General features: G+C 61.6%; 56 protein-coding genes (2 of these 56 running past the window's edge). 38 read left to right on the top strand and 18 right to left on the bottom strand.

Annotation, left to right across the window (positions count from 1 at the left end; all coding sequences use genetic code 11):
• A protein-coding gene (locus ACEN93_RS23305) for a putative bifunctional diguanylate cyclase/phosphodiesterase (RefSeq protein ID WP_285411891.1) crosses the window boundary here: on the top strand, nt 1-781 show its end. Its footprint begins 1,502 nt before the window's first position; the window shows 781 of its 2,283 coding nt (coding positions 1,503-2,283); the start codon falls outside the window, past its left edge; it ends in the stop codon at nt 779-781.
• On the opposite strand, the gene ACEN93_RS23300 is transcribed toward ACEN93_RS23305, so the two are convergent.
• Entirely contained in the window at nt 672-1,568 is an 897-nt protein-coding gene (locus tag ACEN93_RS23300) for an NAD(P)-dependent oxidoreductase (protein WP_495610548.1), read from the bottom strand. The two genes, ACEN93_RS23305 and ACEN93_RS23300, sit on opposite strands and share 110 nt — an antisense overlap.
• Before the next feature lie 197 nt (nt 1,569-1,765).
• On the opposite strand from ACEN93_RS23300, the gene ACEN93_RS23295 reads away from it, so the two are divergent.
• A complete protein-coding gene (locus tag ACEN93_RS23295) occupies nt 1,766-3,967 on the top strand; it encodes a hypothetical protein (protein WP_210711112.1) in 2,202 nt (733 codons plus the stop codon).
• 292 nt (nt 3,968-4,259) lie between these two features.
• Here ACEN93_RS23295 and ACEN93_RS23290 read toward each other — a convergent pair whose 3' ends face one another.
• A complete protein-coding gene (locus ACEN93_RS23290) occupies nt 4,260-4,565 on the bottom strand; it encodes a DUF2288 domain-containing protein (RefSeq protein WP_039771396.1) in 306 nt (101 codons plus the stop codon).
• Between the two features lie 352 nt (nt 4,566-4,917).
• Here ACEN93_RS23290 and ACEN93_RS23285 point away from each other — a divergent pair, with 352 nt between their 5' ends.
• From ACEN93_RS23285 to ACEN93_RS23245, 9 genes are all read left to right on the top strand, one after another.
• Nucleotides 4,918-6,045: a branched-chain amino acid ABC transporter substrate-binding protein gene (locus tag ACEN93_RS23285; protein WP_085612372.1), complete on the top strand. Its 1,128-nt coding sequence runs from the start codon at nt 4,918-4,920 to the stop codon at nt 6,043-6,045.
• A gap of 231 nt (nt 6,046-6,276) precedes the next feature.
• A complete protein-coding gene (livH, locus tag ACEN93_RS23280) occupies nt 6,277-7,200 on the top strand; it encodes a high-affinity branched-chain amino acid ABC transporter permease LivH (protein WP_007959165.1) in 924 nt (307 codons plus the stop codon).
• Complete coding sequence (locus ACEN93_RS23275; protein WP_134334017.1) at nt 7,197-8,453, top strand: high-affinity branched-chain amino acid ABC transporter permease LivM; 1,257 nt, start codon at nt 7,197-7,199, stop codon at nt 8,451-8,453. Before livH ends, ACEN93_RS23275 begins: the two co-directional genes overlap by 4 nt.
• Complete coding sequence (gene livG / locus ACEN93_RS23270) at nt 8,450-9,217, top strand: high-affinity branched-chain amino acid ABC transporter ATP-binding protein LivG (protein WP_007959160.1); 768 nt, start codon at nt 8,450-8,452, stop codon at nt 9,215-9,217. The genes ACEN93_RS23275 and livG overlap by 4 nt, the downstream gene beginning before the upstream one ends.
• Nucleotides 9,218-9,919 (top strand): ABC transporter ATP-binding protein, encoded by a 702-nt coding sequence (locus ACEN93_RS23265; RefSeq protein ID WP_003222380.1) that lies wholly within the window; start codon nt 9,218-9,220, stop codon nt 9,917-9,919.
• A gap of 157 nt (nt 9,920-10,076) precedes the next feature.
• Nucleotides 10,077-10,382 (top strand): BufA1 family periplasmic bufferin-type metallophore, encoded by a 306-nt coding sequence (locus tag ACEN93_RS23260; RefSeq protein WP_011332799.1) that lies wholly within the window; start codon nt 10,077-10,079, stop codon nt 10,380-10,382.
• A 25-nt stretch (nt 10,383-10,407) separates the two neighbouring features.
• On the top strand, nt 10,408-11,295 hold the full coding sequence (gene bufB / locus ACEN93_RS23255) for an MNIO family bufferin maturase (protein WP_495610547.1): 888 nt from the start codon (nt 10,408-10,410) through the stop codon (nt 11,293-11,295).
• Complete coding sequence (locus tag ACEN93_RS23250) at nt 11,292-12,050, top strand: HvfC/BufC N-terminal domain-containing protein (protein WP_495610546.1); 759 nt, start codon at nt 11,292-11,294, stop codon at nt 12,048-12,050. The genes bufB and ACEN93_RS23250 overlap by 4 nt, the downstream gene beginning before the upstream one ends.
• On the top strand, nt 12,047-12,562 hold the full coding sequence (locus ACEN93_RS23245; RefSeq protein WP_495610545.1) for a DoxX family protein: 516 nt from the start codon (nt 12,047-12,049) through the stop codon (nt 12,560-12,562). The genes ACEN93_RS23250 and ACEN93_RS23245 overlap by 4 nt, the downstream gene beginning before the upstream one ends.
• Here ACEN93_RS23245 and ACEN93_RS23240 read toward each other — a convergent pair.
• Nucleotides 12,511-13,419 (bottom strand): LysR family transcriptional regulator, encoded by a 909-nt coding sequence (locus ACEN93_RS23240; protein WP_085666818.1) that lies wholly within the window; start codon nt 13,417-13,419, stop codon nt 12,511-12,513. The genes ACEN93_RS23245 and ACEN93_RS23240 overlap by 52 nt on opposite strands.
• A 103-nt stretch (nt 13,420-13,522) precedes the next feature.
• Here ACEN93_RS23240 and ACEN93_RS23235 point away from each other — a divergent pair, with 103 nt between their 5' ends.
• The 3 genes from ACEN93_RS23235 to ACEN93_RS23225 all read left to right on the top strand — a co-directional run bounded on the left by ACEN93_RS23235 (nt 13,523) and on the right by ACEN93_RS23225 (nt 16,544).
• Nucleotides 13,523-14,122 (top strand): short chain dehydrogenase, encoded by a 600-nt coding sequence (locus ACEN93_RS23235; protein ID WP_085666819.1) that lies wholly within the window; start codon nt 13,523-13,525, stop codon nt 14,120-14,122.
• 59 nt (nt 14,123-14,181) lie between these two features.
• Nucleotides 14,182-14,835, top strand: coding sequence for a COG3650 family protein (locus tag ACEN93_RS23230; protein ID WP_064593947.1), 654 nt, complete (start codon nt 14,182-14,184; stop codon nt 14,833-14,835).
• A gap of 95 nt (nt 14,836-14,930) precedes the next feature.
• Nucleotides 14,931-16,544, top strand: coding sequence for an NAD(P)/FAD-dependent oxidoreductase (locus ACEN93_RS23225; RefSeq protein ID WP_085666820.1), 1,614 nt, complete (start codon nt 14,931-14,933; stop codon nt 16,542-16,544).
• Between the two features lie 51 nt (nt 16,545-16,595).
• Here ACEN93_RS23225 and ACEN93_RS23220 read toward each other — a convergent pair whose 3' ends face one another.
• Complete coding sequence (locus tag ACEN93_RS23220; RefSeq protein ID WP_039771378.1) at nt 16,596-17,690, bottom strand: PLP-dependent cysteine synthase family protein; 1,095 nt, start codon at nt 17,688-17,690, stop codon at nt 16,596-16,598.
• 246 nt (nt 17,691-17,936) lie between these two features.
• Here ACEN93_RS23220 and nhaA point away from each other — a divergent pair, with 246 nt between their 5' ends.
• From nhaA to ACEN93_RS23205, 3 genes are all read left to right on the top strand, one after another.
• Nucleotides 17,937-19,121, top strand: a complete 1,185-nt coding sequence (gene nhaA / locus ACEN93_RS23215; protein WP_495610544.1) for a Na+/H+ antiporter NhaA — start codon at nt 17,937-17,939, stop codon at nt 19,119-19,121.
• A gap of 119 nt (nt 19,122-19,240) precedes the next feature.
• Nucleotides 19,241-20,428: an S-type pyocin domain-containing protein gene (locus ACEN93_RS23210; RefSeq protein ID WP_495610543.1), complete on the top strand. Its 1,188-nt coding sequence runs from the start codon at nt 19,241-19,243 to the stop codon at nt 20,426-20,428.
• An 18-nt stretch (nt 20,429-20,446) separates the two neighbouring features.
• Entirely contained in the window at nt 20,447-20,698 is a 252-nt protein-coding gene (locus ACEN93_RS23205) for a pyocin S6 family toxin immunity protein (RefSeq protein WP_039771372.1), read from the top strand.
• Between the two features lie 63 nt (nt 20,699-20,761).
• Here the strand turns inward: ACEN93_RS23205 and ACEN93_RS23200 are convergent, their stop codons facing one another.
• A complete protein-coding gene (locus ACEN93_RS23200; RefSeq protein WP_007969461.1) occupies nt 20,762-21,226 on the bottom strand; it encodes an outer membrane lipoprotein in 465 nt (154 codons plus the stop codon).
• A 166-nt stretch (nt 21,227-21,392) separates the two neighbouring features.
• Between ACEN93_RS23200 and ACEN93_RS23195 the strand changes: the two genes are divergently transcribed.
• Nucleotides 21,393-21,629 carry a hypothetical protein gene (locus tag ACEN93_RS23195; RefSeq protein WP_007959143.1) on the top strand — a complete coding sequence of 79 codons (237 nt, stop codon included), beginning with the start codon at nt 21,393-21,395 and terminating at the stop codon, nt 21,627-21,629.
• Between the two features lie 5 nt (nt 21,630-21,634).
• Here the strand turns inward: ACEN93_RS23195 and pdxH are convergent, their stop codons facing one another.
• The 5 genes from pdxH to dinG all read right to left on the bottom strand — a co-directional run bounded on the left by pdxH (nt 21,635) and on the right by dinG (nt 29,499).
• Nucleotides 21,635-22,282 (bottom strand): pyridoxamine 5'-phosphate oxidase, encoded by a 648-nt coding sequence (gene pdxH, locus ACEN93_RS23190; RefSeq protein ID WP_074691408.1) that lies wholly within the window; start codon nt 22,280-22,282, stop codon nt 21,635-21,637.
• 24 nt (nt 22,283-22,306) lie between these two features.
• Nucleotides 22,307-23,413 (bottom strand): OmpA family protein, encoded by a 1,107-nt coding sequence (locus ACEN93_RS23185; RefSeq protein ID WP_414882279.1) that lies wholly within the window; start codon nt 23,411-23,413, stop codon nt 22,307-22,309.
• A 113-nt stretch (nt 23,414-23,526) separates the two neighbouring features.
• Nucleotides 23,527-24,672: a serine hydrolase domain-containing protein gene (locus tag ACEN93_RS23180; RefSeq protein ID WP_201816778.1), complete on the bottom strand. Its 1,146-nt coding sequence runs from the start codon at nt 24,670-24,672 to the stop codon at nt 23,527-23,529.
• A gap of 106 nt (nt 24,673-24,778) precedes the next feature.
• A complete protein-coding gene (locus ACEN93_RS23175) occupies nt 24,779-27,259 on the bottom strand; it encodes a beta-agarase (RefSeq protein WP_495610542.1) in 2,481 nt (826 codons plus the stop codon).
• A 95-nt stretch (nt 27,260-27,354) separates the two neighbouring features.
• Nucleotides 27,355-29,499 (bottom strand): ATP-dependent DNA helicase DinG, encoded by a 2,145-nt coding sequence (dinG, locus tag ACEN93_RS23170; protein WP_007952008.1) that lies wholly within the window; start codon nt 29,497-29,499, stop codon nt 27,355-27,357.
• 99 nt (nt 29,500-29,598) lie between these two features.
• On the opposite strand from dinG, the gene ACEN93_RS23165 reads away from it, so the two are divergent.
• Nucleotides 29,599-30,063, top strand: a complete 465-nt coding sequence (locus ACEN93_RS23165) for a CopD family protein (protein ID WP_074691390.1) — start codon at nt 29,599-29,601, stop codon at nt 30,061-30,063.
• A gap of 72 nt (nt 30,064-30,135) precedes the next feature.
• Here the strand turns inward: ACEN93_RS23165 and ACEN93_RS23160 are convergent, their stop codons facing one another.
• From ACEN93_RS23160 to ACEN93_RS23145, 4 genes are all read right to left on the bottom strand, one after another.
• Nucleotides 30,136-30,894 (bottom strand): collagen-like triple helix repeat-containing protein, encoded by a 759-nt coding sequence (locus ACEN93_RS23160; RefSeq protein ID WP_039771355.1) that lies wholly within the window; start codon nt 30,892-30,894, stop codon nt 30,136-30,138.
• Nucleotides 30,887-31,165: a DUF1145 domain-containing protein gene (locus tag ACEN93_RS23155; protein WP_085612355.1), complete on the bottom strand. Its 279-nt coding sequence runs from the start codon at nt 31,163-31,165 to the stop codon at nt 30,887-30,889. Before ACEN93_RS23155 ends, ACEN93_RS23160 begins: the two co-directional genes overlap by 8 nt.
• 162 nt (nt 31,166-31,327) lie before the next feature.
• A complete protein-coding gene (locus ACEN93_RS23150; RefSeq protein ID WP_039771352.1) occupies nt 31,328-32,050 on the bottom strand; it encodes a PA1041 family peptidoglycan-binding anchor lipoprotein in 723 nt (240 codons plus the stop codon).
• 89 nt (nt 32,051-32,139) lie between these two features.
• Nucleotides 32,140-32,835, bottom strand: a complete 696-nt coding sequence (locus ACEN93_RS23145) for a PA1041 family peptidoglycan-binding anchor lipoprotein (protein WP_064593923.1) — start codon at nt 32,833-32,835, stop codon at nt 32,140-32,142.
• Between the two features lie 199 nt (nt 32,836-33,034).
• Here ACEN93_RS23145 and ACEN93_RS23140 point away from each other — a divergent pair, with 199 nt between their 5' ends.
• The 4 genes from ACEN93_RS23140 to ACEN93_RS23125 are packed head-to-tail and all read left to right on the top strand — an operon-like array spanning nt 33,035 to nt 34,742.
• The gene (locus ACEN93_RS23140; protein ID WP_011332778.1) at nt 33,035-33,532 is read left to right on the top strand and encodes a DUF6231 family protein; all 498 of its coding nucleotides are present in this window, start codon (nt 33,035-33,037) and stop codon (nt 33,530-33,532) included.
• Between the two features lie 4 nt (nt 33,533-33,536).
• Nucleotides 33,537-34,013: a YchJ family protein gene (locus ACEN93_RS23135; protein ID WP_039771349.1), complete on the top strand. Its 477-nt coding sequence runs from the start codon at nt 33,537-33,539 to the stop codon at nt 34,011-34,013.
• Nucleotides 34,014-34,044: 31 nt separating this feature from the next.
• Nucleotides 34,045-34,530, top strand: a complete 486-nt coding sequence (locus ACEN93_RS23130) for an LEA/WHy family protein (protein ID WP_011332776.1) — start codon at nt 34,045-34,047, stop codon at nt 34,528-34,530.
• A 5-nt stretch (nt 34,531-34,535) separates the two neighbouring features.
• Nucleotides 34,536-34,742, top strand: coding sequence for an SEC-C metal-binding domain-containing protein (locus ACEN93_RS23125; protein ID WP_007955014.1), 207 nt, complete (start codon nt 34,536-34,538; stop codon nt 34,740-34,742).
• A 146-nt stretch (nt 34,743-34,888) separates the two neighbouring features.
• On the opposite strand, the gene ACEN93_RS23120 is transcribed toward ACEN93_RS23125, so the two are convergent.
• On the bottom strand, nt 34,889-35,446 hold the full coding sequence (locus tag ACEN93_RS23120) for a cysteine hydrolase family protein (protein WP_495611565.1): 558 nt from the start codon (nt 35,444-35,446) through the stop codon (nt 34,889-34,891).
• Nucleotides 35,447-35,593: 147 nt separating this feature from the next.
• Between ACEN93_RS23120 and ACEN93_RS23115 the strand changes: the two genes are divergently transcribed.
• From ACEN93_RS23115 to pdeM, 11 genes are all read left to right on the top strand, one after another.
• On the top strand, nt 35,594-36,238 hold the full coding sequence (locus tag ACEN93_RS23115; protein ID WP_085666828.1) for a glutathione binding-like protein: 645 nt from the start codon (nt 35,594-35,596) through the stop codon (nt 36,236-36,238).
• Between the two features lie 213 nt (nt 36,239-36,451).
• Nucleotides 36,452-38,902 (top strand): penicillin acylase family protein, encoded by a 2,451-nt coding sequence (locus ACEN93_RS23110; protein WP_103387425.1) that lies wholly within the window; start codon nt 36,452-36,454, stop codon nt 38,900-38,902.
• A gap of 207 nt (nt 38,903-39,109) precedes the next feature.
• The gene (locus ACEN93_RS23105) at nt 39,110-40,144 is read left to right on the top strand and encodes a ligase-associated DNA damage response exonuclease (RefSeq protein ID WP_039771341.1); all 1,035 of its coding nucleotides are present in this window, start codon (nt 39,110-39,112) and stop codon (nt 40,142-40,144) included.
• Nucleotides 40,141-41,829: an ATP-dependent DNA ligase gene (locus ACEN93_RS23100; protein ID WP_495610541.1), complete on the top strand. Its 1,689-nt coding sequence runs from the start codon at nt 40,141-40,143 to the stop codon at nt 41,827-41,829. The genes ACEN93_RS23105 and ACEN93_RS23100 overlap by 4 nt, the downstream gene beginning before the upstream one ends.
• Before the next feature lie 326 nt (nt 41,830-42,155).
• The gene (locus ACEN93_RS23095; protein ID WP_011332769.1) at nt 42,156-42,938 is read left to right on the top strand and encodes a transporter substrate-binding domain-containing protein; all 783 of its coding nucleotides are present in this window, start codon (nt 42,156-42,158) and stop codon (nt 42,936-42,938) included.
• Between the two features lie 56 nt (nt 42,939-42,994).
• The gene (locus tag ACEN93_RS23090) at nt 42,995-43,723 is read left to right on the top strand and encodes an ABC transporter permease (protein WP_495610540.1); all 729 of its coding nucleotides are present in this window, start codon (nt 42,995-42,997) and stop codon (nt 43,721-43,723) included.
• Nucleotides 43,720-44,430 carry an ABC transporter permease gene (locus ACEN93_RS23085; protein ID WP_039771337.1) on the top strand — a complete coding sequence of 237 codons (711 nt, stop codon included), beginning with the start codon at nt 43,720-43,722 and terminating at the stop codon, nt 44,428-44,430. The genes ACEN93_RS23090 and ACEN93_RS23085 overlap by 4 nt, the downstream gene beginning before the upstream one ends.
• Nucleotides 44,431-44,442: 12 nt before the next feature.
• Nucleotides 44,443-45,561 (top strand): succinylglutamate desuccinylase/aspartoacylase family protein, encoded by a 1,119-nt coding sequence (locus tag ACEN93_RS23080; protein WP_495610539.1) that lies wholly within the window; start codon nt 44,443-44,445, stop codon nt 45,559-45,561.
• A gap of 13 nt (nt 45,562-45,574) precedes the next feature.
• Nucleotides 45,575-46,339, top strand: coding sequence for an ABC transporter ATP-binding protein (locus ACEN93_RS23075; protein WP_039771333.1), 765 nt, complete (start codon nt 45,575-45,577; stop codon nt 46,337-46,339).
• 59 nt (nt 46,340-46,398) lie between these two features.
• Entirely contained in the window at nt 46,399-48,885 is a 2,487-nt protein-coding gene (locus ACEN93_RS23070; protein ID WP_495610538.1) for a ligase-associated DNA damage response DEXH box helicase, read from the top strand.
• Nucleotides 48,885-49,541, top strand: a complete 657-nt coding sequence (gene pdeM / locus ACEN93_RS23065) for a ligase-associated DNA damage response endonuclease PdeM (RefSeq protein ID WP_495610537.1) — start codon at nt 48,885-48,887, stop codon at nt 49,539-49,541. Before ACEN93_RS23070 ends, pdeM begins: the two co-directional genes overlap by 1 nt.
• Nucleotides 49,542-49,580: 39 nt before the next feature.
• Here the strand turns inward: pdeM and ACEN93_RS23060 are convergent, their stop codons facing one another.
• Both ACEN93_RS23060 and dcd read right to left on the bottom strand, forming a co-directional pair.
• On the bottom strand, nt 49,581-49,790 hold the full coding sequence (locus ACEN93_RS23060) for a hypothetical protein (protein WP_011332763.1): 210 nt from the start codon (nt 49,788-49,790) through the stop codon (nt 49,581-49,583).
• 106 nt (nt 49,791-49,896) lie between these two features.
• Nucleotides 49,897-50,463 carry a dCTP deaminase gene (dcd, locus tag ACEN93_RS23055; protein ID WP_007954988.1) on the bottom strand — a complete coding sequence of 189 codons (567 nt, stop codon included), beginning with the start codon at nt 50,461-50,463 and terminating at the stop codon, nt 49,897-49,899.
• Nucleotides 50,464-50,816: 353 nt separating this feature from the next.
• Between dcd and ACEN93_RS23050 the strand changes: the two genes are divergently transcribed.
• Complete coding sequence (locus ACEN93_RS23050; protein WP_002554837.1) at nt 50,817-51,026, top strand: cold-shock protein; 210 nt, start codon at nt 50,817-50,819, stop codon at nt 51,024-51,026.
• Between the two features lie 118 nt (nt 51,027-51,144).
• Here the strand turns inward: ACEN93_RS23050 and ACEN93_RS23045 are convergent, their stop codons facing one another.
• Complete coding sequence (locus ACEN93_RS23045; RefSeq protein WP_074691375.1) at nt 51,145-52,152, bottom strand: DUF481 domain-containing protein; 1,008 nt, start codon at nt 52,150-52,152, stop codon at nt 51,145-51,147.
• Between the two features lie 177 nt (nt 52,153-52,329).
• Here ACEN93_RS23045 and ACEN93_RS23040 point away from each other — a divergent pair, with 177 nt between their 5' ends.
• The 3 genes from ACEN93_RS23040 to ACEN93_RS23030 form a co-directional block, all read left to right on the top strand.
• Nucleotides 52,330-52,671, top strand: coding sequence for an MGMT family protein (locus ACEN93_RS23040; RefSeq protein WP_011332761.1), 342 nt, complete (start codon nt 52,330-52,332; stop codon nt 52,669-52,671).
• 43 nt (nt 52,672-52,714) lie between these two features.
• A complete protein-coding gene (locus ACEN93_RS23035) occupies nt 52,715-54,274 on the top strand; it encodes an AmpG family muropeptide MFS transporter (protein WP_011332760.1) in 1,560 nt (519 codons plus the stop codon).
• Between the two features lie 115 nt (nt 54,275-54,389).
• On the top strand, nt 54,390-55,900 hold the 5' portion of the coding sequence (locus ACEN93_RS23030; protein WP_064593895.1) for a proline--tRNA ligase. The gene runs 205 nt beyond the window's last position; only the first 1,511 of its 1,716 coding nucleotides appear in the window; its start codon is at nt 54,390-54,392; its stop codon lies beyond the right edge, outside the window.

Below are 55,900 nucleotides of genomic sequence, written 5' to 3'. Positions count from 1 at the left end.
CCGCTGGCAGCATCCGGTACACGGCCTGCTCACCCCGGATCGCTTCATTGCCATCGCCGAAAACAACGGCCTGATTGCCGAGCTCGACAACTGGGTCCTGCGCAAGGCCTGTGAAGATCTCGGCGAGCTGTCGCGCCATGGCTGTGAAGAGCTGAAGATCGCCTGGAACTGCTCACCGCTGAATCTGGCCCGGGAAGAGCTGGCCAATGAAATCGAGCACGCCTTGCGCAGCGCCGGGGTCGCCCCGGAACGGCTGGAACTGGAGGTCACCGAAAACGCCTTGATGGGCAACATCGCCAACACCCTGGTGCTGCTGCGGCAGATCCGCGCCCTCGGCGTGTCATTGTCGATCGACGACTTCGGCACCGGCTATTCGTCGCTGGCCTATCTCAAGCGCCTGCCGCTCAACACCCTGAAGGTCGACCGCTCGTTCATCCTCGATATTCCCAAGGCCACCGCCGACATGGAGATCGTCCAGGCGATCATCGTCATGGCGCACACCCTGCATTTGCAGGTGGTCACCGAAGGCGTCGAAAGCCTGGAGCAATACGAATTCCTCGAGCGCTCGGGCTGCGACTTCATTCAGGGCTACCTGCTCAGCCGCCCGGTGCCACTGGCCGAACTGCGCCCGGTACTGGAGGAAATCAACCAGCGCAAACACGCGCACGTGCTCAATCCGCTGAGTCTGGCGCGCGGTACATTTGCACCAGTGTCGCTGGATCCTTCTGCAAAAAACCTTGTGCCCCATGCAGGCGCATCAGTTGTGCGGCCAATCCGCTGATCGGTGTGGCCGAGCCGGTTTCCCGGGAAAATTTCACCGCGGTATCCAGATCCTTGAGCAGCGTGCGCACGTGCCACTTCACCGGTTCGAAACGGCTTTCGGCCATTTGCGGGGCGAGGATCTGCAACGGTTTCGAATCGGCAAAACCACCGGCCAGCGCTTCGGCAATCAGGTTGGCATCGACCCCGGCCTGCTCGGCCAGCGCCACCACTTCGGCGATCACCAAAGCGTTGCAGGCGACGATCATCTGATTGCAGGCCTTGGTCACCTGACCGGCGCCGACGCCACCCATGTGCGTGACGCGCTGCCCGAGTTCGAGCAATACCGGTCGTACGCGATCAAGATCCGCTGCATCACCGCCCACCATGATCGCCAGGCTGCCGGCCTCGGCCCCGACCACCCCGCCGGACACCGGCGAATCGAGCCAGGCCATGCCTGCCTTGTCGGCCAGTTCGGCGGCCATTTCACGGGTGGCCGTCGGTTCAAGGCTGGAAAAATCCACCAGCAACTGACCGGGTTTCGCCCCCTCAGCCACGCCGGCCGGACCGAACACCACTTCGCGCACCACCGCCGTGTCGGCCAGGCACAGCATCACCACGTCAGCCTGCTCACAGAGCTCAGCGGGCGTCGCCACCTGCCGGGCGCCGGCCTCGACCAGCGGCGCGCACTTGGCCGGGTTGCGGTTCCACACCGTCAGCGGGTAACCGGCGGCCAGCAGACGGCGGCACATCGGCAGGCCCATCAGGCCGATTCCGGCAAAACCCAACGAAGGTCGCGTTGACATCATTTAGCCTCCTTTTGATTAAAGATCGCCGAATAATGGCCGATCCATCATCAATCAGGAAAGGATTCCCCCGCGCGACACTCAGGCCAGACCCCTGACGCACGGGCCAAACACGCGCAGAAAAAAGACGCGAGATTCCCATTCCGTGAGGTTCGACGACAGCGGTCGTTGAACCAACCAGTCCAGGTAGATGGCGCTCAATGACTTCTAAAAACAATCCGGCCACTGCGGTATCCGATCTGACTCTGAGCCCTGCGGCGAACAGCCCTGCCCCGATGAAGCCATTGCCCCCCTCGCGCCCGCTGGGCACCCAGCAATACCTGTACTTCACCGAAACCAACACCGACCGCATCCTCGACAACCTCGATGGCCTGCGTGACCTGGTGTTCCCGCGCCCGCCGCACCTGGAAGGCGACAACGAACAGCACAACGATCAGGAATTCCCCTCGGTGTGCCTGATCGGCCTCGGTCGCTGCGGCTCCAACATCGCCCTCGACGTGGCGGAGCTGGTGTACAACGCGCGCAAGTTCTACCTCAACGAATTCAACAACGAGGATCGCCCCTCAAGCGATCGTCGCTTGGCCGACAAGGGCTACAGCCCGGCCCAGTGGATCAAGCAGAACCTGCGGATCGGCCCGAACAAGTCGACCAAACCGGTGTTCCTGGTGGAGCCGCTGGTGATGCTCGGCGACCTCGACAAGGACATTGCCGGGCGTATCCGTTTCTCGCGCAAGGGCGAAAAAAGCGGCTTCCTGCGCGACTACAGCAAGATGAAGATCATGGACTTGTCCGAAGTCCACGCCGGTGGCGCCGGTAACGCGCCGATCCTCGGCCAGTACCTGGCGAAGATCATCCTCAACAAGGACACCCAGCGTTTCTCCAGCCCCGACTGGAAAATGATCCACTCGTACCTGATCGACAGCTGCGGCATCAAGGCCAACCAGTCGCGCCTGTATTTCTCGATCTTCAGTGCCGGCGGTGGTACCGGTTCGGGCATGGCCTCGGAATTCGGCCTGGCCCAGCAGCACTCGTACATGAACAAGACGTTCGACACCAAGCCGATGGACGAGCATGACGGCAAGAGCGGTCATTCCTTCGTGTTCGAACCGATCTTCACCAGCGGCATCTGCGTGCTGCCGAACATTTCCGATCACCGCAGCGAAATGTCCGAGGCGCTGCACATCAACGCCGGTCGTCTGCTGTGCAAATACCTCTCGGAAGAATGGGATTTCTCGTACAACTTCGCCAACGAAGACAGCAGCGAAGCCAGCGTCATGGGCCGTATCCGCCCATGGAACGCGATGATGCTGATTTCCAACGACATCATGCGTTACGCCGAAGAGAGCGATGACGGCAACATCCAGAACATTGATGTCAATGCGATGGAGAAGCACGCCAACCAATACATCTCGCAGCAGATCTTCAACATTCTGACGGCCCAGGCGGTCACGACCGACTACGACCAGAACTATTTCCGTCGCGCCGGCATCGACATCGGCGAGACCATTCGCCTGGACGCCAACGACCTGTTCATGAGTCTGGCCGGCCCGGTGGCGATTGCCTACGCCGAATCCGTGGTGCCGGAAACCCCGCCGCCGAGCAGCGACAAGTTCAAGGTGTTCGACAAAGAGCCGCAGCGCCTGAACATCGACGACCTGTTCTTCCGCTCGATCGACCTGCCGCACTTCAATAAAGTGACCCAGGCCATCGAAGGCATCAGCCTGTTGCCGATCGAGTCCAAGCGTTATCGCGCCTCGCTTGAGCAGTACAAGAATTCCGGTTACGACGCGGCCGCGCTGCACGACCTGCACTTCTTCAAGAACTGCTCGTCGGTGGTCTCGATCGTTTCGCTGCCGAAAGACTACAAGCTGTCGTACATGGACCTGAACCGGTTGAAGACTCACCTCAACAGCCTGTTCCCCAACACCACGCTCAAGCGTTATGCGCTGGTGATCGGTGCGTCCGCCAACTTGTCGCTGACCACCCTTATCGCCAAGAGTCCGTGCCTGTCGGACGACTTCCTGACGCTGATCGTGGCGTTCATCAAGCGTTGCTTCGCCAAGACCCCGTACCGATTCGACGAGACCTTGGACAATTCGATCCTCGATTTCATCATTCAGGAAGAGTTCGATGAGGACCGCATCGACGACCTGCTCAACGAATTCGAGAACCCGGCGAAGATCCTCGATACCAACTGGTACGCGATCAAGCCGATGTATGAGAAGAAGTACCGCGAACTGATCAACGACAAAGAGAAGTTTGTCTCGATCAATGACATTCGCCTGTCGCGCGATTGCGTGAAGAAGTCGATCAAGTACCTGCGTGAGATCTACCGTCACCGGATCGGCAAGACCAAGGTTATTTCCCTTAATAACCATACTGGCAAGTCTTACTCGGTCTGACACCAGATCGAGGCGCCCCCATCGCGAGCAGGCTCGCTCCCACAATGGAATGCATTTCCTGTGGGAGCGAGCCTGCTCGCGATAAGGCGCTCAAATTCCCGGTTTATTCAGTTTTTCCAACATCCCGAAACAATTAAGCAGCCGTCAGGCTGCTCACTGAACTGTGCCCGTTACGTTTACGTCACCGTTATGCCACCCCCGCCTGTGGCATTTCTCTACGGCAATCGGCCATCACGCTACTCCGCTACACACTTTTTGCCGTTCAGCGCTCGCACCAACAAGGTGCAACCCGTCAGGTCGCTGCCCTTTCCTGGATCAGGATCCACGGCCGGACTACCACCGCCCACATCTCGGGATCACGCTCGAAGATATCCAGCGCCCGCGTTTCAGACAGCTTGGCGACCTTGTCTTCGGCCAGCCAGGCAGCGACTTTCTCGCCCTGATCCGACGCCACGGCCTCGGCGACCGCGATCAAATCCAGGCCGGCGTCGACCCACAATAGGGCACCCTGGGCATAGAAGCGCTCCAACTCTTTCCAGGTAATAGATGCGGTTTCACCAAGCAGCTTGGCATAGAGGGTGCTAGGTTCTTGATTCATGGGACTGTCCGGAAAAGAAATCGGCGCGAATGATAACGTCGGTGGTCCGGCAGAAAAACCCGGTTGCAAAAGGCCGTACCGAACGAAAAGAGCAGGAACGCCAAGGAATGCTGATGATTGGGGCATAAGCCCTCTGAACGTCCCGCCGCAATTCTGTCTTTTTCTTTCACTAAAGCGACACCCTCAGGTTTTGCCCCCTGGCGCCAGCTTCCCAGGCCAACAACCGGCGCTCTACACTGTACCGGTACAGTTGCCGGGGGCTTTTCCGGAGGGTATCGCCCAGATATCTGTCCCGGTTCTGCTGCTACGGCGTCAGGACTCTAAAAAAATACAACAGTAAGAGTGGAGCACTATGACTAAGGCTACTAAGCAGATTTCCAAACTGTTTGCCGCTATGGTTCTGGCCGGGGTTGCCAGCCATTCGTTCGCAGCTGACACCATCAAGATCGGTATCGCCGGCCCTAAAACCGGTCCAGTAGCCCAGTACGGCGACATGCAGTTCAGTGGCGCGAAAATGGCCATCGAACAGATCAACGCCAAGGGCGGCGTCGACGGCAAGAAGCTCGAAGCAGTTGAATACGATGACGCCTGCGATCCAAAACAAGCGGTAGCGGTCGCGAACAAGGTCGTCAACGACGGCGTCAAGTTCGTGGTCGGTCACCTGTGCTCCAGCTCCACCCAGCCTGCTTCGGACATCTACGAAGACGAAGGCGTGATCATGATCACCCCGGCTGCCACCAGCCCGGACATCACCAACCGTGGTTACAAAATGGTCTTCCGCACCATCGGTCTGGACAGCGCCCAGGGCCCTGCCGCCGGTAACTACATTGCCGATCACGTGAAGCCGAAAATCGTCGGCGTGCTGCACGACAAGCAGCAGTACGGTGAAGGCATCGCCACCGCCGTCAAATCCACCCTCGAGAAGAAAGGCACCAAGGTTGCCGTGTTCGAAGGCGTCAACGCCGGCGACAAGGACTTCTCCGCGATCATCGCCAAGCTCAAGCAAGCCAACGTCGACTTCGTCTACTACGGCGGCTACCACCCGGAGCTGGGCCTGATCCTGCGTCAAGCCCAGGAAAAAGGCCTGAAAGCCAGGTTCATGGGTCCGGAAGGCGTGGGTAACGACTCGATCACCCAGATCGCCAAGGACGCGTCCGAAGGCCTGCTGGTGACCCTGCCGAAGTCCTTCGACCAGGATCCGGCCAACGTGGCCCTGGCCGATGCATTCAAGGCCAAGAAAGAAGACCCGAGCGGTCCGTTCGTGTTCCCGTCCTACTCGGCCGTTGAAGTGATTGCCGAAGGTATCAAGGCTGCCAAGTCCGAAGATGCTGCCAAAGTGGCTGAAGCCATCCACAAAGGCACGTTCAAGACACCTACCGGCGACCTGAGCTTCGACGACAAGGGCGACCTGAAGGACTTCAAATTCGTGGTTTACGAGTGGCACAACGGCAAACCTAAAACCGAAGTGTCGCCTCAGTAAGGCGCTGCCTGACTGACTGCCAATAAAGCCCACGGCGTGCCGTGGGCTTTGTTTTACGAATGTATTGGGCCGCGCTGGCGTGATCCGCCAGTCTCCCCACCTGAAAATCTCAAAACCGTCATCAGCGGTTCGCTGGCAAAACCCGGATTCGAAGTGGATAAAGATCCACGGGACCGGGCGGGAAAATGACTCCACCAGTGAAATGCGTATCAGGTTTTTAGGAGCGCTGTAATGCCTGACATCTATCACTTCTTCCAACAGCTGGTTAACGGCTTGAACGTTGGCAGCATGTATGCCCTGATCGCCATCGGCTACACGATGGTCTACGGCATCATTGGAATGATCAACTTCGCCCACGGCGAGGTGTACATGATCGGTTCCTACGTGGCGTTCATCGCCATCGCCGGGCTGACCATGATGGGACTCGAAAGCGTCCCGCTGTTGATGACCGTGGCGTTCATCGCCAGCATCGTCGTCACCAGTTCCTACGGTTACAGCATCGAACGCATTGCCTACCGCCCGTTGCGCGGCAGCAACCGTCTGATCCCGCTGATTTCCGCGATCGGTATGTCGATCTTCCTGCAGAACACGGTTCTGCTGGCGCAAGACTCCAAGGACAAAGCAATCCCCAACCTGATTCCGGGCAACTTCGCCTTCGGCCCGGGTGGCGCACATGAAGTGCTGATTTCCTACATGCAAATCGTGGTGTTCGTGGTGACCCTGATCGCCATGCTCGGCCTCACGCTGTTCATCTCCCGCTCTCGCCTGGGCCGCGCCTGCCGCGCCTGCGCCGAAGACATCAAGATGGCCAACCTGCTGGGCATCAACACCAACAACATCATCGCCCTGACCTTCGTCATCGGTGCTGCGCTGGCGGCCGTCGCGGCCGTGCTGCTGAGCATGCAATACGGCGTGATCAACCCGAACGCCGGTTTCCTGGTCGGCCTCAAGGCCTTCACCGCCGCGGTACTGGGCGGAATCGGCAGCATCCCCGGCGCCATGCTCGGCGGGCTGGTGCTCGGGGTGGCGGAGGCCTTTGGCGCCGATATCTTCGGCGACCAGTACAAGGACGTCGTGGCTTTCGGCTTGTTGGTTCTGGTGCTGTTGTTCCGTCCGACCGGCATTCTGGGCCGTCCGGAGGTTGAGAAAGTATGACTAGGAATCTTAAACAGGCGCTGTTCAGCGCCTTGCTGGTCTGGGCCGTGGCCTATCCGGTACTGGGTCTGAAACTGACCATCGTCGGCATCAACCTGGAAGTGCACAACACCAGCCCGGCCATTCTGGCGACCATCGCCATCTGCTCGGTGCTGATGTTCCTGCGAGTGCTGTTCAACCAGCAGATCAGCAAGGCGTGGCGTTCTTCGCCGGGCATGCCGCTGATCCCGGCCAAGGCCAGCAACTTCCTGACCCTGCCTTCCACCCAGCGCTACTTCATCATCGCGCTGATCATCGGTGCGCTGGTGTGGCCGTTCTTCGGCTCCCGTGGCGCGGTGGACATCGCGACGCTGATCCTGATCTACGTGATGCTCGGCCTGGGCCTGAACATCGTGGTCGGTCTGGCCGGTCTGCTCGACCTGGGTTACGTCGGTTTCTACGCCGTCGGCGCCTACAGCTACGCGCTGCTGTCGCACTACTACGGCCTGAGCTTCTGGATCTGCCTGCCGATTGCCGGTCTGATGGCGGCGACGTTCGGCTTCCTGCTCGGCTTCCCGGTGTTGCGTCTGCGCGGCGACTACCTGGCGATCGTGACCCTCGGTTTCGGGGAAATCATCCGCCTGTTCCTGCGTAACCTGACCGACATCACCGGCGGCCCGAACGGCATCAGCAACATCGAGAAACCGACGTTCTTCGGCCTGACCTTCGAGCGCAAGGCTGCGGAAGGCCTGCAAACCTTCCACGAGTATTTCGGCCTGGAATACAACTCGATCAACAAGGTGATCTTCCTCTACCTGGTTGCTCTGCTGCTGGCGCTGGCTGCGCTGTTCATCATCAACCGCCTGCTGCGCATGCCGATCGGCCGTGCGTGGGAAGCGCTGCGTGAAGATGAGATCGCCTGCCGCGCGCTGGGTCTCAACCCGACCGTGATCAAGCTCTCGGCGTTCACCCTGGGCGCGAGCTTCGCCGGTTTCGCCGGCAGCTTCTTCGCCGCCCGTCAGGGTCTGGTGACGCCGGAATCGTTCACCTTCATCGAGTCCGCGATCATCCTCGCCATCGTGGTGCTGGGTGGCATGGGCTCGCAGCTGGGCGTGATTCTCGCGGCCGTGGTGATGATCCTGCTGCCGGAAATGATGCGTGAGTTCAGTGAGTACCGCATGTTGATGTTCGGCGCCCTGATGGTGCTGATGATGATCTGGCGACCTCAAGGTCTGCTGCCCATGCAACGTCCTCACATGGAGCTGCGCAAATGAGCCGCGAGATCCTGAAAGTCGAAAATCTGAGCATGCGCTTCGGCGGCCTGCTGGCGGTCAACGGCGTGGCCCTGACCGTGAAGGAAAAACAGGTGGTGGCACTGATCGGGCCGAACGGCGCCGGCAAGACCACCGTGTTCAACTGCCTGACCGGTTTCTACCAGCCATCGGGCGGCAGCATCCTGCTGGACGGCGAGCCGATCCACGGCCTGCCGGGCCACAAGATCGCCCTCAAAGGCGTGGTGCGCACCTTCCAGAACGTGCGCCTGTTCAAGGACATGACGGCGGTCGAGAATCTGTTGATCGCCCAGCACCGTCACCTGAACACCAACTTCCTGTCCGGCCTGTTCAAGACCCCGGCGTTTCGCAAGAGCGAGCGCGAGGCCATGGAGTTCGCCGAGTACTGGCTGGAAAAGGTCAACCTGAAAGAGTTCGCCAACCGCCCCGCCGGCACCCTGGCCTACGGTCAGCAGCGTCGTCTGGAAATCGCCCGCTGCATGATGACCCGTCCGCGGATCCTCATGCTCGACGAACCGGCCGCCGGCCTGAACCCGAAGGAAACCGAAGACCTCAAGGCGCTGATCAGCGTGCTGCGTGAAGAGCACAACGTGACCGTGCTGCTGATCGAACACGACATGAAACTGGTCATGAGCATTTCCGACCACATCGTCGTAATCAACCAGGGCACGCCCCTGGCCGACGGCACGCCGGAGCAGATCCGTGACAATCCTGAAGTGATCAAAGCCTACCTGGGGGAAGCGTAAATGCTGCAGTTCGAAAACGTTTCCACCTTCTACGGCAAGATCCAGGCCCTGCACAGCGTCAACGTCGAAGTCCGCCAGGGCGAGATCGTGACCCTGATCGGCGCCAACGGTGCCGGCAAGTCCACGCTGCTGATGACGCTGTGCGGTTCGCCGCAGGCCCACAGCGGCAGCATCCGCTACATGGGTGAGGAACTGGTCGGCCAGGACTCGTCGCAAATCATGCGCAAGAGCATCGCCGTGGTGCCGGAAGGTCGTCGGGTGTTTGCCCGTCTGACCGTCGAAGAAAACCTGTCCATGGGCGGATTCTTCACCGACAAGGGCGACTATCAGGAACAGATGGACAAGGTTCTCGGACTTTTCCCACGCCTGAAAGAACGCTTCAACCAGCGCGGCGGCACCATGTCCGGCGGCGAACAGCAAATGCTCGCCATCGGCCGTGCGCTGATGAGCAAGCCGAAACTGCTGCTGCTCGACGAACCGTCGCTGGGCCTGGCACCGATCATCATCCAGCAGATCTTCGACATCATCGAACAGCTGCGCAAGGACGGTGTGACGGTGTTCCTGGTCGAACAGAACGCCAACCAGGCGCTGAAAATCGCTGACCGTGCGTACGTTCTGGAGAACGGCCGGGTGGTGATGCAAGGCACCGGTGAAGCGCTGCTGACCGACCCGAAAGTACGCGAGGCGTACCTCGGCGGTTGATCGATCGCTTCAAACAAAAAACGGCCTTCGGGCCGTTTTTTTTGTGCCCGGCAAAAAACTTTTACCGATCGCTGTAACGCATCGCCGAGTCGTTTCTCTAGTGGGGCAAGCAAGCGCAATCGCTTGTTCAAACCCAAGTTCAAACCGGAGAAACATCATGACTGCTACCACCCGCACCCTGTCCGCCACCGCCCTGGTTCTTGCCCTCGGTTCCGCCCTGAGCATCGCTGCCGTCTCCACCGCCCACGCCGCTGACGACAACATGGAAAAATGCTTCGGCGTGGCCATGAAAGGCAAGAACGATTGCGCCGCAGGCGCGGGCACCACCTGTGCCGGCACCGCGAAAATGGATCATCAGGCCAACGCCTGGAAACTGGTCCCGAAAGGCACCTGCACCACCACTGAAAGCAAAACCTCGCCGACCGGTTTCGGTCAGCTCGAAGCGTTCAAAGCCAAGTCCTGATCCGGGAGCCGCCCGAGTGTCGATCATGATCACATCCTGCGACCATGCCTTGCGCCGCACTCGGGCAGCCCTCACCGGGCTCCCGTCCCGTGCCGGGCTGGGGCTCAAGAGCGAGCACTTCAGCGAAGTGCTCGACTCACGTCCGGACATCGGTTTCTTCGAAGTCCACGCCGAAAACTACATGGTGGCCGGCGGACCGTTTCACCACTTTCTGGGTTTGATCCGCGAGGCGTATCCGCTGTCGCTGCATGGGGTCGGGCTGTCCATCGGTGCCGAAGGCCCGCTGGATGTCCAGCACCTCAAACGCCTGGCCGCGCTGATCGAGCGCTATCAACCCCACTCCTTTTCCGAACACCTGGCCTGGTCGAGCCATGGACCGGTGTTTCTCAATGACTTGTTGCCCCTGGCCTACGACACGCCGACGCTGAACCGCGTCTGCGACCACATCGACCAGGTACAAAGCACCCTCAAACGTCCGATGCTGCTGGAAAACCCGGCGACCTATCTGGCGTTCCAGCGCTCGACCATCGACGAAGCCGATTTCATCCGTGAAGTCATCCGACGCACTGGCTGCGGGCTGTTGCTGGACGTGAACAATGTCTACGTCTCGTGCATCAACCATCAGCGCGATCCCCTGACTTACCTCGATGCACTGCCGCTGCACGCGGTAGGCGAGGTTCATCTGGCGGGGTTTGCCGAAGATTCCGACAGCCTCGGTGATCGCTTGCTGATTGACGATCACGGCGCGCCTATCGATCAAGCCGTCTGGTCGTTGTATCGAAAAGCGCTGGAACGTGCCGGCCCGGTGGCGACGCTGATCGAACGGGACAATCAGGTGCCGGCCTTCAAGGTGCTGTTGGCCGAAGCGCATCAGGCCGATGAGCTGTTGCTGTGCGCGGGAGGTCGGCCATGAACACTCAAGCCGCATTCAGCGCAGCGTTGCTCGATATCGACCTGCCCTGCCCCGACGGTTTGTGCAGCGCCAACGGCGCCGATCCGGCCAGCCGTTTCGCGGTGTACCGCAACAACGTGCAGGGTTCGCAGATCAACGCATTGACCGACAGTTATCCCGTGGTGATGCAGTTGGTGGGGGACGAATTCTTCCGGGCCATGGCCGGAATTTTCGTGCAAAGCCATCCGCCACGCAGTCCATTGATGAGTGACTACGGCAGTGAGCTGGCGGATTTCATCAGCAGCTTCGAACCTGCCTTGAGCGTCCCCTATCTGGCCGATGTCGCGCGACTGGAACGCCTGCGTACGCTGGCCTATCACGCGGCCGATGCGTTGCCCCTGAGTCAGGAGCGGATCGCCACTGTATTTGCAGACGCCGATGCGCTGAATGAACTGCGCATTGGCCTGCACCCTTCGCTGTATCTGCTCGATTCAAACTTCGCCGTGGTGGACATCTGGGCGGCGCATCAGCACGACGCGACCCTGGCCGGGATCAATCTGCATCACGCCCAACACGCGTTGATCCTGCGCAATGGACTGGAAGTCGAGGTGTTCGCCGTGGATCGCGGCGCCAGTCAATTTATTCGCCAGCTCAAGACCGGCCTGTCACTGACCCGGGCACTGGAGTCCACCGAGGCCTTCGACCTCAGCCAGACCCTCGCCCTGCTGATCAGTCGCCAAGTCATCACTCATTTCCATCCAAAGGTGTCGTCATGAACAGCCTCATTGTCCGCGCCATCGCGCTGCTGGAAAAAATCCCCCACAGTCCGATCGCTTTCATCGCGCGTTTTTCCATCGCGGCGGTGTTCTGGAAATCCGGGCAGACCAAGGTCGAAGGGCTGGCCGTCGACCTGATCGACGGCACCTTCGAGTTCGGCTGGCCGCGCCTGGCCGACTCGACGATTCCACTGTTCAAGAGCGAATACCCCGTGCCGCTGCTGTCGCCGGAAATCGCCGCGCATCTGGCAGCGTTCGCCGAACACTTTTTCCCGATCCTGATCCTCATCGGCTTCGCCACGCGCTTTTCGGCGTTGGCATTGCTGGGCATGACCCTGACCATTCAGCTGTTCGTGTATCCGGATGCCTACCCGACCCACGGCGCCTGGATGGCGGTGTTGCTGTACCTGATGGCCACCGGACCGGGCAAACTGTCGATCGACCACCTGATCGCCCGGCACTACAACCGGTCCAGCGCCTCGCCGCTGAGCTTGAACCAGCCGATCAGATAATCCGCCAGCACTTGGGTGCGTTTCGGTAACCCGCCCTGGTACGGATGCACCAGGTACATCGGCATGCGGCGGGTCTGAAAATCGCGAAGGAGCCAGCGCAATCGGCCGTCAGCCAATTCCGCCTGCAGCAGATAGGAAGGCAGGCGGGCAATGCCGGCGCCAGCCAGAGCGGCTTTCTTCAACAGGTTGTAGTGATTGCTGGCGAACGGCCCCGACACCCGCACCCGCAGCAGTTCATGCTGCTGGTGATAAAGCCATTCCTCGCGACCGCTGTAGTGACTGTTGAGCAGGCAACGGTGTTCGGCCAGCGCCTGCGGCGTCAGCGGCTCACCAAAGCGCTCCAGATATTCAGGGCTGGCGCAGGTCATTTCCTGCCAGGCCAGCAACGGCTTGGCCACCAGTCGCTCGTCATTGGCCACTTCAGTGCGGATCGCCAGATCGAAACCTTCGCGGGACAGGTCTCGGTAGCTGTTGCTCAGCTCCAGTTCGATCTGCACTTCAGGGTATTTCCGGGAAAACTCCAGCAGCAGACCGTCGAAGAAGGTTTCCCCCAGCGACACCGGAACCGTCATACGCACCGGGCCGGCCATGTCGTCCTTCAATCGCGCCAAAGCCTGACGGGCTCGCTCCACCTGGACTACAAGTGCCTGAGCCTGTGGCAATAACGCCGCGCCGGCCGCTGTCAGGCTCAGCCGACGCGTGGTGCGTTGCAGCAACACCACGGAAAACCGCGCCTCCAGCTGACTGATGCGCTTGGACAACTGTCCCTTGCTGCACCCTAGTTGCTGCGCCGCCAGGGTAAAGCTGCCCGCCTCGATCAACACCGCGAACGCCGCCAGATCATCCATCTCGCTCATGGATTGTTTCCATTTGAAAACCAAAGGTTGCCCATTAGTGCGCTTATCCGCAGAAAAAACCACTCTAGACTGAAACCTCGTTCAATCACTTGAGGCAATCACGATGAAAATTCTGTTGATCGGCGCGGGCGGCACCATCGGTTCGGCCGTGGACAAAGAGCTGTCGCAGCGTCATGAAGTCATTCGTATCGGTCGCAGCAGCGGCGATTTGCAGGTGGATATCAGCGACAGCGCATCGATCCGCAAGCTGTTCGAACAGACCGGCAAGTTCGACGCGCTGGTCTGCGCCGCCGGCAACGTAACCTTCGCCCCGTTGGGTGACATGACCGAAGACAGCTTCGCCCTCGGCCTGAAAGACAAGTTGATGGGCCAGGTCAATCTGCTGCTGATCGGCCGCGAATTCGCCAACGACGGCGCCTCGTTCACCTTCACCACCGGCGTGCTCAGCCACGATCCGATCCGCAGCGGCGCCTCGGCTGCACTGGTCAACGGCGCGCTGGACAGCTTCGTGCGCGCCGCCGCCATCGAGCTGCCACGCGGTCTGCGCGTGAACTCGATCAGCCCGACCGTGCTGGTCGAAGCCATGGGCAGCTACGCCCCGTACTTCCGTGGCTACAAGCCGGTTCCTGCGGCGGATGTGGCATTGGCCTACGCCAAGAGTGTCGAAGGCTTGCAGACAGGTCAGACATTTCACGTGGGCTAAACCCTTGTGATGAACGGTCAGCCTGCGTAACGTGGCGGCACTTGTCTGGAGAGCCGAAGATGCGTGTTGCCCGTTCCCTGATCGTTGTTGCCCTGCTCCCGTTGTTTGCCGCGTGCCAGTTGTTCGATGGGGCGCGGGAAAGCGCCTCCCACGTCGGCCAGACGCGGATGCAGGGGCAACTGACCGCTGCCGACGGCAAACTGGTGTTCCAGGCCTGCGGCGAGCAGCGCCAATACGTAGTCAATGACATCGGCGGCACCAGCGTCCTGCAAGAGGCCGCCACGCTGGCCGATGAGCAGGGCAAACTGTTCGCCGACGTACGCGGGAAGATCGCCGGCGATCGCCTCGACCTGACCCAGCTCTATCGCGTCGAACGCTCCGGCACCGCCTGCGACGATCCCAACTTCAAACAGCTGATCCTGCGCGCCGCCGGCCATGGCCCGGAATGGAACGTAAAAGTCAGCGGCAAGGGCCTGGTCATCGACCGCGAAGGCCAGCCGCCGCTCGCCGTGCCTTACGTCGAAGAACAACTGGGCGATGGCCGCTTCAACCTCAGCAGCGAAGCCAACAACCAGCGCATCGAACTGTGGGTGGCGCCGCAGCGCTGCGTCGACAGCAGCACCGGCAGCGTGCAGCACATGAGCGCCGAGTTGCGTATCGACGGCCAGGTACAGCGCGGTTGCGGGTATTTCGGCGGCTCGCGCAACGACTGATCGTTTTACCCTCACGGGATCCGGCCGATGCGGCTTATAATCGCCGCCTTCAAACGCCCTGGCGCAGTTGTGCGCCCCGCGAACCGGATCCTGTCATGTTACGAATCACCGAACTCAAGCTGCCGATCGACCATCCCGACGAAGACCTGCGCGCTGCCATCGTGCAACGCCTGGGCATTGCCAGCGATGACCTGCTCGACTTCACCTTGTTCAAGCGCAGCTACGATGCGCGCAAAAAGTCCTCCGAACTGTGCTTCATCTACACCATCGACCTCGAAGTGCGCGACGAGGCCAAAGTGTTGGGCAAGTTCGCCGACGACCGTAACGTCAACGTGGCGCCGGATGTCAGCTACAAATTCGTCGGCCAGGCGCCGAGCGACCTGAGCCAGCGCCCGATCGTGGTCGGTTTCGGTCCGTGCGGGATCTTCGCCGGCCTGCTGCTGGCGCAGATGGGCTTCAAGCCGATCATCCTCGAACGCGGCACCGAAGTGCGCCAGCGCACCAAGGACACCTGGGGCCTGTGGCGCAAAAGCGTGCTCAACCCCGAGTCCAACGTGCAGTTCGGCGAAGGCGGCGCGGGCACGTTCTCCGACGGCAAGCTGTACAGCCAGATCAAGGATCCGAAATTCCTCGGCCGTAAAGTCCTGCACGAGTTCGTCAAGGCCGGTGCGCCGGAAGAAATCCTCTACGTCAGCAAACCGCACATCGGTACGTTCCGTCTGACCGGCATGGTCGAGACCATGCGCGAAGAAATCCGCGCCCTCGGCGGTGAAGTGCGCTTCCAGGAACGCGTCACCGACGTGCTGATCGAAGACGGCCAACTGGTCGGCGTCGAGCTGGCCAGCGGCGAAATCCTGCATTCGAAACACGTGGTCCTGGCCCTCGGCCACAGTGCCCGCGACACCTTCCGCATGCTCCACAGCCGTGGCGTGTTCATGGAAGCCAAGCCGTTCTCGGTGGGTTTCCGGATCGAGCACCCGCAATCGCTGATCGACCGCGCGCGTCTGGGCAAGTACGCCGGTCACCCCAAGTTGGGCGCCGCCGACTACAAACTGGTGCACCACGCCAGGAACGGCCGTTCGGTCTACAGCTTCTGCATGTGCCCGGGCGGCACCGTGGTGGCGGCGACCTCCGAGCCGAACCGCGTGGTCACCAACGGCATGAGCCAGTACTCGCGTAATGAGCGCAACGCAAACTCCGGCATCGTCGTCGGCATCACTCCTGAAGTCGATTATCCGGGCGGCCCGCTGGCCGGGATCGAGTTGCAGGAACGTCTGGAGTCCCACGCCTTCATCCTCGGCGGCAGTGACTACAAGGCACCGGCGCAACTGGTCGGCGACTTCATCAACGACATTCCTTCGACCGAACTGGGCGAAGTCGAACCGTCGTACAAACCGGGCGTGGCCCTGGGCGATCTGGCCCTTGCCCTGCCGGACTTCGCCATCGAAGCGATCCGCGAAGCACTGCCAGCGTTCGAGAAGCAGATACGCGGTTATTCGCTGCACGATGCAGTGCTGACCGGAATCGAGACCCGCACCTCGTCACCGCTGCGCATCACGCGTAACGAGGCGCTGCAGAGCATGAACGTCAAAGGGCTGTTCCCGGCCGGTGAAGGCGCGGGTTATGCGGGCGGGATTCTGTCGGCGGGTGTTGACGGGATTCGGATTGCGGAAGCAGTGGCGCGTGACATCCTCGGTCTCGAGGCCTGACACCGGAAAATTGTGGGAGCGGGCTTGCTCCCACATCAGGTTCCGGGTGTATCAAATATTGGCGCGCAGAACCGAGGTCGGCAGCGCCTCACCCCTCTCGGCACTCGCCGCTACAGCCGCCATCAATCCCTCCAGCTCATAGCCCTGCGCCTTGAGCCACGCCTGATCGTAATAGGTGTCCGCATAGCGCTCGCCGCCATCGCACAGGATCGCCACGATCGAGCCTGACTCCCCCGCCGCTTTCATCTGCTGCGCCGCCATCAGCGCGCCGATCAGGTTGGTGCCGCTCGACCCGCCCACATGCCGGCCCAGACGCTGCGCCAGGTAATGCATGGCCGCCAGCGACAACGCATCCGGCACCTTGACCATCGCGTCGATCACCTTGGGCAGGAACGACGCCTCCACCCGAGGCCGGCCGATGCCTTCGATCCGCGAACCGTGGTCCAGACGCAAACTCGCGTCGCCAGTCTGGTAAAAATCGAAGAACACCGAACGCTCGGCATCAGCGCACAGCACGCGGGTGCAGTGCTGGCGATAACGCACGTAACGCCCGAGGGTCGCGGTGGTGCCGCCGGTGCCGGGGCTGGAGATCAGCCAGGCCGGGCATGGATGCTGTTCGTAGCGCATTTGCTGGAAGATCGATTCGGCGATGTTGTTGTTTGCCCGCCAGTCGGTGGCGCGCTCGGCGTAGGTGAACTGGTCGATGAAGTGACCGTCGTGTTCGCGGGCCAGGCGTTCGGATTCGGCGTAGATCTGGGTCGGATCATCCACCAGATGACTCTGGCCACCGTAGAAGGCGATCTGCGCAATCTTTTCCTTGGAAGTGGTCGCCGGCATCACCGCAATGAACGGCAGGCCGAGCATCCGCGCGAAGTACGCTTCGGAAATCGCCGTCGAACCACTGGACGCCTCGATCACCGGCGCGCCGGGCTTGAGCCAGCCGTTACACAAGGCGTAGAGAAACAGCGAACGGGCCAGTCGATGCTTGAGGCTGCCGGTCGGGTGGCTGGACTCGTCCTTGAAATACAACTCGATGCCCGGAAAACCCGGCAGCGGCAAGGGGATCAGGTGGGTGTCGGCGCTGCGCTGGAAGTCCGCTTCGATGATCCGGATGGCTTCGCGGGCCCACTGTCGGTTGTCGCTCATGGCTGTCGTTCTCGTTGAATCGGGCAGAAGTGCCTTCACAGGCTCAGCCCCCAAGCTTAGGAAAAAACCTACGGCACCGACAGATACAGCTGAACTTCAATCCCTTGGGCAACTGCTAGGCTCTCCTGCACGTGGGGCCGATGCCCTGCAATCATATATAACAAAAAAGAATATAACTTTTGTTTTAACAACTAACGGTACGGGTTAGGGTGTGCCACCTTTTGACTTTATCGATGGAGAGCGACCTTGCCTCTGCGTAGCACTTTCACGCGTTTCTTTCAGTTGGAAGCTGCCAGCGGTCTGTTACTGATCGCCGCAGCCATCCTGGCTCTGATCATCAACAACTCGCCGCTGTCGTGGTTGTACAACGGCCTGCTCGACACCCCGGTGGTGGCGCAGATCGGCGCGTTGAAGATCGCCAAACCCTTGCTGCTGTGGATCAACGACGGTCTGATGGCGCTGTTCTTCCTGCTGATCGGCCTGGAAGTGAAGCGCGAAGTCCTCGACGGCCAGCTGTCGAAACCGTCGCAGATCGTCCTGCCCGGCGCGGCGGCTATCGGCGGCATGCTGGTGCCGGCGCTGATCTACTGGTTTCTCAACCGTGACAATCCCGCAGCCCTGGATGGCTGGGCGATTCCGACCGCCACCGACATCGCCTTCGCCCTTGGCGTACTGGCCTTGCTCGGCAAGCGCGTGCCGGTGTCGCTGAAGCTGTTCCTGATGACCCTGGCAATCATCGATGACCTCGGTGCCATCGTGATCATTGCGATCTTCTACTCCGGTGAGCTCTCGACCCTGTCGCTGGGCCTGGCGGCCGCCTGCATCGCGGCGCTGGTGGCGATGAACCGGCTCGGCGTGGTCAAACTCGGGCCGTACATGATCATCGGTCTGATCCTCTGGGTCTGCGTGCTCAAGAGCGGTGTCCATGCGACGCTGGCCGGCGTGACCCTGGCGTTCTGCATCCCGCTGCGCACCAAGAATGCCGAGCCTTCGCCGCTATTGGCCCTCGAACACGCCCTGCACCCGTGGGTCGCCTACGGCATTCTGCCGCTGTTCGCCTTCGCCAACGCCGGCCTGTCGCTGACCGGCGTGACCGCCGAAAGCTTCACCCACCATGTCCCGATGGGCATCGCCGTCGGCCTGCTGCTGGGCAAGACCCTCGGCGTGTTCGGCCTGACCTGGCTCGCCGTAAAAATCGGCATCGCCGCCCTGCCCCAAGGCGCCAACTGGGGCCAGGTGCTGGGCGTGGCGATCCTCTGCGGGATCGGCTTCACCATGAGCCTGTTTGTCGGCTCCCTCGCCTTCGTGCCGGGCGCCAGTGAATACGCCGGGATGGACCGGATGGGCATTCTCACCGGGTCGGTGTTCGCGGCATTGATCGGTTATGCGGTGACATTGGCGGCGAGCAGAAAGAACAGCGCGCTGCGATAGCCGTAGCGAACAATCCCCACGTCTTTAGAGATACGTCCTACAGCCACGATTTTCCTGCTTCGTTAACGTCGTGCAGCCCCTTGCGAGGGGTTGCCGATGCATGAACGAAAGGACAATTAGTGGCTGGTCAAAAGGACATTCCTCGGGTTCCCAACCCACCGGCGGGCGACGGGCATCACGTTACCTACCGCTACATGACGGCCACCGAACTGGCCGATCAGCAAGAACGACAAGACAAGTACGACGCCATGCTGACGAGGCAGGACGCCTTCGAGCGCAGCCGTGAGGTGGCGGCGAACAAGCCTGAGCCGGTGCGCGCGGGCTGCGTGTTTGCCAAGTCGTGCAAGCTGCCGGACGCGATCATCGATTACTCGAATCCGTCGGGGATGGTGCCGACAGACAGCCTGAAGGATTACGGCGAGCTGATTTTGCTCGGTGGGCGTGAGGCCAATGACAGCGGTGGGATTGAACTCAAGAAAATCAGCGGCACTGCCATTCCTGCGGGGCTGGGCACTTTTGCCCTTGCCGGTGAGGCGTTCAAGGCATTGCCCGCGCTGGCCTCTGCTGCCGTCATCAGCCCGCTGCTCGGGCTGGTGGCGATGTTCGTGCCCTCGAACCTGGGCGACAGCGCGCTCTATACCGAAGACCAGTTGCTCGCCCTCAAACAGGTCCGAACCCGTGTGCGCTTGCGCGTTGAACAGCAGGCCGATGGCAGCCTTAAGGGCTACGGCTTCTACACCGGCAAGAATCGCGATTGGGAGATGGTTGATGTTGTGCAGTTCGCTGCACGCGATAGCCGGTTTGTCGCAGACCTTGGTGAAGGTGTTGAGCTGGTCTGGACGCCTGCCGTGGATGGTTCCGACATTCTTGGTATTCCGGAACTGGAGGCTGCTCCGCAGGCGCCGCATATCTGGGTGTACCCGCCGACGAAAGCGGCGGACGGGATTCTGGTGAATCCGGTTTATCCGCCGGAGTATCGGGATTTCATATTGGTGTTTCCGGCGGAGTCCGGGGTTAAGCCGCTGTACATTGTTGTCAGCAAACCTGGAGACCATAAGTACTACGATGATCCCGAAACACTTCCTGCGTTCCCCGACACTCAAAGGGTGAAGTCAAAGGCCTCAGTACGAGGTGGTGGGAAAAAGAGAGCCCGCTGGCTTGATGGAAAAGGCCGGATATATGAATGGGACTCCAAAACCGGCGCTATTGAGCTGTACGACAAGCTGGGAATTCATTTGGGAGAATTCAATCATTTGACCGGAGAGCGAACAAAAAAAGCAAAGCCAGGCAGAACGACTCCCAAATAACTCACTAAAGAGAAAGAGATGCGCTATTTATCGATCACCGGATTTTTCCCCGATGAGAAACAGGATGACTCGTTGCAATTCGAGCTTAAGGTCAAAGACTACGGATTGAGCCAAGCGTTAGCGCAAATCACTGAATCCAAACCACTTGAGGAAATAGAACCAGGAGAGCTGGAGATGACAGAGAGTCAGGTCAGACAGGCAGCTGAGCTACTTAAAGTCGACTTTCCGCAAGGCTTGGAATACTTCATTGGTACTCGTGCGAGCTCGTGAACATATAAAGAAAAACCCCGACCAGTCACCTGATCGGGGTTTTCTTTTACCACTCGTTTGCGTTTAGTGCGAAACGCGGCTGGTGCCGCCAACAGTCGAAATCCGTACCCGCTCACCGACGCGGAACACTTCATTCTCCTGCACTTGCTGCACATAGGCGCGCATGCTGCCGTCGTCTTCACGCACGGTGATTTCAACACCTTGAGTGCGGGTCAGGCCTTCTTCAGTGGCCGAACCGATCAGGCCGCCGGCCACGGCACCGATAACGGCTGCAACGATGCTGCCTTTGCCGCCGCCGATCGCGCTGCCACCGACGCCGCCAACCACTGCACCGGCAGCGCCGCCGATCGGGGTCTTGGTGCCTTCGATTTTCACCGGACGCAGGGATTCGATGGTGCCCATGCGAATCGTCTGCACGCGACGCGCTTCGTCACGGGAGTAGGAGTCACCGGTCAGGCTCGACTGGCAGCCGGTCAGCAACATCGCCATCGTGGAAAAGGAAGCAACCAGCAGAACAGACTTACGCATAGCATCAACTCCAAAGGACAGGTATTCATTAAACTCCGCAGCTTGACGCCTGTCACGGCGTCGCCCGGATTAAGTTGCTTTCATTCAGGCCCGGTACAGGCGCCCGCGAACTCACCCAACAGTAGCGCCAAATTCCATTTCCTGCGCCGCCGACCCAAGGATTTCCATGGATTACTTCATCATTGTCGTCACCACAGCCGCCGGCCTGTACTTTCATTGGTGGCTGTATGTGCGGATCAAACGCTGGATGGATCGCGATCTGGCATTGTCACTGGCCGGCAAGGATGAAGGCAAACGCGCCTTCATGCTCGAACGGCTGAAGCAGGCTCAGGCGCAGAAGATCAAGCGCCGGGACCTGCCGAAGTGGCTTGAGGCCGCTGCGGCAGGCTATCCCGCTCGGTAGACTGCTCAGGGTGCCAGACGTTCAAGAATCCAGTCGGCGCCCTGCACACGGTAGTTGAGGCGATCGTGCAGACGGCTCGCGCGGCCCTGCCAGAACTCGATGCGCTCGGGGAGCAGGCGGTAACCGCCCCAGTGTTCCGGGCAGTGAGGCTGAGTGTCGGTGAAGCGTTGCTCGGTCGCCTTGAGCAAGTCTTCCAGTTCACCCCGGCCGTTGATCACCCGGCTCTGCGGTGACGCCCAGGCGCCGAGTCGGCTCCCCAGCGGTCGCACCTGATAGTACGCATCCGACTCTTCGGGCGTGACCTTCACCACCCGCCCTTCGATCCGCACCTGGCGCTCCAGGGTCGGCCAGAAGAATGTCATGGCAGCAAACGGGTTCGCCGCCAGATGCTGGCCCTTGGCGCTTTCGTAGTTGGTGAAGAAGGTGAAGCCCTGCTCGTCCAGCCCCTTGAGCAGCAGAATGCGGCAATGCGGACGGCCGTCCGCATCCACCGTGGCCAGGGTCATCGCGTTGGCTTCCACTGGCGCCTGTTCGGTTTTCACCGCTTCGGCAAACCACTGGTGAAACAACGCAAAGGGCTCGGCCGGGGCTTGCGCCTCGGTCAGGCCGTCCCGGGTGTAATCACGACGCATATCTGCCAGAGACTGGGTCACGGCGCATTCCTTTTCGTTAGCGGATCACTTTTTGGTGGTATCGGTCGCAGCGACTTTCTTGTCGGTTGCAGCGGCTTTGGCGGGTGCGGTCTTTTTCGCCGGAGCCTTGGCCGGGGCCTTCTTCGCTGGAGCCTTGGCAGCAGCTTTTTTGGCCGGAGCCTTTTTGGTGGCCGGTACAGCGGCTTTCTTCGCCGCCGGCGCCGGGGTCACCGGTTTGGCGGCAGGCTTGACGTCCTGGGCAGCAACCATGGTCACTGGCTTCGGTGCTGGCATGTTGTACTTGCTCAGCAGCGCGACCATGGTGTTCTGCGGGGTCACCAGCAGTTCGACACGGCGGTTCAGGGCACGGCCTTCAACGCTGTCGTTGGCGGCACGCGGTGCTTCGGAACCCATGCCGCGCAACATCAGGCGATCACGCTGCAGGCCGCTGAGGCGGAAGATCGCCGCCACAGCCTGGGCGCGTTCCTGGCTCAACTTGACGTTGGCCGGAGCGGCACCGGTGGTGTCACTGTGACCGAGCACCAGTACGGCGGTTTTCGGGTCGGCTTCGAGGATTTTCGCCACGCGGGTGAACGGGCCGAGAGTCACTGGCAGCAGCATGGCCGGGCGATCCGGGTTGAACGAGCCTTCCACCGGCGCCGTCACGACCAGCACGTTCTCACGGCGTTCGAGTTGCAGGTTGCTGTCCTTGATTGCGGTGCGCAGGCGCGGTTCGTAGTCATCCAGCCAGGCTTGAGTGACTTTCGGATCGGGCATCGGCACGACTTTGGCCGTGTCCTGCTCCTTGCCGCCGAACGGCCACCACCATTTGCCGCCCTTGTCGGCTTCAGCCTTGGCGACTTCGACCGGTTTTGCTTCGGGCTTGGCTTCAGCTTTCACTTCTGGCTTGGCTGCCGCCGAGTCGTCCGAGCCAAACGGCCAGTACCACGGACTGCTGCTCTCGGCCTTGGCCACCGGCTCGGTGGCGGCCGGTTTCAACGGCGCAGGCGCCGGAGCCGGCTCCTTGGCAGCAACTTTGTCGGAAGAACCGAACGGCCACCAACTGCCGCCATCGGCGTCGTTCTTCGGAGTCTGTGCACAACCGGTGATTGCGAAACACAGGGCCAGGGCGAGAGTTTGTTTGGACGACATTGGAAACCCACAAAAATAATTAGTGAACAATCAGAGGACTTTCGCCCGGATAAACAGACGCTTTGAAACGAAATTCGCCATGAGGTTCCGGCCCTGGAACCTCGGACGATGCTTTACAGACAAGTGGCAAGTACCCGCGCCAGCTTCTGCGCGCGCGGATCCATCAAGACGTACGGCCCCAGGGTATTTGTCACAAATCCGAAGGCCACATCGTGCTCCGGATCAGCAAAACCGATGGAACCACCCGCACCCGGATGCCCGAATGCACGCGGGCCGAGGCCGTAAGTGGCATTCGGCACGTCGGGTTGATCAAGCATGCAACCGAGACCGAAACGGGTGCGGGTCAGCAAGGTCTTGTCCTCGCCGAGGCTGTGTTCGCGGGTCAGTTCTTCGAGCATTTCGCTTTCCAGGAGGCTGCCGTCGAGCAGACCGGCGTAGAACCCGGCCAGACTGCGCGCATTGCCGTGGCCGTTGGCCGCCGGTTGCTGCATGCGGCGCCATTCCGGCTTGTTGGTGCTGGTGAGCACCGACGGCGGATTGGTGAAGGCCCGAGTGGTCATCGCTGTTGGTTCGCGCATGGTGACTTGCAGCAGGCGCTGGGCGGCGGCGTCGCCAGTGTTGCCTTTGCCACGGGCAATGTGCGCCACGCGATGGAATTCTTCGTCGGCCAGACCGACATGAAAATCCAGCCCCAAAGGTTTGGCGACCCGCGCGACGATCGACTCCCCCGGTCCACGACCGTCGGCGCGCCGCAGCAATTCGCCGATCAGCCAGCCGTAGGTGATCGCGGCATAGCCGTGACCGGTGCCCGGCGTCCACCACGGTGCTTCGGCCGCGAGGGCGTCGACCATGGTCTGCCAGTCGTACAGTGCTTCAGGCGCGAGCAATTCGCGCAGGGCCGGCAGACCGGCCTGATGGCTAAGCAGTTGGCGCAGGGTGACGGATTCCTTGCCGGCGGCGGCGAATTCCGGCCAGTAACGGGCAACCGGCGCATCGAGCTGCAACTTGCCTTCGGCAACCAGTTGCAGCGCGGTGACGGCGGTGAAAGTCTTGGTGCAGGAGAACAGGTTGGCGATGGTGTCGCTGTGCCAGGCCTCGGCGCCGTCCTTGTCGGCGGTGCCGGACCAGAGGTCGAGGACGGTTTCGCCGCCGACCCGGATGCACAACGCGGCGCCGCGTTCCTGGGGATCGTCGAACAGTGCAGCGAAGGCTTCGCGCACCGCTTCGAATTGAAGCTCGTAATGTCCCTGAATCTGCACCCGCAACTCCCCCGCGAAAACGCTCTACAAAGTGGCCCGCATTGTTCCAGCCCGTGAGGCTTTTGGGAACCGCTGCGGGCCGGGCGGTCTTCAGGTTTCGTATTGATCAGTGGCCGTTGCCGGAATGCCCGCCGGTGTGGCCTGCGCCCTGCCCAGGGCCTTTGCCGGCGTCCGCTTTACGGCCGCCTTCGGCTTCGTGGCCGGCCTTGTCCGCTGCGGCAGCCGCCTTCTGCGCCTCTTTGCTCAACTGATCGACGGTCGCCAGGTTGCTCTTGCGCACGGCTTCGACAAAACCCTGGAACGGCAGATCAGTGACCCCGACCAGACCAAAGTGACCGTTCTCGCCATCGAGCAGGCGCCCGGTCACCGGTTGATCCAGATACTGGAACCAGTGCACGCCGACAATCGACGGTTCGCTCAGCGCCTGTTTGAGGAAGTTGGCATAGGCAGGGCCGCGATCTTCTTCCTTGCTCAACGGGGTCACACCGCCCCAGAACGGGCCTCGGTCGGTGGAGCCGAAGTTGAATTCGGTAATCAGCACCGGTTTGTCGAGGCTGCGCAGCGCGGCGAAGTCATAACCGTCCTGCGGTTGCAGGGTGTACATGTTGAAGCTCAGCACGTCGCAATACTGGGCGCAGGACGTCACGGCTTCCGGGGTGCTGGTGGCGAAACGGCCGCCGAGCAGCAACTGGTTCGGCGCGTGCCATTTCAGCGAGTCGGAAATGGTCTTGAAGTAGGTGTCGGCGAAGACCTTCTGGAAGTATTTGAAGTCGGCCTCGATTTCCGGATGCTCCGGGTTCGGCAGCGGCGCTTCGAAACCCGGGTCTTCCATCAATTCCCACGCCGGCAGATCAATGCCCCAGGCCTTCGACAGCCCCGCCTGATTGCGGTACTTGTCGCGCAACTGCTTGAGGAACGCGCGTTTGGCCGGAACGTCGGTGGTCATTTTCAAGGTGCCGTAGGCCAGCGCGTAACGGGATTTCGGGTCATCGCCGGGGCCGGCCCAGGCCAGTTCGTTGTCGGCGAAGTAGCCGATCAGCCACGGATCATCGCGATGATCGCGGGCGGCAATCGCCACGGCGCGTTCGGTGGCCATGGCGAAACGCGGATCGAACGGGTCAGGCATGCCGCCCCACCAGTCGGTCCCGGTGCTGATGCTGGTGTAATCGCCGACGATCGACAGCGGCAAGGTGTACGGCATGCGCTCGGCGTCACCGAGGACAGGCGCGCTCCAGTTACCGACCGTGTTGAAGCCCCAGGCTTGCAGGCGGTCGAGAGTGTGGCTGGCCCACTTTTGCTCGTCGACCGTGTTTTTGCACGGCGTCGCAACTCTTTGCCCGCTGGTGGCTGCCGACTCGGCAACCCCGGCTTTCGGCTGTTCGGAGGCGGCGACCGGCGCACTGGCGTTGGTCGCCGCTTCTTCAGCGGCCCCGGCCTTGGCGGCTTCGGCCACTCCGGCCTTGTTGCCACTGTCCGGGGTGCACGGCTCACCATACAGACGCTGAAGGTTGGCGCCGTAGAAGTCGTACCAACGCCCGAAGTTGTAGCCACGGCCCTGATCGGCGCCGTTGCCGCCACGGTTATCACCCTCGCCGAAGTGGCTGGCCAGCGGCTCTTCCGGTTTTGGCAGGGATTCGAACATGTATTCGCGGCCTGCCACGTAGGTCTGGTTGACCTCCGGGCTGACGGTGTTCACGCCCAGGGAATAGAACGGATGGCCCTCGGGCGTCACCAGATACCAGCGGCCGTCACGTTTCTCGGTGCGGAAGAAACCGCTGGCCTTGAACGCCGGGCCTTTGCTCCAGCCACCGAACTTGTCCAGCGAGGATTTTTCGCGCTCGGCCAGCCAGGTGTTCAGTTGTTGCTGTTCTTTGGCGGCGGCGGATTTCAGTTGTTCGTCATTGGCGACTTTCTCCGGCCACTTGCCGCGAGTCGACTGGCCATAGGCGTCCACCAGATTGCCGTAGGCGGATTTGATCACCTCGCCCTCGTCCTGCACGCCAAAGCGCTCGAGCAACAGACTTTGCGCGGCTTTCGGCTGGTCCATCGACAGGCTGACCGACACCACTTGGCTGCGATCCAGCTCACCACTGCTGCTCGCCAGCAGAATGCGCTGCCCGTCGATCGTCATCGGCATCACCGGCCCGGCTTTCATGCCCTGGCTGAGTGGCGAGGTCGCGGTCAACGGCACGAGCAAGGTCTGCGCCGGACCGGCCGGCAGGTCAACGCGGCTGACCAGGGTCTTGCCGTCGTTGCTCTGGATTTGCACGTAGACGGTCACCGCCCAGTTCATCGCGCTCTGGATGCGCAGGCTCATCATGCCGGACTGCGACCAGTCCCAGGCACCGGTCTGCGGGGACAGACGCAAGGTCGGGCGAGCCGTCGGGTTGAACGTCACCCGGCGCAGCACTTCACCCTCGGGAGTCTGCTCGGCGTTGGCTTGCGGCAGGTCGGCGTTTTCGGTCGCCACTTTCACCACATCGGCGGGGCGAACAAAGTTGAACAGGGTCTGCTGGCCGGCAGGTGCCGCGAATAAAGGCGCAGCGAAAACCAGGGCAAAAACGGCAGGCAACGAACGACGAATCATGAGAACGGAATTCTCCCTAACGACCCGCAAGGGCCAATGGAAAAGCAGTGACAGAGAGATAGACAGCGCGGCGGGCAAAACTGCCCACCGATGTCTCAGGATATTTCACGACGGAAAGGAGGCAACGCATTGAGGATCGCCTTGCCGTAGCGCTGGGTGACCAGCCGCCGATCCAGCAAGGTGATGGTGCCGCGGTCTTCTTCGGTACGCAGCAGTCGGCCGCAGGCCTGGACCAGCTTCAGCGAGGCATCGGGCACCGAGATTTCCATGAACGGATTGCCGCCACGGGCCTCAATCCACTCCGACAGCGCCGCCTCGACCGGGTCGTCCGGCACCGAGAACGGGATCTTGGCGATCACCACGTGTTCGCAGTAGGCCCCCGGCAAATCCACGCCTTCGGCAAAACTGGCGAGGCCGAACAACACGCTGGAATCGCCGCCATCGACCCGCGCCTTGTGCTTGTTCAGGGTTTCCTGTTTCGACAGGTTGCCTTGAATGAACACTTGCTTGCGCCAGTCACGGTCGAGGCCGTCGAACACGTCCTGCATCTGTTTGCGCGACGAGAACAGCACCAGACTGCCGCGCGAGCCTTCGACCAGTTCCGGCAGGTCGCGGATGATCGCGGCGGTGTGGGCAGCGGCATCCCGCGGGTCGGCCTTCAGGTCCGGCACCCGCAACACACCGGCGTCGGCGTGATGGAACGGGCTCGGCACCACGGCGGTGACGGCTTTTTTCGGCAGGCCGGCACGCATGCGGAAGCGGTCGAAGGTGCCGAGGGCGGTCAAGGTCGCCGAGGTCACCAGACAGCCGTAGGCCACGTTCCACAGGCTGCGGCGCAGGGTTTCGGCGGCGAGGATCGGGCTGGCGTTGACCTCGATGTCGAACAGCGAACCGCTTTCGGCCAGGGTCAGCCAGCGGGCCATCGGCGGGTTGTCTTCGGGGTCTTCGGCGGTGAACGCGGTCCACAGTTCCCAGTTGCCGGAGGCACGGGACAACAGGCTGCCGAACAGTGGATACCATTCCTCGGCCTGATTGCTGGCGATGCCGATGTTGACCTCGCCGTCCATGCCTTCCTTGAGCAGATCCGTCAGGCGGGTGAACAGGTCGTTGAGGCGGGCGAAGCCTTTTTTCAGCTCGATGCCCATCTCGCGCATGTGCTCGGGAATCACCCCACCGATGAAGCGGTGACGCGGACGTTCGCGGCCTTCGACATCTTCACCGGGCTTGAAGTCGGCGATCTGTTCGCAGGCGGTGAACATGAACTGCTGCTGGGTCTTGATCTCCCGCGCCAGCTCCGGCACCTGCTCGATCAGCTTGCCGAGATCGCCCGGCAGCGGGTGCTGGGCCAGCAGTTTGGTGAGGTTCTTGGCGGTGGTTTCCAGCCAGTCGGCGGTGGAACGCAGGCGCGTGTAGTGAGCGAAGTGGCCGATGGCCTTGTCCGGCAGGTGGTGGCCTTCGTCGAATACATAAATGGTGTCGCGCGGGTCTGGCAACACGGCCCCGCCACCCAGTGCGAGGTCAGCCAGCACCATATCGTGGTTGGTGACGATCACGTCGACCTTGCCCATACCTTCGCGGGCCTTGTAGAAGGCGCACTGGCCGAAGTTCGGGCAGTGACGGTTGGTGCACTGGCTGTGATCGGTGGTCAGGCGCGCCCAGTCGGCGTCTTCCAGCGCGTTGGGCCAGCTGTCGCGGTCGCCGTCCCATTTATTGCCGGCGAGTTTCTCGATCATGCTGGTGAACAGCTTCTGGCTGGCCTCATCGACCTCGATCTTGAAGCCTTCTTCTTCGAACAACTGGGCGGTGGCGGTCTGTGCGTGGCCTTCCTGCAACAGCATGTCGAGCTTGGACAGGCACATGTAGCGGCCACGGCCCTTGGCCAGGGCGAAGCTGAAGTTCAGCCCGCTGTTGCGCATCAGGTCGGGCAAATCCTTGTAGACGATCTGCTCTTGCAGGGCGACGGTGGCGGTGGCGATCACCAGGCGCTTGCCGGCCAGTTTGGCCGTCGGGATCGCGGCCAGGCTGTAGGCCACGGTCTTGCCGGTACCGGTGCCGGCTTCCACCGCGACAATCGCGGGGTCGCCACTGCGCCGGCCTTCGTCGTCGGTGTCGATATCCCCGAGGACCTTGGCGACTTCAGCGATCATCAGGCGTTGGCCGTAACGCGGCTTGAGGCTCTTGGCCTCTAGAAAACGCGAGTAGGCGCCCTGGATCGTGGTTTTGAGTTCAGTGCTGATCATTGAGTGTCGGGCGCAAAAAACGCTGGATAAATTTTCAGTGGTTCGGATGGGGGGCTATCATACCCCGCGAATCAATCCTGCGCAGATCGGAGTACCCCAATGACACCTTTTAGCCTCGTTTACCCCATCCATGTACTGGCCGCGCTGGTGTGGGTCGGCGGTATGTTTTTCGCCTGGATGGTGCTGCGCCCTGCGGCGATGAAGGCCCTGGACGGTCCCGGGCGCCTGACGCTCTGGGTGGAAGTGTTTCAAGGTTTTTTTCGTTGGGTGTGGGGAGCGGTGATTCTGCTGCCGGTGACCGGGGTGGGCATGCTGCACCTGCAACACATCGCCTTCGACAACGCACCGCGCTATGTGCAGGTGATGATGGGGTTGTATGTGGTGATGACCGCGTTGTTCATCCGGATTCAGGCATTGATGCTGCCGGAACTGCGCACGGCGGTGCAGGCGAAGGACTGGCCGGCGGGTGCGGCAGTGCTGGGGCGGATTCGCAAGGTGGTCGGGTTCAACCTGCTGATCGGGGTGCTGCTGGTGGCCGTGGCTGCTGCGCGCCCCTCGTTCTGACAAGCGCGTTTTACCTGATCGTTCCCCCCGCTCTGCGTGGGAACGATCAACGTAGAGGGTGGGAGCAATCGATTACAGGCGCTGTACGGTGACAGACCCCGCCGCACCCGCAGGCCCCGGCTGCCCGTCAGCCCCCGGCTTGCCGCTCTTGCCGCCGTCGGCGCGATACACCAGGCAGCCCTTGGATTTGCCACCCGCCCCCGGTTTACCGCCAGGACCGGCCGGGCCACCGGCACCGCCGGCGACTTCGACCTTGATCAGCTCGGCCGGAAACTCGCGCGGCACTTCAAGACGCACCAGCGCGCCCGGTGCACCCGGCTGGCCATCGCTGCCGTTGCTGCCATCAAAACCGTGTCCCGCCTGACCCCAGGTGCAACCCGGCTCCTGACCGTTGGCGCCATCAAGCCCGACAAATCCCGGCGCACCGGTGCCGCCACGGGCATCGACCACCAGTTTCGGCGCGTTCAACGCCTTGAACTGCAGATTCAGATTGCGCCCGGCGCGGGCAGCTTTTTCGTAGGTGCCCGGTGCGCCACGGGCGGTGATCTGGCTGCCTTCGGCGAGTTCGGCGCGGCTGACTTTCATCTCCAGCGCCTGTTCGCTCGGCACGATGGCAATGCGCGCTTCATGGCCCAGCTGCAATTCGCCGACACTCAGTTCGGTCACGTTCGAGGGAATCAGCAAAGTGCCGTAATCGGCGACCACCAGTTTCTCCAGTTGCAGAGTGCTGGCGGTGTTCGGCAGACGCATCAGCGAGTTGGTTTCGACGCTGACCACTTGGGCGCAGGCCAGGGGACTGATGAATGCAGCAAGCAGGCAGAGTTTACGCATGGGAAGCCTCCGGAGCGGCCGGGGCCGGGATGGTTTGCAGGTGGAATACGCCGAACAACAGGATGCGGCCACGATCACGCCAGGGGTGCGGACGCCCCTTCAGGCTGCGATTGCACAGCAACACTTCGAGCACGTGGATCGCCAACAGCAGAGCGCCGGCCAGATTGACCAGCAGGTGCAGCGGATGAACAAACGGCACCAGCTGATTGGCCAGCACCACGCAGCAGAACAGCAGGGTCAACAATCGCCCCAGCCCACAGAACACCTTCATACGCTCCCCCGTGTTGCGAATTATTCTTTGGGCGCACAGTAACGGCTTCTGCAGGGGATAAGCCAGAGGGGAAAATGAAAAAATGCGGACTGCCGCCGGATGGCTGCCGGTTCGATGACGTTCATCGACCGACAGCTCTAGCCTGCGGACTACAGACTCATCCTAACGATTGATGTGCAGTTCCACCCGACGGTTCTGCGCACGCCCTTCGTCCGTATTGTTATCGGCGACCGGTTCACTCTCGCCGCGCCCTTCACTGGTGAGTTTGTTCGGCGCCAGGCCCTGACTCAGCAAATATTCCGCCACGCTGCTGGCGCGACGTTCCGAAAGCGCCTGGTTGTAGGCATCCGAACCCTTGCTGTCGGTGTGGCCGATGACCTTGATGCTCACCACATCGGCATTGCGCAGTTTGTCCATCAGCGTGTCGAGCTGGCTTTTTGCGGCCGGTTTCAAATCCGACTTGTCGAAGTCGAACAGCACGTTGCCGGCATCGTTGAGGGTGATGACTTCGGTTTGCGGGGCCGGTTCGGCCGGTTTCTCGGTGACCGGATATTGCGGCAGCGGACAGCCACGGTGGTCAACCGGTGTGTTGGCCGGGGTATCGGGGCAACGGTCGCGGCGATCGAACACGCCGTCGTCGTCTTCATCGCCATCCTGGGCATAGCAGATCAATCCGCCGGTGAGGATCCCCAGCGCAGCGCCACCGCCGGCCCAACCGCTGCTTTCGAGCGCGCCGAGACCGCCGCCGACCAGCCCGCCAATAAGGCTGCAGATCGGCCAGGTACGTTGATTGAGGGGAGCGGTGCCATCGCTGTGGGTGGCGCAACCGGTCAACAGGCTGCCCAGCAGCAGAACCGGCAAGACGGACCTTGTAAGAACACTCATCGTTAAAGCTCCTGTGTCACCGGCCCATACCGGTTACACAGGAGTAAAGACCCGCATCCGCGACTGCACAAGCCGCGGATGCGAGGGGGCTAGCGGTTGATTTTGATTTCGGTACGACGGTTCAGCGCGCGACCGTCAGCAGTTTTGTTGTCTGCCACCGGCTGGCTTTCACCGGCACCGGTCACCGACACGAAGCTGCTTTGCGGTACGCCGCTTTCAACCAGGTACTTGACCACCGAGTGCGCGCGGCGATCCGACAGTTTCTGGTTGTAGGCATCGCTGCCGACGCTGTCGGTGTGGCCGGTCACGGTCAGTTGCGCCGTGCTGGATTCCTGTTTCAGGCGCGAAGCGACCTTATCCAGGACCAGTTTGTCGGACGGGGTCAGCGTGGCCTTGTCGAACTGGAAGTGAACATCGCGGATGACAATGGTTTCTTCCTTGACCACTACAGCTTCTTCGACCACTGGTGCAGGGGCTGGTGGAGGGCAGCCGTCGGCATCGACCTGTACGCCTTTAGGCGTGCCCGGGCACTTGTCGCGACTGTCCGGCACACCATCGCCGTCTTCATCGCCGTCACCGTGAACCCAGCAATAGGCCGCTGCCGTACCGCCGACGAGTAACGCGCCATACCCCGCCCATGCGGAGCTTTCGGTCGCACCGAGCCCCGCACCGACGACACCACCGACTGCCGCACAGGTCGGCCAGTCGGTTTTCTGCAAACCTGCGCAACCAGTCAACACACTGGTTAGCAGAACCAAGGGTAATGCTGTCCGAACTATGCTCATCTAGTTTTCTCCTGAGGGATCGGCTTAGAACCGATTCAGGGAGTAAAGACCGGAGTTTTAATCTCCGCCAGCAATAGGCCATTGCTGTTTGTGCGCCTGTTCACGGGACTTCGACGAATTTGCCGCAAACCCGCAGGACAGAGATCTAGGCCTTGGCGCCCGGGCAGGCTAGTCTTGGCGCTCTGATTGAGGAGCTTCGATGAACGTCGCCATTTCTTCCCGCACGCCGCAGCAGGCATTGGCCGCCCTGCTCGACCGCTACGCCCCTGCACGTCTGCTGCTGATCGGCGCCAGCGAGTTCCCGGCGCTGGCTGCCTTCAAGGAAGCGCACCCGGACACCTGCGTCGCGCACGCCGCGCCCGGTGCGCTGCCGGCGGAATTGGCGGCCCGCCGTTTCGACCTGGCGCTGGTGGTCGATTGCCTGGAACATTTGCCCAAGCGCGACGGCCTGAATCTGTTGGGCGGGATCCGCAACCTCAACGCCAGCCGCATCGCCGTGCTGGCGGATCTGCCGGCCAGCGGCTGGCAGGAAACCGATTTTTACTCTCTGGCCCTGCAAGCCAGCGAACGCTTCGCCCGTGACGAGCAGGTACTGACACTCTTCACCTACGATCTGCTTGACTACAAACAAGTCCCCGACTGGCTCAACTCGCGGTTCTGGGCCAATCCGGAAAACTTCGGGAAATACTGGTGGTAATGCAATGAGTACAGCCATTTGCCCTTGCGGCAGCGGCAACCTGCTGGATGCCTGCTGCGGTCACTATCACGCCGGCCACCCGGCCCCGTGCGCCGAAGCCCTGATGCGCTCGCGCTACAGCGCCTACGTGCTGGGCCTGATCGATTATCTGGTGGCCACCACCCTGCCCGCCCAGCAAGCGGGGCTGGATCGCCAGTCGATCAGCAACTGGAGCGCCCAGAGCACCTGGCTCGGTCTGGACGTGGAAAGCTCGGAAGTGCTCGGCGGCCAGCCGGAGCACGCGTTCGTCACCTTCACCGCGCGCTGGCATGACGGTCAGGGCGAACACAGCCACCGCGAGCGCTCGTCATTCGTGCAGAACAGCGGGCGCTGGTACTTCATCGACCCGACCGTGCAACTGAAGCTGGGCCGCAACGACGCCTGCCCGTGCGCCAGCGGCCAGAAGTTCAAGAAATGCTGTGCGGGGTATTTCAGCAGCTGAGGCTAGACTGGGCAGCAAAGGGAGTTAAACCATGCTCGGTCATTGGCGCACAATCCAGGTCTTCTCACTGCTCATGTTTCTGGGGCTCGGCGGCTGCGCGTCCTGGTTTACCGACGACGCCCGCGACCCCGCCGTGCACCTGGTGAAAGTCGAAGTGGTGCGCGCCAAGTTGCTGGAACAGAAATTCATCCTGCACTTTCGCATCGACAACCCCAATGACAGCGACCTGACCGTGCGCGGCCTGGAATACCGCATACACCTGGCCGACATGCTGCTGGCCGAAGGCGAGCACGAACACTGGATCACGGTGAACCCCAAAAGCAGCGCGTTTTACAAGGTGCCGATCCGTACCAACCTGTGGCCGAAGGTGAAAGAGGTGGTGAAAATGCTGAAAAACCCGAACCAGCAGATTCCCTATCGACTGGAGGGCGAGATGGAAACCGGTTTATTCATCGCTCACTACGTGCACCTGGCGCGCAATGGCGTGATAATCCCCGCCGATTTGATTACGGAGTGACCCCGATGACCCAGCAACCTCATGTCCATGGCCCAGACTGCAACCACGATCATGACCATCACCACCATGATCACGACCATGGCCATGTCCACGGCCCGAACTGCGGCCACGCTCACCAGGAACCGGTGCGCAACGCCCTGAAAGACGTTGGCCGCAATGACCCTTGCCCCTGCGGCAATGGCAAGAAATTCAAGAAGTGCCACGGCGCTTGATGTTTCAGGCAATTATCCTCTTCGCCTGACACACCGCCATCGCGAGCAAGCTCGCTCCCACGGGGATCGCGCTCCATCAGGAGCAACTCGGTCGAATGTGGGAGCTGGCTTGCCAGCGATGAGGCCCGCGCACTCCCCGATCAGTATCAGGCTGCCCCGAGAATCTCGGCACTGCCGACCACCGTCGCATACTCCCCGTGCAGATTCCCCAGCGACATCGCATGTACCTCTTGCGCCGAACGCAAAGTGCCGAAATAGTCGGCCTTGTCGAAGGTAAAGCACGCATCCTCCGCCACCCACGCGTCAAACCCCAGATTGCCTGCCGTGCGTGCCGTGGATTCCACCGAGTTGTTCGTCGCCACGCCGACAATGATCAACTGCCCGATCCCCGCCTCACGCAACTTCGCCTCAAGCCCCGTCGCACAAAACGCATCCGGCACCTGTTTCTGGATCAGCCACTCGCCTTCCTGCGGTAAAAACCTTTCCTGAAAATCCACGCCTGATTGCTCGGGCCAGAACACCGAATCCGGCGAGCGCGACAGGTGCTGCACATGGATCACCGGCCGACCGCTGCGCCGCCAAAAACTCAACAGCTCAAGAATCCGCTCCTCGGCCGACGGGTTATTCCGCCGCCCCAGACGCGGTTCCAGAATGCCTTTTTGCTGGTCGATGATGATCAGTGCAGCGTTGGCCTTGAGCTCCATGGCGATTTTTCTCACGCGGGGTCATTGAATTTCCCGTACTTGAGCATCACCTCCTGGGATTAAGCAAGCTATCGAACGCACACAGGACAACCTGAAGCCGGCGTTTGCTGTCCGCACGTAAGCCATTTTCCTGATTTGGAGCTTTCCATGATCGACCTGTATTACTGGACCACGCCCAACGGCCACAAGATTTCCCTGTTCCTCGAAGAAGCGGGCCTGCGCTACAACGTGCACCCGATCAACATCAGCCAGGGCGAGCAGTTCCAGCCGCACTTTCTGAAAATCGCCCCGAACAACCGCATCCCGGCAATCGTCGATCATGAACCGGCTGACGGCGGCGAACCGTTGTCGCTGTTCGAGTCCGGGGCGATCCTGCTGTACCTCGCGGAAAAGACCGGCAAGTTCCTGCCCAAGGATCTGCGTGGCCGCCAGGTGGCGTTGCAATGGCTGTTCTGGCAAATGGGCGGGCTGGGGCCGATGGCCGGGCAGAATCATCATTTCAGCCAGTTCGCTCCGGAAAAAATCCCCTACGCGATCAAGCGCTACATCGATGAAACCGCCCGCCTGTACGGGGTGCTGGACAAGCAACTGGCCAACAACGAGTTCGTCGCCGGCAGTGAATACAGCATTGCCGACATGGCGATCTACCCGTGGATCGTCTCCCACAAATGGCAGAGCCAGAACCTGGAAGACTTCCCGAACGTGCAGCGCTGGTTCAACCACATAAAGGATCGCCCGGCGACCGTGAAAGCCTACGCGCTGGTGCAGAAGATCAATCCGCCGAAGTCCTGACCTGCCTTGATCGTTCCCATGTAGAGGCGTCGAACCGCCCGCGTAGAAATGGGCCGCGGAGCGACCCGGGCTGCATTCCCACGCAGAGCGTGGGAACGATCTGCGTGAGCGGGAAGAAATAACCGCTCGCCCCGCTTGCGCGGCCCCCTCCTGCTCACTAACGTAGCGGCTTTATTGCGCCCCCAGCCTCTACCCCCCCGCAGGAGCTTTGCCATGGCCTCGCCAGCCCTTTCACATTTTCTTCCCCGGTTCGGCGTTGCCGCAGCAGTGGCCGGTGTTCTGAGCCTGACCGGTTGTCAGACCTGGAACGCCCAGGACACCCTCCCGCCGACCTCCGGTGTGCAGCCGCTCAAGGGCCTGGCGCAGAACGTTTCGGTCCGCCGCAATGCCATGGGCATGCCGCTGATCGAAAGCAACAGCTTCCACGACGCACTGTTCGCCCTCGGTTACGTGCATGCCAGCGACCGGATCAATCAGATGGTCACCCTGCGCCTGCTGGCCCAGGGCCGTCTGGCGGAAATGTCCGGTTCGTCGATGCTCGACGCCGACCGCTATATGCGCGCCGTTAACCTGAAGAAAAGCGCCGGCGAGCTGTACAAGGCTTCGTCGCCACGGCTCAAGCGCTTCTTCGAGGTCTATGCCCGGGGCGTCAACGCCTACCTGTTCCGCTACGCCGACAAGTTGCCGGGGGATCTGGCTTCCAGCGGCTACAAGCCTGAATACTGGAAACCGGAAGATTCGGCGCTGATCTTCTGCCTGCTGAACTTCAGCCAGTCGGCCAACCTGCCGGAAGAAATCGCTTCGCTGGTGCTGGCGCAGACCGTGACCAATGACAAACTGGCGTGGCTGACCCCGTCCGCTCCCGATGAAAACCTGCCGCTGGCCGAGGCCGACAAGCTGCAAGGCATCAAGCTCAACGGGCAGATTCCGGGGCTGACGGAGCTGAGCAACGCCAGCGAACAACTGGCCGCCATCAACCTGCTGGGCACTCAGTCGTCGAACAACTGGGCCATCGCCCCACAACGCAGCCGCAGCGGCAAGAGCCTGCTGGCCAGCGACAGCCATGGCCCGCTGGCCGCGCCGTCGCTGTGGAGTTTCGTGCAGATCCGCGCGCCGAAATACCAGGCCGCCGGCGTGACCGTGGCCGGTCTGCCGATGGTGCTCGGCGGTTTCAACGGCAAGGTGGCGTGGAGCCTGACCAGCGTGCTCGGCGATAACCAGGACCTGTTCCTGGAAAAAATCCGTCGTCAGGGCAGCACGTTGTCCTACGAGGTCAACGGCAAGTGGCAACCGGTTGCGGTGCGCAACGAAACCTACTTCGTCAAAGGCCAGCGGCCGATTCGCGAAGCGGTGTACGAAACCCGCCATGGCGCACTGCTCAACAGCACCCAGGCCGCCGCTCAGGGCGCAGGCTTCGGCCTGGCCTTGCAGACGCCGAGCTTCACCGATGACAAATCCCTCGATGCGTTTTTCGATCTGAGCCGCGCCCAGAACGTGGAACGCGCTTCGGACGCCAGCCGGGAAATCCGCGCCATCGCGCTGAACCTGGTGTTTGCTGACGCCAGCAACATCGGCTGGCAAGTTACCGGGCGCTTCCCCAACCGCCGCGAAGGCGAGGGCCTGCTGCCGTCGCCGGGCTGGGAAGGTCGCTACGACTGGGACGGTTACGCCGACCCGATGCTGCACCCGTACGATCAGGATCCGGCCCAGGGCTGGCTCGGCACCGCCAACCAGCGGGTCATTCCCCACGGCTACGGCATGCAACTGTCCAATTCCTGGGCCGCGCCGGAGCGTGGCGAGCGCCTGGCCGAACTGGCCGGCAGCGGCAAGCATGACAGTCGCAGCGTGATTGCCATGCAGTACGACCAGACCACCACCTTCGCCGCCAAACTGAAGAAAATGTTTGAAGCACCGGGCATGGCGCAGCCGCTGAAACAGGCGATCGACGCACTGCCGGAAGCCGAGCGCAGTAAGGCGCGCGAGGCCTATACCCGCCTGATGGCTTTCGACGGCAAGCTCAGCCCGACTTCCGCCGATGCGGCGATCTACGAGTTGTTCCTGCAGGAAAGCATGAAACAGATCTTCCTTGACGAGCTCGGCCCGCAGAGCAGCCCGGCGTGGAAAGCCTTTGTCGCCAATGGCGATCTGTCCTACGCCGCCCAGGCCGATCATTTGCTGGGCCGCGAAGACAGTCCGTTCTGGGACGACGCCCGCACCCCGCAAAAAGAAGACAAACCGGCGATCCTCGCCCGCAGCCTGGCGGCAGCGATCAGCGCCGGCGACAGTCAGTTGGGCGGCGACCGCCGGGCCTGGCAGTGGGGCAAACTGCACCGCTACGAGTGGAAGAATGCCAACGGCCAGACCGTCCGCGGCCCGCTCGCGGCAGGCGGCGACCACACCACCCTCAACACCGCGGCGTTTGCCTGGGGCCAGGATTTCAACACCACGCGTGCGCCGTCGATGCGTTTCATTGTCGATTTCGGTCAGAGCGAGCCACTGATGGGCCAGAACGGGACGGGGCAATCCGGAAATCCAGTGAGCCCGAACTACCTGAACGGCATCGATGCTTGGCTCAAGGGCCAGTACATCGGCTTGCCGATGCAGCCGCAGAACTTTGACCGGGTGTATGGCAAGACGCGGTTGACCCTGACTCCCGGCAAGTAACCCCCCATGATCGTTCCCACGTCGAGGCGTCGAACCGTCCGCGTGGGAATGCAGCCCGTGACGCTCCGCGTCACTGGACGCAGAGCGTCCCCTGAGGCATTCCCACGCAGAGCGTGGGAACGATCATGCGACAGTTCAGAAAATCAATAGAACTTCTGACTTCGCGCCAACCTCATAGCTAACAAGTCCCTCCATTCCGGTAACGCCATGGACCTTGTTATCGCCCGCCCCGAAGGCCTCTACTGCCCCGCCGGGGACTTCTACATTGACCCGTGGCGGCCCGTCGAGCGTTCGGTGATCACCCATGCCCACGGCGACCACGCCCGTGGCGGCAATCAGCATTACCTGGCCGCCAGCGCCGGCGAAGGGATTTTGCGTGCGCGTCTGGGCGCGGACATCAACCTGCAAACCCTCGACTACGGCCAGCGCCTGACCCACCACGGCGTCACCCTGAGCTTTCATCCCGCCGGTCATGTGCTCGGCTCGGCCCAGGTGCGGCTGGAATACGGCGGCGAAGTCTGGGTCGCGTCAGGCGATTACAAGATCGAACCGGACGGCACTTGCGCGCCGTTCGAACCGGTGCGCTGCCACACCTTCATCACCGAATCGACGTTCGGCCTGCCGATCTACCGCTGGCAGCCGCAGGCGCAGGTGTTCGCCGAAATCAATCAGTGGTGGCAGGCCAACATCGAGGCCGGCAAGGCCAGCGTGCTGTTCTGCTATTCGTTCGGCAAAGCCCAGCGGATTCTCCACGGCATCGACGAAACCCTCGGGCCGATCCTCAGCCACGGGGCGGTGGAGCCGCTGAACCGCGTGTACCGCGAGGCCGGCGTCTACCTGCCGCCGACGATCTACGCCGGCGAGGTGAAAAAGAACGACCCGATGATGCGCCAGGCGCTGGTCATCGCCCCGCCTTCAGCCGGCGGCAGCAGCTGGATGCGCCGTTTCGGCGATTACAGCGACAGCTTCGCCAGCGGCTGGATGCGCCTGCGCGGCACCCGTCGGCGGCGCGGAGTGGATCGCGGTTTCGTGCTCTCGGATCACGCCGACTGGCCCGGCCTGTTGTGGGCCATCGAACAGACCGGAGCCGAACGGGTGATGGTCACCCACGGCTCGATTGGCGTGCTGGTGCGCCACCTGCGCGAAAAAGGGCTGGACGCACAAGGTTTCAACACCGAATACGGTGACGATGAAGAAGAGCTTTCCAGCGCCACGCCTGCGATGGCCGAGGTGCAACCATGAAAGACTTCGCCGGGTTGTACGCCGAACTCGACGCCACCACCTCGAGCAACGCCAAACTGGCGGCCATGCAAGCCTACTTCGCCCAGGCGCAACCGCAGGATGCCGCGTGGGCCGTTTACTTTTTGTCCGGCGGGCGGCCACGGCAACTGGTTCCGGTGAGAGTTCTGCGCGAACTCGCTGTTGAAACGTCCGGGCTTGAGCCATGGCTGTTCGAGGAGAGCTATCAAGCGGTCGGCGATCTGGCGGAAACCATTTCGCTGGTGCTGCCGGAACACCCGCACACCTCCGAGGCCGGGCTGGCCGAATGGATCGAAGACAAACTGCTGCCCCTGCGTGGTGAAACCCCGGAATACCTCGCCCACCAATTGCCCGCTCTGTGGGCGCAGCTGGATCGGCCGAGCCTGATGCTGTGCATCAAACTGATCACCGGCAGCTTCCGGGTGGGCGTGTCCAAACTACTGGTGACCCGCGCTCTGGCTTCCATGGCCGGGCTCGACAGCAAACGCGTGGCGCAACGGCTGGTGGGTTACACCGACCTGTCCAACCGGCCGAACGCCGCCGCTTACCTGAAACTGATCGCCCCCGAATCCAGCGACGAGCACGCCCAGCGCGGCGGCCAACCCTACCCGTTCTTCCTCGCCCATGCGCTGGCGCAACCGGTTGAAACCTTCGAGGCCCTGCTCGGGCCGCCGAGCAACTGGCAGGTGGAATGGAAGTGGGACGGCATTCGCGCACAGGTGGTCAAGCGTGACGGGAAACTGTGGGTCTGGTCACGCGGCGAGGAATTGGTCACCGAGCGTTTTCCCGAATTCGACACGCTGCTGCACGGTTTACCCGACGGCACGGTGATCGACGGCGAGATCGTGGTCTGGAAGAACAACCGCCCGGTCACCGAAGACGCGTTCGATCCGCAGTCGACAGAAGCCCCGGCGGTGCAACCCTTCGCACTGTTGCAACAACGGATCGGCCGCAAGTCACTGGACCGCAAAATCCTCGAAGACGCGCCGGTGGTGATACTCGCCTACGACCTGCTCGAATGGCAGGGCGAAGACTGGCGCAACCAGCCCCAGGCCAGGCGTCGTGAACAACTGGAACAAGTTATCGCCCACTGCAACAACCCGGTACTGCTGCCTTCGCCGACCCTGACCGGTGACGACTGGTTCGATCTCGCCCGCCAACGTGAAGCCTCCCGGCGCCTGGGGGTCGAAGGCATGATGCTCAAGGCCCGGGACGCGATGTACGGCGTCGGCCGCACCAAGGACATGGGCGTGTGGTGGAAATGGAAGGTCGACCCGTTCAGCGTCGACGCGGTGTTGATTTACGCCCAGCGCGGTCACGGTCGCCGCGCCAGCCTTTACAGCGATTACACCTTTGCGGTGTGGGACGGCCCGCCCGGTTCCAGTGCCCGGGCGCTGGTGCCCTTCGCCAAGGCCTATTCCGGGCTGACCGACGCGGAAATGCGCGAAGTCGACAGCATCGTGCGCAAGACCACCGTGGAAAAATTCGGCCCGGTCAGCAGCGTCAAGCCGAGTCTGGTGTTCGAACTGGGCTTCGAAGGCATTGCCCTCTCCCGCCGACACAAGAGCGGCATCGCCGTGCGCTTCCCGCGCATGTTGCGCTGGCGCCAGGACAAGACCGTGGACGAAGCCGACAGCCTGGCGACCTTGCAAAACCTGTTGGTCTGATCCTTTCCTTACGCCTCCCCGATCGTTCCCACGCTCTGCGTGGGAATGCAGCCCGGGACGCTCCGCGTCCCAAAGCGGACGCAGAGCGTCCATTGAGGCATTCCCACGCGGAGCGTGGGAACGATCACACACGAACCAACCTGGTGCAGCATTTCAGGCGTGCCCGTTTTCATGCACTGACCCACCCCGGCCTGCACTTCCTACACCTTTTAAAACACTTGTTCGGGACTCTGGTTCGGAAATTGCTACTTTCTATAAGTCGTAAGCGCTCCAGTAACAATCATTCCGCGCCACAAGCGCTCATATTGGTTCTTAGGGATTGAATAATGAAAAAAGCATTGCTGACCCTTTCTGCACTGGCGTTGTGCATGGCCGCCGGCTCCGCGCTGGCCAAGGAATACAAAGAACTGCGGTTTGGCGTTGACCCTTCCTACGCACCGTTCGAGTCGAAAGCGGCAGACGGCAGCCTGGTTGGCTTCGACATCGATCTGGGCAACGCCATCTGCGCCGAGCTGAAGGTCAAGTGCAAATGGGTCGAAAGCGACTTCGACGGCATGATTCCGGGCCTCAAGGCCAATAAATTCGACGGCGTGATCTCGTCGATGACCGTTACCGAAGCCCGTGAAAAAGTCATCGACTTCTCCAGCGAGCTGTTCTCCGGCCCGACGGCCTACGTGTCGAAAAAAGGTTCGGGCATCACCGACGACGTCGCTTCGCTGAAAGGCAAAACCGTCGGCTACGAGCAAGGCACCATCCAGGAAGCCTATGCCAAAGCCGTGCTGGACAAGGCCGGTGTGAAAACCCAGGCCTATCAGAACCAGGACCAGGTGTATTCCGACCTGACCTCCGGCCGTCTCGATGCGGGCATTCAGGACATGTTGCAGGCCGAACTGGGCTTTCTGAAGTCGCCGCAGGGCGCCGATTATGAAGTCAGCAAGCCGGTCGACAACCACTTGCTGCCAGCCAAGACCGCTGTCGGTATTAAGAAAGGTAACACCGAGCTGAAAGCGCTTTTGGATAAAGGTATCAAAGCGTTACACGATGATGGCAAATACGCCGAGATTCAAAAGAAACACTTTGGCGATCTGAATCTGTACAGCGGCAAATAATGCCCCGGCGCCCATCCTCGATGGGCGCCTTTTTCATTCAGTCAGGTTGCTGATTTATGTTCGAAAACCTCCTGCAAAATCTGGGGCTCTCCGCCTTCAGCCTCAAGGGCTTTGGCCCTTTGCTGTTGGAAGGCACCTGGATGACCATCAAATTGTCGGCGTTGTCGCTGCTGGTGGCCGTGTTGCTCGGCCTGCTCGGCGCCAGTGCCAAGCTGTCAAAAGTCAAACTGCTGCGCCTGCCCGCCCAGCTCTACACCACGCTGATTCGCGGGGTGCCGGACCTGGTGCTGATGCTGCTGATCTTCTACAGCCTGCAAACCTGGCTGACGACGCTCACCGATTACCTGGAATGGGAATACATCGAGATCGACCCGTTCAGCGCCGGGGTCCTGACCCTGGGCTTCATTTACGGCGCGTACTTCACTGAAACCTTCCGCGGGGCGATTCTCGCCGTGCCGCGCGGTCAGGTCGAAGCCGCCACCGCCTATGGTCTCAAGCGCGGCCAGCGCTTTCGTTTCGTGGTGTTCCCGCAAATGATGCGCTTCGCCCTGCCGGGCATCAGCAACAACTGGATGGTGATGCTCAAGGCAACCGCGCTGGTTTCGATCATCGGCCTGGCCGATCTGGTCAAGGCCGCGCAGGACGCCGGCAAGAGCACCTATCAACTGTTTTACTTCCTGGTCCTCGCCGCGTTGATCTACCTGCTGATCACCAGTGCCTCGAACATCATCCTGCGCTGGCTCGAACGCCGCTACGCCGCCGGTGCCCGGGAGGCCGTACGATGATCGAACTCCTGCAGGAATACTGGAAAGCCTTCCTTTATACCGACGGTCAGAACATCACCGGGCTGGCGATGACGATGTGGCTGCTCAGCGCGTCGATCTTCTTCGGTTTCCTCGTGTCGATTCCGCTGTCGATCGCCCGGGTCTCGCCGCACTTCTACATTCGCTGGCCGGTGCAGTTCTACACCTACCTGTTCCGTGGCACGCCGCTCTATATCCAGCTGCTGATCTGCTACACCGGGATTTACAGCCTGGCCGCCGTGCGCGCGCAGCCGCTGCTCGACAGTTTCTTCCGCGATGCGATGAACTGCACGATCCTGGCCTTCGCCCTCAACACCTGCGCCTACACCACGGAGATTTTCGCCGGGGCGATCCGCAGCATGAACCACGGCGAAGTCGAAGCAGCCAAGGCCTATGGCCTGACCGGCTGGAAGCTGTATGCCTACGTGATCATGCCGTCGGCGCTGCGCCGTTCGTTGCCGTACTACAGCAACGAAGTGATCCTGATGCTGCACTCGACCACCGTGGCCTTCACCGCGACCATCCCCGACATCCTGAAAGTCGCGCGGGACGCCAATTCGGCGACCTTCCTGACCTTCCAGTCGTTCGGCATCGCCGCGCTGATCTACCTGACCATCACCTTTGCGCTGGTCGGCCTGTTCCGTCTTGCCGAACGCCGATGGCTGGCGTTCCTCGGCCCGACCCACTAGGACCCTTTAGAGATGCGTCATCAGATACACGACCTGCTGGCCCCGCTGCCGGGGACCGCTCGACAGATCCACAGCTTTCATTTCGGCCCGGACAAGGCCCAGGGCAAGATCTACATCCAGTCATCGCTGCACGCCGACGAACTGCCCGGCATGCTCGTGGCCTGGCACCTCAAGCAGCGTCTGGCGGAGCTGGAAGCCGCCGGCCGCCTGCGCAGCGAAATCGTGCTGGTGCCGGTAGCCAACCCGGTCGGCCTCGAACAGGTGCTGATGGACGTGCCGCTGGGCCGCTACGAACTGGAGAGCGGACAGAATTTCAACCGCTGGTTCGTCGACCTCAGCGAGGAAATCGGCAACGAGATCGAAACACAGCTGTGCGACGACCCGCAGCGCAACCTCGAGCTGATCCGCGCCAGCCTGCGCAATGCCCTCGCCCGCCAGACCGCCAGCACCCAACTGCAATCCCAGCGCCTGACCCTGCAACGGCTGGCCTGCGATGCGGACATGGTGCTCGACCTGCATTGCGATTTCGAATCCGTGGTTCACCTCTACACCACGCCCGAGGCCTGGTCGCAGGTCGAGCCGCTGGCGCGCTATATCGAATCCCAGGCGAGCCTGTTGGCCACCGACTCCGGCGGCCAGTCGTTCGACGAGTGCTTCACCCTGCTGTGGTGGCAATTGAAGGAGCGCTTCGGCGACCACTTCGAGATTCCACTGGGCAGTTTCTCGGTCACCGTCGAGTTGCGCGGTCAGGGGGATGTCACCCATCCGCTGGCCAGTCGCGATTGCCAGGCGCTGATCGATTACCTGATCCATTTCGGCGCCATCGTCGGCGAACCCAAAGCCTTGCCGGCCCTGGCACATCCCGCCACACCGCTGGCCGGTGTGGAACCGGTGGCCACTCCTGTCGGCGGGCTGCTGGTGTACAGCGCCACGCCCGGCCAGTGGCTGGAAGCCGGGCAGAAAATCGCCGAAATCATCGACCCGATCAGTGACCGGGTCACGCCAGTCCATTGCACCGCTTCCGGTCTGCTCTATGCCCGCTCGCTGCGGCGCATGGCCACCGCCGGGATGGTGATCGCCCACGTCGCGGGCGCCGAAGCCTATCGCAGCGGCTATCTACTTTCGCCTTGAGGATGTCTGTCCCATGTACAAATTGACCGTTGAAGGCCTGCACAAAAGCTATGGCGACCATCAGGTGCTCAAAGGCGTCTCGCTCAAGGCCAGGACCGGCGACGTGATCAGCCTGATCGGCGCCAGCGGCTCGGGCAAAAGCACCTTTTTGCGCTGCATCAACTTTCTCGAACAACCCAACGACGGCGCGATGAGCCTCGATGGCCAGGCGATCCGCATGGTCACCGACCGCCACGGCATGCACGTCGCCGACGCCGATGAACTGCAACGCCTGCGCACACGGCTAGCGATGGTGTTCCAGCACTTCAACCTGTGGAGCCACATGACCGTGCTGGAAAACATCACCATGGCCCCGCGCCGGGTGCTGGGCTGCAGCAAACAGGAAGCCGACGACCGCGCCCGGCGTTATCTGGAAAAGGTCGGTCTGCCGGCACGGGTGGCCGATCAGTATCCGGCGTTCCTCTCCGGCGGCCAGCAGCAACGGGTGGCGATTGCCCGAGCCTTGGCGATGGAGCCGGAAGTCATGCTGTTCGACGAACCGACCTCGGCGCTCGATCCGGAGCTGGTCGGCGAAGTGCTCAAGGTGATTCAGGGCCTGGCCGAAGAAGGTCGGACCATGATCATGGTCACCCACGAAATGAGCTTTGCCCGCAAGGTGTCGAGCCAGGTGCTGTTCCTGCATCAAGGGCTGGTGGAGGAGGAAGGCGCGCCGGAAGAAGTGCTGGGCAATCCGAAGAGCGAACGCCTGAAGCAATTTCTCAGCGGCAATCTCAAGTAAAACTATTGCCCGGTCGGCGCGGTCATTGAAGGAACATCTTCAGAGCACACGTCGCCGGCATGGGCACCTCCACCGACTTCGCCAAACACTGGTTCAGCGCCCGCGACTGGAAGCCGTTCGCCTTTCAGAAACAGGTGTGGGCCGCGGTCAAACGTGGCGAATCCGGCCTGCTGCATGCCAGCACCGGCGCCGGTAAAACCTACGCGGTGTGGTTTGCCGCGCTCAATCGCTTTGCCCGCTCCGGGCCTGTTGCTGAAACCACCCGTAAACGCAAACCGCCCGCCGAACCGCTGACTGTCTTGTGGATCACCCCAATGCGGGCGCTGGCCGCCGACACCGCGCGCGCCCTGCAAGCGCCGCTGGACGATCTGCAGATCCCCTGGAGCGTCGGCCTGCGCACCGGCGACACCGGCAGCAGCGAACGCGCCCGGCAGAACCGGCGCCTGCCCACCACGTTGATCACCACCCCGGAAAGCCTGACCCTGATGCTCGCCCGTGCCGACGCGCAAACGGCGCTGTCGACGCTACGCATGGTCGTGGTGGACGAGTGGCACGAATTGCTCGGCAACAAGCGCGGCGTGCAATTGCAACTGGCCCTCGCCCGCCTGCGGCGCTGGCAGCCGGGGCTGATCGTCTGGGGCGTTTCCGCGACGCTCGGCAATCAGTCCCACGCCGAACAGGTGCTGATCCCACAGGGCGGTGGCGTGAGTATTCAGGGGCAAAGCGAAAAGTCGCTCAAGGTCGATACCTTGCTCCCACCGGCCATCGAGCGTTTTCCCTGGGCCGGGCATATCGGCTTGAAGATGTTGCCGCAGGTGGTCGCCGAACTGGACGTCTGCGCCAGCAGCCTGGTGTTCACCAACACCCGGGCGCAGTCGGAAATCTGGTACCAGGCCTTGCTGGAAGCGCGGCCGGACTGGGCCGGATTGATCGCCCTGCACCACAGCTCGCTGTCCCGGGACACTCGCGACTGGGTCGAGCAAGCGCTGAAGAATGGCCAGCTCAAAGCCGTGGTCTGCACTTCAAGTCTGGATCTGGGGGTGGATTTCCTGCCCGTGGAGCGGGTGCTGCAGATTGGCTCGGCCAAAGGCGTGGCGCGGCTGATGCAGCGTGCCGGACGTTCGGGGCATGCGCCCGGTCGAACGTCGCGGGTCACCCTGGTGCCGACCCACAGCCTGGAGCTGATCGAAGCTGCGGCCGCTGGCGATGCCGTGGCACAGCGGCGGATCGAACCGCGACTGTCACCGCACAAACCGCTGGATGTGCTGGTGCAACATCTGGTCAGCATGGCCCTGGGCGGTGGCTTTGTTCCCGATGAGTTGTACGAAGAAGTCCGTGGCGCCTGGGCCTATCGCGACCTGACACCCGCCGACTGGGCCTGGGCGCTGGCGTTCGTGCGTCACGGCGGGATGTCGCTGACGGCGTATCCGGATTACCGCCGGGTCGAGCCGGATGAACACGGGATCTGGCGCGTCCCCGATGCCCGCCTGGCGCGCCGCCATCGGATGAGCATCGGCACCATCGTCAGCGATGCCAGCATTCATCTGAAGTTCTGGAGCAAGGGCGGTGGCGGCAAACAACTGGGCAGTGTTGAAGAAGGTTTTATCGCACGCCTCAAACCCGGCGATGGTTTTCTGTTCGCCGGGCGCCTGCTGGAGCTGGTGCGGGTGGAAAACATGACCGCCTACGTCAAACGCAGCAAGGCGAAAAAAGCTGCCGTACCGCGCTGGAATGGCGGGCGCATGCCGCTCTCCAATGAATTGGCCGAAGCGGTGGTCAACCGGTTCAGCGCGGCGGCACAAGGCGAGTTTGCCGGCCCGGAAATGCAGGCCTTGCGACCGCTGCTGGAAACCCAGATGCGCTGGTCAGGCCTGCCGACAGTCAACAATCTGCTGGCCGAAGTGCTGAAATCCCGAGAAGGCTGGCACCTTTTCCTCTATCCGTTTGCCGGACGTCAGGTGCATCTGGGGCTGGCCAGCCTGCTGGCGTGGCGGGTGAGCCAGCGCCTGCCGGTGACCTTCTCGATTGCGGTCAACGATTACGGACTGGAACTGCTCAGCGCCACGCCCGTTGACTGGTCTGTGCAACTGGATGGCGCCCTGCTCGGTCCCGAGGGTTTGTTGAGGGATGTGCTGGCCAGCCTCAACGCGGGCGAACTGGCGCTGCGCAGGTTTCGGGAAATCGCGCGGATTGCCGGACTGGTGTTCGCCGGTTACCCCGGCGCGCCGAAAAGTACCCGTCAGGTCCAGGCCTCCAGCGGGCTGTTCTTCGAAGTGTTCAAACAATACGACGCCGACAATCTGCTGCTGGCCCAGGCTGGGGAAGAAGTCCTGCGGGAAGAACTGGATATTCGTCGGCTGGAGCAGACACTGGAGCGAATCAACCGGATGGAACTCGATATGCACTTGATCAAACGTCCGACACCGCTCGGCTTTCCATTGCTGGTGGAACGCATGCGCGAAAGCATGAGCTCGGAAAAACTCGCTGACCGCATCCGTCGAATGGTTGGCGATCTGGAACAAACTGCCGACAAGGGCCAATCCTGATGAACGCGCCCTACCCGGTGCGTCTGGCGGGCGAAGAACTCTGGTTGCTGCCGGAAAAGGCGCTGTACTGGCCGACGCAGCAGACGCTGCTGATTGCCGATGTGCATTTCGGCAAAGCGGCCGCTTATCGTCGCCTGGGGCAGCCGGTGCCGCAGGGCACTACGACGAGCAATATCGCCGTGATCGAGCAGTTGCTGGCGAAACTGCCGTGTCGGCAACTGATCTTTCTTGGGGATTTTCTGCACGGGCCGGGTTCGCATGCCCCGGGCACTTTGAGCGTTTTGGATGAGTGGCGCTCACGCTACGCCGATCTGCCGATGACACTGATTCGCGGCAATCACGATAAACGGGCAGGTGATCCGCCAGCGACGCTGAACATTCGGGTGGTGCCGGAGCCGTTGCTGCTCGGCCCCTTCGCCTTGCAGCACGAACCCGATCCGCACCCTGAGCGTCACGTCCTCGCAGGCCACGTTCACCCGGTTTATCGATTGAACGGCAAGGGGCGCCAGCGTTTGCGGCTGGCGTGTTTCAGGCTGGGGGAACGCATCAGCCTGTTGCCGGCCTTCGGCGCCTTCACCGGCGGTTATCCGGTAGAGAAGGAAGACAGCTGTCGGATCTTCGTCATTGGCGACAACGACATATGGCCCGTCGGCTGACGTCCTGTTCAGGATTCAGCCGACGGGCCATACGTTCAATCAGGCGACGGGCGCGGGTGGCGGTTTATCCGGCAACGTAGGTTCGCCGGGCTCTGTCGGTTCTTCGTTGGGGGTATCGGGATCGGGCTGGTGAGGGATTCCGCCGGCCGTGGTGATGGGGGGGTGTGCCAACAACGACCAGGCCATTACGCCAACCTGATTGGGCTCGAGCCTTGCCAGTTCGGCAGTGATTTGCGGATCGATCTTCATGGAGCACTCCTCGGCGAAGGCCCGTCCCGCTGTTCGCGAAACGGGCAGTACACCTCATAGAGTGTCTACCCGCCGAAGAATTCCCGGTAACTGCCGGATGGACGGATCAGGTACGCGGCAGGGTCACGCCACGCTGGCCCTGATACTTGCCGGCACGGTCCTTGTAGGAGACTTCACATTCCTCATCGGATTCCAGGAACAGCATCTGCGCCACACCTTCGTTGGCGTAGATCTTCGCCGGCAGGTTGGTGGTGTTGGAGAATTCCAGGGTCACCTGGCCTTCCCACTCCGGCTCGAGCGGGGTGACGTTGACGATGATGCCGCAGCGGGCGTAGGTGCTCTTGCCCAGGCAGATGGTCAGGACGTTGCGTGGAATACGGAAGTATTCAACGGTCGTGGCCAGGGCGAAGGAGTTTGGCGGGATGATGCAGACGTCGCTGTGGACGTCGACAAAGCTGCCGGCGTCGAAATTCTTCGGATCGACGATGGCCGAATTGATGTTGGTGAACACCTTGAAATGATTGGTGCAACGCACATCGTAGCCGTAGCTCGACACACCGTAGGAGATCACACGGCTGTCGTCGCTGCCACGTACCTGGCGCTCGACGAACGGCTCGATCATGCCGTGTTCCTGCGCCATGCGGCGAATCCACTTGTCCGATTTGATGCTCATGGCGGGTGTCCTGAATAGCGAGGTGGAAAAAATCTGTCCGGCATCTTACCGGGCGCGCCGCCGGGTTCAAAGTGCGGGGTGCAATTCTCGCCGAACGTGCGGGATTTACGCGGCTTCGCGACGAACCGTCACACCGTCGATCCCTAAAACAGAGAAACCTTCGCAAGAAGCATTGGCACGTTCCGGAAAAAGGGTTAAGGTGGCGCCACTGTGCTGCTTGTGTCACTGAGAATCTCTACACGATATGTTGAATTTCGATCCAACCATCTACAAGAATTTTTCCTGCTCTTTGCACTCAGTCTCGGCCAGGGTTCTTCCTGAGTCGCAGTTATCTTTGTTCAAGGAGTTACACCATGTCTAATCGCCAAACCGGTACCGTTAAGTGGTTCAACGATGAAAAAGGCTTCGGCTTCATCACTCCACAATCCGGTGACGACCTGTTCGTTCACTTCAAAGCTATCCAATCCGACGGCTTCAAAAGCCTGAAAGAAGGCCAACAGGTTTCTTTCATCGCTACCCGCGGTCAGAAAGGCATGCAAGCTGAAGAAGTACAAGTTATCTAACTTGTAGCTTCTTTAGAAAAAGGCCCCGCCCTCAAAAGCGGGGCTTTTTTGTGGGCGTCTGTTTTTCCGGGCGCAAAAAAAGATCGCAGCCCGTGAAGGCTGCGATCTTTTGCGTTGCTTACCAGGCCACGCCGAAACCGGCGGTGTAGCGGGTCTTGCTCAGGTCCGCATCCTCGGTGCCGCTGATGATGTCGCGTTCGGCCTTGAGGTTGAGCGAGGCCCACTCGGTGACTTTGTAGCGTAGGCCCATTTCCGCATCCAGCGCGTAATCGGCGACGCCGGAGAGTGGCTTGCCGACTTCGCCATTGGTGAAGAACTCGACCTTCTTGCCGATCAGGTAGCGGTTGTAGTCCCACTTCATGGCGACCGAATAGAAGTTGTCCTTGCTGCCATCGCGGTACTCGTAATCGGTTCGGTTGAGCAGCGAACCCAGGGAGAACGCTCCCAGTTCGTCATCCCAGAACTGGTAACCCGGGCCGGTACCCACCACGCGCTGGCGCGCCAGCTCTTCGATGTGATCGCGCTTGTAGTTCAACCGCCCCTGCCAGAACCATTGATCAGTGAGGAAGCGGTCGAGCGAGTACTCGGCGCGCCAGTTATCGGTGGTGGTCACGTCGTCTTGCACTTCGCGGTTGTATTCGCCCTCGGCGATATGGCGCCAGCGGCCGTGACGAGCAGTGGTCTTGAAGCCGACATCGTAGTCGTCGGTATCTTTCTCGGCGCGCTGGTAGTCGAGCGCCAGATCGACGTTGCCCTTCCACACCAGATCCTCGACCACCGGTTTCGGCTTGAGAATCTGCTGAATGCTCGCCAGCTCCACGGTTTTCGGCGCCTCGCCGTTGGCCAGGGTGACCTTGCCCTCTTCGGCAGCACTCAGGGACTTGGCCTTCTCGCCGTTGTAGGCGTCCTGCTTGACCAGCAGTTCCTGATCGCTCTCCAGGGTCTTGACCTGCTTCCAGTCGATGGTAACGGCCCCGGCGTACTGGGTCTGGACCAGCAACTTGCCGCCGTCGAACAGCGTGATTTTACCGCTCAGCTTGTCACCGTTCTTCAACCAGACGGTGTCGGCAAGCAAGGGTGTGGACGCACTGAAGACAGCAAGGCACAGCAGGGTTCTGGACAACATAAGCGAATCGAAGACTCAAGTTTGCGAAAAAAGGGTCGGCATTATCCGTAGGAATAATTCCCTGACAAGGAGTGACCCGGCTAATTCTGTTGAGTTCATTTCTCAATTGCCCATCCACCGATTACGCTTAAGCACATAACGCGATCAAGTTCAGGAACCGCGCACGTGACAGACCCGATGCATGCCTGCGAAAACGATCCGCAAATCCGACGCACGGCACTCTATTCCACCCTCGCCCAAGTGCCTGAGGGCAAAGTCGTCAGCTATGGTCAGTTGGCCGAACTGGCGGGGTTGGGGCGCGCCGCCCGTTGGGTCGGTCGGACCCTGAGCCAATTGCCCGGCGACACCAAACTGCCCTGGCACCGCGTGCTCGGCGCCGGCGGTCGGATCAGCCTGCCGGCGGGCAGCCCGTCCGGGGACGAACAGCGGGCGCGATTGCGCATGGAAGGCATCACCGTCCTGAACAATCGTGTGGATATTCGGCGCCATGGCTGGCGTCCGGTAGAGCACAGCGGTTAGAGTGCGCGCTTTGTTTTCGCAATCTTGAGGCAGACTTCAGCCCATGCCCCGTAAAACCTGGCGCGCCGCGCTCGCCGCCTATGCCAGTCCTTCGACGCTCGTGCTGTTGTTGCTGGGTTTCGCCGCCGGCCTGCCGTACATGCTGGTGTTCTCGACACTTTCGGTCTGGCTGCGTGAAGCCGGTGTGGCCCGTGAGACGATCGGCTACGCCAGCCTGATTGGTCTGGCTTATGCCTTCAAATGGGTCTGGTCGCCCCTGCTCGACCAGTGGCGCCTGCCGCTGCTGGGCAAGCTGGGTCGTCGCCGTTCGTGGCTGGTGCTCTCACAGACGCTGGTAATCCTCGGCCTGATCGGTATGGGTTTTTGCGACCCGCAGAAACACCTGTCCTGGCTGATCGCCATCGCCGTGGTCGTGGCGTTCGCTTCCGCCACCCAGGATATCGCGGTCGACGCCTATCGCCTGGAAATCGCCGAAGACAGCCGTCAGGCCGCGCTGGCCGCCAGCTATATGTCCGGCTATCGGATCGCCGCCCTGCTCGCGACCGCGGGTGCGCTGTTCTTCGCCGAGGGCTTCGGCTCTACAGGCTTCAAGTACCAGCATTCGGCCTGGACCGGCACCTACGTGCTGTTCGGTGCCCTGATGGTGCCTGCCCTGCTCACCACCCTGCTGATGCGCGAGCCGCCGGTGCCGTTGCGCACCCAGTTGCAGGCGGGGCGTTACACCTTCATGCATCAGTTGATGTCGGTGTTCGTGCTGATCATTTTGCTGGTCTCCGTACCGGCCATGTTCACCCAGCTCTACAACACCGATTTCGCCAGCGTGCTGTTTGGCGACATGAGCCCGCTGGACCTGCTGCTGGAAGACCGGGCGTTCCTGCGCGCGATTCTCTACACCACGCTGACCTGCCTGTGCCTCTCGGCCATGGGGCGCCGTGGTCTGGCGCCGGTTCTGACACCGGTCAACGACTTCATCCTGCGCTACCGCTGGCAGGCGTTGCTGCTGCTCGGCCTGATCGCCACCTATCGGATGTCCGACACGGTGATGGGCGTGATGGCCAACGTGTTCTACATCGACCAGGGTTTCACCAAGGACCAGATCGCCAGCGTCAGCAAGATCTTCGGCCTGATCATGACCCTCGTCGGCGCCGGCATGGGCGGTCTGCTGATCGTGCGCTTCGGTATCCTGCCGATCCTGTTCATCGGCGGTGCCGCGTCGGCGGGCACCAACCTGCTGTTCCTGATGCTCGCCGACATGGGCCCGAACCTGCAGATGCTGGTGGTGACGATCTCCCTCGACAACTTCAGCTCCGGCCTGGCCACCTCAGCGTTCGTCGCCTACCTGTCGAGCCTGACCAACCTGAAGTTCTCCGCCACCCAGTACGCCCTGCTCAGCTCGATCATGCTCCTGCTGCCACGCCTGATCGGCGGCTACTCCGGGGTGATGGTGGAGAAGTTCGGTTATCACAACTTCTTCCTGATCACCGCGCTGCTCGGCGTTCCGACCCTGGTGCTGATCGCCCTGCACTGGTTCCAGGAAAGCCGCCGCGAAGGCCCGACGCCGACGCCGGAACCTGCACCGACCTCCGTCGTGGAAGAATCGTAAGACATCTCGCACCCGGCGAGAGGGGTTGCGCCGGGGCTGCACTTCTGTACGTCGGCGGATCTCGCCGTTACACTGCTCCGTCATTTCCAGTCATAGCAACCGACAACGGCCAACCATGCGCACCAGTCAATTTTTGCTCGCCACACAGAAAGAAACGCCTTCCGACGCGGTCGTGATCAGCCATCAGCTGATGCTGCGCGCCGGCATGATCCGCAAACTCGCCTCGGGCCTGTACACCTGGCTGCCGATGGGCTTGCGAGTGATGCGCAAGGTGGAAGCCATCGTTCGCGAAGAGATGGACGCCGCCGGCTCTCTGGAAGTGTTGATGCCGAGCACCCAACCGGCCGAGCTGTGGCAGGAATCGGGGCGCTGGGAAGAATACGGCCCTGAGCTGCTGCGCATCAAAGACCGCCACGGTCGTGATTTCTGCGCGGGGCCGACCCACGAAGAAGTGATCACCGATCTGATGCGCAACGAGTTGAGCAGCTACAAACAGCTGCCGATCAACCTGTACCAGATCCAGACCAAATTCCGTGACGAGATCCGTCCACGCTTCGGCCTGATGCGCGGTCGCGAATTCATCATGAAGGACTCCTACTCGTTCCATGCGGATCAGGCGTCGCTGCAGATCACTTATGACCGCATGCACGAAGCGTACTGCAACATCTTCACCCGCCTGGGCCTGAAATTCCGTCCGGTGGAAGCCGACAACGGTTCGATCGGTGGTGCCGGCTCCCACGAATTCCACGTACTGGCCGAGTCCGGCGAAGACGATATCGTCTTCAGCAACGGTTCCGACTACGCAGCGAACATCGAGAAAGCCGAAGCCGTGCCGCGTGAAACCTCGCGCGCCGCGCCAAGCGAAGAGCTGCGTCTGGTCGATACGCCAGACACCAAGACCATCGCGGCCCTGGTGGAGAAATTCGGTCTGCCGATCGAAAAGACCATCAAGACCCTGATCGTGCACGCCGAAGAAGAAGGCAAGCTGATCGCCCTGATCATTCGCGGCGACCACGAGCTGAACGAAATCAAGGCTGCCAACCAGCCAGGCGTTGCCAGCCCGCTGGTCATGGCCTCCGATGCCGAACTGCGTGACGCCATCGGCGCCGGCGCCGGCTCCCTCGGCCCGCTGAACCTGCCGCTGCCGATCATCATCGACCGTTCGGTGGAGCTGATGAGCGACTTCGCCATCGGTGCCAACATCGACGACAAGCACTACTTCGGCGTGAACTGGGAGCGTGATCTGCCGGTTCCGACCGTGGCCGACCTGCGCAACGTCGTGGCCGGCGACCCGAGCCCGGACGGCAAGGGCACCCTGGAAATCAAGCGCGGCATCGAAGTCGGGCACATCTTCCAGCTGGGCAACAAGTACAGCAAGGCGATGAAGTGCGAAGTGCTGGGAGAGAACGGCAAGCCGGTGACCCTGGAAATGGGTTGCTACGGTATCGGCGTGTCCCGCGTGGTGGCTGCCGCCATCGAGCAGAACAACGACGAAAACGGCATCATCTGGAGCGACGCCCTGGCACCGTTCCAGATCGCTTTGGTGCCACTGCGCTATGAAACCGAGCTGGTACGCGAAGCCACCGACAAGCTGTACGCGGAACTGACCGCGGCCGGCTTCGAAGT

It is taken from the genome of Pseudomonas sp. Pseusp21 (assembly GCF_059492145.1).
Note: the sequence above shows the minus strand (reverse complement) of the source record. Positions and strands in the feature narration are given on the sequence as shown.

Coding starts and splice junctions, on each gene's coding strand:
- ACEN93_RS23300 (WP_495610548.1), bottom strand. CDS start 1,568: ATGATGTCAACGCGACCTTCGTTGGGTTTTGCCGGAATCGGCCTGATG.
- ACEN93_RS23295 (WP_210711112.1), top strand. CDS start 1,766: ATGACTTCTAAAAACAATCCGGCCACTGCGGTATCCGATCTGACTCTG.
- ACEN93_RS23290 (WP_039771396.1), bottom strand. CDS start 4,565: ATGAATCAAGAACCTAGCACCCTCTATGCCAAGCTGCTTGGTGAAACC.
- ACEN93_RS23285 (WP_085612372.1), top strand. CDS start 4,918: ATGACTAAGGCTACTAAGCAGATTTCCAAACTGTTTGCCGCTATGGTT.
- livH (WP_007959165.1), top strand. CDS start 6,277: ATGCCTGACATCTATCACTTCTTCCAACAGCTGGTTAACGGCTTGAAC.
- ACEN93_RS23275 (WP_134334017.1), top strand. CDS start 7,197: ATGACTAGGAATCTTAAACAGGCGCTGTTCAGCGCCTTGCTGGTCTGG.
- livG (WP_007959160.1), top strand. CDS start 8,450: ATGAGCCGCGAGATCCTGAAAGTCGAAAATCTGAGCATGCGCTTCGGC.
- ACEN93_RS23265 (WP_003222380.1), top strand. CDS start 9,218: ATGCTGCAGTTCGAAAACGTTTCCACCTTCTACGGCAAGATCCAGGCC.
- ACEN93_RS23260 (WP_011332799.1), top strand. CDS start 10,077: ATGACTGCTACCACCCGCACCCTGTCCGCCACCGCCCTGGTTCTTGCC.
- bufB (WP_495610547.1), top strand. CDS start 10,408: ATGATCACATCCTGCGACCATGCCTTGCGCCGCACTCGGGCAGCCCTC.
- ACEN93_RS23250 (WP_495610546.1), top strand. CDS start 11,292: ATGAACACTCAAGCCGCATTCAGCGCAGCGTTGCTCGATATCGACCTG.
- ACEN93_RS23245 (WP_495610545.1), top strand. CDS start 12,047: ATGAACAGCCTCATTGTCCGCGCCATCGCGCTGCTGGAAAAAATCCCC.
- ACEN93_RS23240 (WP_085666818.1), bottom strand. CDS start 13,419: ATGAGCGAGATGGATGATCTGGCGGCGTTCGCGGTGTTGATCGAGGCG.
- ACEN93_RS23235 (WP_085666819.1), top strand. CDS start 13,523: ATGAAAATTCTGTTGATCGGCGCGGGCGGCACCATCGGTTCGGCCGTG.
- ACEN93_RS23230 (WP_064593947.1), top strand. CDS start 14,182: ATGCGTGTTGCCCGTTCCCTGATCGTTGTTGCCCTGCTCCCGTTGTTT.
- ACEN93_RS23225 (WP_085666820.1), top strand. CDS start 14,931: ATGTTACGAATCACCGAACTCAAGCTGCCGATCGACCATCCCGACGAA.
- ACEN93_RS23220 (WP_039771378.1), bottom strand. CDS start 17,690: ATGAGCGACAACCGACAGTGGGCCCGCGAAGCCATCCGGATCATCGAA.
- ACEN93_RS23205 (WP_039771372.1), top strand. CDS start 20,447: ATGCGCTATTTATCGATCACCGGATTTTTCCCCGATGAGAAACAGGAT.
- ACEN93_RS23200 (WP_007969461.1), bottom strand. CDS start 21,226: ATGCGTAAGTCTGTTCTGCTGGTTGCTTCCTTTTCCACGATGGCGATG.
- ACEN93_RS23195 (WP_007959143.1), top strand. CDS start 21,393: ATGGATTACTTCATCATTGTCGTCACCACAGCCGCCGGCCTGTACTTT.
- ACEN93_RS23185 (WP_414882279.1), bottom strand. CDS start 23,413: ATGTCGTCCAAACAAACTCTCGCCCTGGCCCTGTGTTTCGCAATCACC.
- ACEN93_RS23175 (WP_495610542.1), bottom strand. CDS start 27,259: ATGATTCGTCGTTCGTTGCCTGCCGTTTTTGCCCTGGTTTTCGCTGCG.
- dinG (WP_007952008.1), bottom strand. CDS start 29,499: ATGATCAGCACTGAACTCAAAACCACGATCCAGGGCGCCTACTCGCGT.
- ACEN93_RS23165 (WP_074691390.1), top strand. CDS start 29,599: ATGACACCTTTTAGCCTCGTTTACCCCATCCATGTACTGGCCGCGCTG.
- ACEN93_RS23160 (WP_039771355.1), bottom strand. CDS start 30,894: ATGCGTAAACTCTGCCTGCTTGCTGCATTCATCAGTCCCCTGGCCTGC.
- ACEN93_RS23155 (WP_085612355.1), bottom strand. CDS start 31,165: ATGAAGGTGTTCTGTGGGCTGGGGCGATTGTTGACCCTGCTGTTCTGC.
- ACEN93_RS23150 (WP_039771352.1), bottom strand. CDS start 32,050: ATGAGTGTTCTTACAAGGTCCGTCTTGCCGGTTCTGCTGCTGGGCAGC.
- ACEN93_RS23145 (WP_064593923.1), bottom strand. CDS start 32,835: ATGAGCATAGTTCGGACAGCATTACCCTTGGTTCTGCTAACCAGTGTG.
- ACEN93_RS23140 (WP_011332778.1), top strand. CDS start 33,035: ATGAACGTCGCCATTTCTTCCCGCACGCCGCAGCAGGCATTGGCCGCC.
- ACEN93_RS23135 (WP_039771349.1), top strand. CDS start 33,537: ATGAGTACAGCCATTTGCCCTTGCGGCAGCGGCAACCTGCTGGATGCC.
- ACEN93_RS23130 (WP_011332776.1), top strand. CDS start 34,045: ATGCTCGGTCATTGGCGCACAATCCAGGTCTTCTCACTGCTCATGTTT.
- ACEN93_RS23125 (WP_007955014.1), top strand. CDS start 34,536: ATGACCCAGCAACCTCATGTCCATGGCCCAGACTGCAACCACGATCAT.
- ACEN93_RS23120 (WP_495611565.1), bottom strand. CDS start 35,446: ATGGAGCTCAAGGCCAACGCTGCACTGATCATCATCGACCAGCAAAAA.
- ACEN93_RS23115 (WP_085666828.1), top strand. CDS start 35,594: ATGATCGACCTGTATTACTGGACCACGCCCAACGGCCACAAGATTTCC.
- ACEN93_RS23110 (WP_103387425.1), top strand. CDS start 36,452: ATGGCCTCGCCAGCCCTTTCACATTTTCTTCCCCGGTTCGGCGTTGCC.
- ACEN93_RS23105 (WP_039771341.1), top strand. CDS start 39,110: ATGGACCTTGTTATCGCCCGCCCCGAAGGCCTCTACTGCCCCGCCGGG.
- ACEN93_RS23100 (WP_495610541.1), top strand. CDS start 40,141: ATGAAAGACTTCGCCGGGTTGTACGCCGAACTCGACGCCACCACCTCG.
- ACEN93_RS23095 (WP_011332769.1), top strand. CDS start 42,156: ATGAAAAAAGCATTGCTGACCCTTTCTGCACTGGCGTTGTGCATGGCC.
- ACEN93_RS23090 (WP_495610540.1), top strand. CDS start 42,995: ATGTTCGAAAACCTCCTGCAAAATCTGGGGCTCTCCGCCTTCAGCCTC.
- ACEN93_RS23085 (WP_039771337.1), top strand. CDS start 43,720: ATGATCGAACTCCTGCAGGAATACTGGAAAGCCTTCCTTTATACCGAC.
- ACEN93_RS23080 (WP_495610539.1), top strand. CDS start 44,443: ATGCGTCATCAGATACACGACCTGCTGGCCCCGCTGCCGGGGACCGCT.
- ACEN93_RS23075 (WP_039771333.1), top strand. CDS start 45,575: ATGTACAAATTGACCGTTGAAGGCCTGCACAAAAGCTATGGCGACCAT.
- ACEN93_RS23070 (WP_495610538.1), top strand. CDS start 46,399: ATGGGCACCTCCACCGACTTCGCCAAACACTGGTTCAGCGCCCGCGAC.
- pdeM (WP_495610537.1), top strand. CDS start 48,885: ATGAACGCGCCCTACCCGGTGCGTCTGGCGGGCGAAGAACTCTGGTTG.
- ACEN93_RS23060 (WP_011332763.1), bottom strand. CDS start 49,790: ATGAAGATCGATCCGCAAATCACTGCCGAACTGGCAAGGCTCGAGCCC.
- dcd (WP_007954988.1), bottom strand. CDS start 50,463: ATGAGCATCAAATCGGACAAGTGGATTCGCCGCATGGCGCAGGAACAC.
- ACEN93_RS23050 (WP_002554837.1), top strand. CDS start 50,817: ATGTCTAATCGCCAAACCGGTACCGTTAAGTGGTTCAACGATGAAAAA.
- ACEN93_RS23045 (WP_074691375.1), bottom strand. CDS start 52,152: ATGTTGTCCAGAACCCTGCTGTGCCTTGCTGTCTTCAGTGCGTCCACA.
- ACEN93_RS23040 (WP_011332761.1), top strand. CDS start 52,330: ATGCATGCCTGCGAAAACGATCCGCAAATCCGACGCACGGCACTCTAT.
- ACEN93_RS23035 (WP_011332760.1), top strand. CDS start 52,715: ATGCCCCGTAAAACCTGGCGCGCCGCGCTCGCCGCCTATGCCAGTCCT.